Source organism: Pseudomonas sp. GV105 (genome assembly GCF_003058185.1).
GTDB classification, from domain to species: Bacteria; Pseudomonadota; Gammaproteobacteria; order Pseudomonadales; family Pseudomonadaceae; genus Aquipseudomonas; species Aquipseudomonas veronii.
This window is the reverse complement of sequence record NZ_QBUF01000003.1, coordinates 340977-396576: the sequence shown is the minus strand read 5'-3', so window position 1 is coordinate 396576 and position 55600 is coordinate 340977. Positions and strand designations below refer to the sequence as shown.

57 protein-coding genes and 1 pseudogene (1 of these 58 running past the window's edge) are annotated in these 55600 nt (G+C 62.0%); 30 read left to right on the top strand and 28 right to left on the bottom strand.

Translation table 11 applies throughout. The annotated features are described in order from the left end of the window. Positions 1-1083, top strand: the final stretch of a protein-coding gene (locus C8K66_RS08125; RefSeq protein ID WP_108524582.1) for a LuxR C-terminal-related transcriptional regulator. The gene continues 1425 nt to the left of window position 1, outside the view; only the last 1083 of its 2508 coding nucleotides appear in the window; its start codon lies off the left edge, out of view; it ends in the stop codon at positions 1081-1083. Here C8K66_RS08125 and C8K66_RS08120 read toward each other — a convergent pair. Continuing rightward, positions 1080-1955: a helix-turn-helix domain-containing protein gene (locus C8K66_RS08120; RefSeq protein WP_108524580.1), complete on the bottom strand. Its 876-nt coding sequence runs from the start codon at positions 1953-1955 to the stop codon at positions 1080-1082. The two genes, C8K66_RS08125 and C8K66_RS08120, sit on opposite strands and share 4 nt — an antisense overlap. Before the next feature lie 138 nt (positions 1956-2093). On the opposite strand from C8K66_RS08120, the gene C8K66_RS08115 reads away from it, so the two are divergent. Continuing rightward, the gene (locus tag C8K66_RS08115; RefSeq protein WP_057005279.1) at positions 2094-3005 is read left to right on the top strand and encodes a DMT family transporter; all 912 of its coding nucleotides are present in this window, start codon (positions 2094-2096) and stop codon (positions 3003-3005) included. A gap of 207 nt (positions 3006-3212) precedes the next feature. On the opposite strand, the gene norR is transcribed toward C8K66_RS08115, so the two are convergent. Then, positions 3213-4757, bottom strand: coding sequence for a nitric oxide reductase transcriptional regulator NorR (norR, locus tag C8K66_RS08110; protein WP_057005278.1), 1545 nt, complete (start codon positions 4755-4757; stop codon positions 3213-3215). Between the two features lie 146 nt (positions 4758-4903). Between norR and hmpA the strand changes: the two genes are divergently transcribed. The 3 genes from hmpA to C8K66_RS08095 all read left to right on the top strand — a co-directional run bounded on the left by hmpA (position 4904) and on the right by C8K66_RS08095 (position 7009). Further along, a complete protein-coding gene (hmpA, locus tag C8K66_RS08105) occupies positions 4904-6118 on the top strand; it encodes an NO-inducible flavohemoprotein (protein WP_108524578.1) in 1215 nt (404 codons plus the stop codon). Positions 6119-6126: 8 nt separating this feature from the next. Next, complete coding sequence (locus C8K66_RS30870) at positions 6127-6429, top strand: hypothetical protein (protein ID WP_158276046.1); 303 nt, start codon at positions 6127-6129, stop codon at positions 6427-6429. Positions 6430-6502: 73 nt separating this feature from the next. Continuing rightward, complete coding sequence (locus C8K66_RS08095) at positions 6503-7009, top strand: disulfide bond formation protein B (protein WP_017846721.1); 507 nt, start codon at positions 6503-6505, stop codon at positions 7007-7009. 473 nt (positions 7010-7482) lie between these two features. Here C8K66_RS08095 and C8K66_RS31590 read toward each other — a convergent pair. Continuing rightward, a pseudogene (locus tag C8K66_RS31590) lies at positions 7483-7772 on the bottom strand (hypothetical protein). A 27-nt stretch (positions 7773-7799) separates the two neighbouring features. Between C8K66_RS31590 and cyoA the strand changes: the two are divergent. The 6 genes from cyoA to C8K66_RS08060 all read left to right on the top strand — a co-directional run bounded on the left by cyoA (position 7800) and on the right by C8K66_RS08060 (position 13870). Further along, complete coding sequence (cyoA, locus tag C8K66_RS08085; protein WP_026139992.1) at positions 7800-8741, top strand: ubiquinol oxidase subunit II; 942 nt, start codon at positions 7800-7802, stop codon at positions 8739-8741. Between the two features lie 3 nt (positions 8742-8744). Beyond that, positions 8745-10763 (top strand): cytochrome o ubiquinol oxidase subunit I, encoded by a 2019-nt coding sequence (cyoB, locus tag C8K66_RS08080; RefSeq protein WP_046382107.1) that lies wholly within the window; start codon positions 8745-8747, stop codon positions 10761-10763. Positions 10764-10766: 3 nt separating this feature from the next. Next, positions 10767-11393, top strand: coding sequence for a cytochrome o ubiquinol oxidase subunit III (locus tag C8K66_RS08075; protein ID WP_017846724.1), 627 nt, complete (start codon positions 10767-10769; stop codon positions 11391-11393). Beyond that, the gene (cyoD, locus tag C8K66_RS08070) at positions 11393-11728 is read left to right on the top strand and encodes a cytochrome o ubiquinol oxidase subunit IV (RefSeq protein WP_017846725.1); all 336 of its coding nucleotides are present in this window, start codon (positions 11393-11395) and stop codon (positions 11726-11728) included. Before C8K66_RS08075 ends, cyoD begins: the two co-directional genes overlap by 1 nt. Before the next feature lie 11 nt (positions 11729-11739). Beyond that, complete coding sequence (gene cyoE, locus C8K66_RS08065) at positions 11740-12627, top strand: heme o synthase (protein ID WP_017846726.1); 888 nt, start codon at positions 11740-11742, stop codon at positions 12625-12627. A 148-nt stretch (positions 12628-12775) separates the two neighbouring features. Continuing rightward, the gene (locus C8K66_RS08060; RefSeq protein WP_108524574.1) at positions 12776-13870 is read left to right on the top strand and encodes a pyridoxal phosphate-dependent aminotransferase; all 1095 of its coding nucleotides are present in this window, start codon (positions 12776-12778) and stop codon (positions 13868-13870) included. Between the two features lie 59 nt (positions 13871-13929). Here the strand turns inward: C8K66_RS08060 and C8K66_RS08055 are convergent, their stop codons facing one another. The 3 genes from C8K66_RS08055 to C8K66_RS08045 all read right to left on the bottom strand — a co-directional run bounded on the left by C8K66_RS08055 (position 13930) and on the right by C8K66_RS08045 (position 15216). After that, positions 13930-14646 carry a hypothetical protein gene (locus C8K66_RS08055; RefSeq protein ID WP_057005274.1) on the bottom strand — a complete coding sequence of 239 codons (717 nt, stop codon included), beginning with the start codon at positions 14644-14646 and terminating at the stop codon, positions 13930-13932. Positions 14647-14938: 292 nt separating this feature from the next. Then, positions 14939-15016, bottom strand: a complete 78-nt coding sequence (locus C8K66_RS31210) for a type II toxin-antitoxin system YoeB family toxin (protein ID WP_141123716.1) — start codon at positions 15014-15016, stop codon at positions 14939-14941. Beyond that, a complete protein-coding gene (locus tag C8K66_RS08045; protein ID WP_227778728.1) occupies positions 14983-15216 on the bottom strand; it encodes a type II toxin-antitoxin system Phd/YefM family antitoxin in 234 nt (77 codons plus the stop codon). Before C8K66_RS08045 ends, C8K66_RS31210 begins: the two co-directional genes overlap by 34 nt. Before the next feature lie 229 nt (positions 15217-15445). On the opposite strand from C8K66_RS08045, the gene C8K66_RS08040 reads away from it, so the two are divergent. Beyond that, positions 15446-17470: a c-type cytochrome gene (locus C8K66_RS08040; protein WP_108524572.1), complete on the top strand. Its 2025-nt coding sequence runs from the start codon at positions 15446-15448 to the stop codon at positions 17468-17470. On the opposite strand, the gene C8K66_RS08035 is transcribed toward C8K66_RS08040, so the two are convergent. The 5 genes from C8K66_RS08035 to C8K66_RS08015 all read right to left on the bottom strand — a co-directional run bounded on the left by C8K66_RS08035 (position 17467) and on the right by C8K66_RS08015 (position 22795). Next, positions 17467-18717 carry an aspartate aminotransferase family protein gene (locus C8K66_RS08035; protein WP_108524570.1) on the bottom strand — a complete coding sequence of 417 codons (1251 nt, stop codon included), beginning with the start codon at positions 18715-18717 and terminating at the stop codon, positions 17467-17469. The genes C8K66_RS08040 and C8K66_RS08035 overlap by 4 nt on opposite strands. Positions 18718-18860: 143 nt before the next feature. Then, the gene (locus C8K66_RS08030) at positions 18861-19862 is read right to left on the bottom strand and encodes a diguanylate cyclase domain-containing protein (protein ID WP_108524568.1); all 1002 of its coding nucleotides are present in this window, start codon (positions 19860-19862) and stop codon (positions 18861-18863) included. A 134-nt stretch (positions 19863-19996) separates the two neighbouring features. Beyond that, positions 19997-21892, bottom strand: coding sequence for an alkaline phosphatase D family protein (locus tag C8K66_RS08025; protein ID WP_108524566.1), 1896 nt, complete (start codon positions 21890-21892; stop codon positions 19997-19999). Positions 21893-22015: 123 nt separating this feature from the next. Beyond that, positions 22016-22210, bottom strand: coding sequence for a hypothetical protein (locus tag C8K66_RS08020; RefSeq protein ID WP_046382114.1), 195 nt, complete (start codon positions 22208-22210; stop codon positions 22016-22018). Between the two features lie 204 nt (positions 22211-22414). Continuing rightward, a complete protein-coding gene (locus C8K66_RS08015) occupies positions 22415-22795 on the bottom strand; it encodes a response regulator (RefSeq protein WP_017846735.1) in 381 nt (126 codons plus the stop codon). A gap of 181 nt (positions 22796-22976) precedes the next feature. Between C8K66_RS08015 and C8K66_RS08010 the strand changes: the two genes are divergently transcribed. After that, entirely contained in the window at positions 22977-23318 is a 342-nt protein-coding gene (locus C8K66_RS08010) for a demethoxyubiquinone hydroxylase family protein (RefSeq protein WP_256590913.1), read from the top strand. Positions 23319-23360: 42 nt separating this feature from the next. Beyond that, positions 23361-23738 (top strand): cytochrome c family protein, encoded by a 378-nt coding sequence (locus tag C8K66_RS08005; RefSeq protein WP_057005269.1) that lies wholly within the window; start codon positions 23361-23363, stop codon positions 23736-23738. 206 nt (positions 23739-23944) lie between these two features. Here the strand turns inward: C8K66_RS08005 and C8K66_RS08000 are convergent, their stop codons facing one another. Beyond that, entirely contained in the window at positions 23945-24316 is a 372-nt protein-coding gene (locus C8K66_RS08000; RefSeq protein ID WP_017846739.1) for a PH domain-containing protein, read from the bottom strand. A gap of 166 nt (positions 24317-24482) precedes the next feature. On the opposite strand from C8K66_RS08000, the gene C8K66_RS07995 reads away from it, so the two are divergent. Beyond that, positions 24483-25118: a LysE family translocator gene (locus tag C8K66_RS07995; protein WP_046382117.1), complete on the top strand. Its 636-nt coding sequence runs from the start codon at positions 24483-24485 to the stop codon at positions 25116-25118. 44 nt (positions 25119-25162) lie between these two features. On the opposite strand, the gene C8K66_RS07990 is transcribed toward C8K66_RS07995, so the two are convergent. From C8K66_RS07990 to C8K66_RS07980, 3 genes are all read right to left on the bottom strand, one after another. After that, entirely contained in the window at positions 25163-25492 is a 330-nt protein-coding gene (locus C8K66_RS07990) for a hypothetical protein (protein WP_017846741.1), read from the bottom strand. A 73-nt stretch (positions 25493-25565) separates the two neighbouring features. Beyond that, positions 25566-26336, bottom strand: a complete 771-nt coding sequence (locus C8K66_RS07985; protein WP_108524562.1) for an OmpA family protein — start codon at positions 26334-26336, stop codon at positions 25566-25568. Further along, complete coding sequence (locus C8K66_RS07980; RefSeq protein ID WP_046382118.1) at positions 26333-27157, bottom strand: motility protein A; 825 nt, start codon at positions 27155-27157, stop codon at positions 26333-26335. Before C8K66_RS07980 ends, C8K66_RS07985 begins: the two co-directional genes overlap by 4 nt. Positions 27158-27398: 241 nt before the next feature. Between C8K66_RS07980 and C8K66_RS07975 the strand changes: the two genes are divergently transcribed. Both C8K66_RS07975 and C8K66_RS07970 read left to right on the top strand, forming a co-directional pair. Beyond that, positions 27399-28451 carry a flagellin gene (locus tag C8K66_RS07975; protein WP_046382119.1) on the top strand — a complete coding sequence of 351 codons (1053 nt, stop codon included), beginning with the start codon at positions 27399-27401 and terminating at the stop codon, positions 28449-28451. Between the two features lie 172 nt (positions 28452-28623). Continuing rightward, complete coding sequence (locus C8K66_RS07970; protein WP_079444665.1) at positions 28624-31992, top strand: tetratricopeptide repeat protein; 3369 nt, start codon at positions 28624-28626, stop codon at positions 31990-31992. 75 nt (positions 31993-32067) lie between these two features. Here C8K66_RS07970 and C8K66_RS07965 read toward each other — a convergent pair whose 3' ends face one another. The 13 genes from C8K66_RS07965 to fliE all read right to left on the bottom strand — a co-directional run bounded on the left by C8K66_RS07965 (position 32068) and on the right by fliE (position 44299). After that, positions 32068-32760, bottom strand: a complete 693-nt coding sequence (locus C8K66_RS07965) for an RNA polymerase sigma factor FliA (RefSeq protein ID WP_046382120.1) — start codon at positions 32758-32760, stop codon at positions 32068-32070. Between the two features lie 100 nt (positions 32761-32860). After that, positions 32861-33328, bottom strand: a complete 468-nt coding sequence (locus tag C8K66_RS07960; protein ID WP_108524560.1) for a hypothetical protein — start codon at positions 33326-33328, stop codon at positions 32861-32863. A 2-nt stretch (positions 33329-33330) separates the two neighbouring features. Further along, a complete protein-coding gene (locus tag C8K66_RS07955) occupies positions 33331-35151 on the bottom strand; it encodes a flagellar biosynthesis protein FlhF (RefSeq protein WP_108524558.1) in 1821 nt (606 codons plus the stop codon). After that, the gene (flhA, locus tag C8K66_RS07950; protein ID WP_046382123.1) at positions 35148-37244 is read right to left on the bottom strand and encodes a flagellar biosynthesis protein FlhA; all 2097 of its coding nucleotides are present in this window, start codon (positions 37242-37244) and stop codon (positions 35148-35150) included. The genes C8K66_RS07955 and flhA overlap by 4 nt, the downstream gene beginning before the upstream one ends. Then, entirely contained in the window at positions 37241-38410 is a 1170-nt protein-coding gene (flhB, locus tag C8K66_RS07945) for a flagellar biosynthesis protein FlhB (protein ID WP_108524556.1), read from the bottom strand. The genes flhA and flhB overlap by 4 nt, the downstream gene beginning before the upstream one ends. A gap of 102 nt (positions 38411-38512) precedes the next feature. Then, positions 38513-39367, bottom strand: coding sequence for a flagellar motor protein MotB (gene motB / locus C8K66_RS07940; RefSeq protein WP_046382125.1), 855 nt, complete (start codon positions 39365-39367; stop codon positions 38513-38515). A gap of 2 nt (positions 39368-39369) precedes the next feature. After that, a complete protein-coding gene (gene motA / locus C8K66_RS07935; RefSeq protein ID WP_108524554.1) occupies positions 39370-40242 on the bottom strand; it encodes a flagellar motor stator protein MotA in 873 nt (290 codons plus the stop codon). A gap of 216 nt (positions 40243-40458) precedes the next feature. Beyond that, positions 40459-41010 carry a flagellar transcriptional regulator FlhC gene (gene flhC / locus C8K66_RS07930; protein WP_046382127.1) on the bottom strand — a complete coding sequence of 184 codons (552 nt, stop codon included), beginning with the start codon at positions 41008-41010 and terminating at the stop codon, positions 40459-40461. 3 nt (positions 41011-41013) lie between these two features. Next, on the bottom strand, positions 41014-41349 hold the full coding sequence (flhD, locus tag C8K66_RS07925; protein ID WP_046382128.1) for a flagellar transcriptional regulator FlhD: 336 nt from the start codon (positions 41347-41349) through the stop codon (positions 41014-41016). A gap of 330 nt (positions 41350-41679) precedes the next feature. After that, positions 41680-42051 (bottom strand): flagellar protein FliT, encoded by a 372-nt coding sequence (gene fliT, locus C8K66_RS07920; RefSeq protein ID WP_046382129.1) that lies wholly within the window; start codon positions 42049-42051, stop codon positions 41680-41682. 2 nt (positions 42052-42053) lie between these two features. After that, positions 42054-42455, bottom strand: coding sequence for a flagellar export chaperone FliS (fliS, locus tag C8K66_RS07915; protein ID WP_046382130.1), 402 nt, complete (start codon positions 42453-42455; stop codon positions 42054-42056). A gap of 23 nt (positions 42456-42478) precedes the next feature. After that, the gene (gene fliD / locus C8K66_RS07910) at positions 42479-43885 is read right to left on the bottom strand and encodes a flagellar filament capping protein FliD (RefSeq protein WP_108524552.1); all 1407 of its coding nucleotides are present in this window, start codon (positions 43883-43885) and stop codon (positions 42479-42481) included. A gap of 99 nt (positions 43886-43984) precedes the next feature. After that, a complete protein-coding gene (fliE, locus tag C8K66_RS07905) occupies positions 43985-44299 on the bottom strand; it encodes a flagellar hook-basal body complex protein FliE (RefSeq protein WP_046382132.1) in 315 nt (104 codons plus the stop codon). 238 nt (positions 44300-44537) lie between these two features. On the opposite strand from fliE, the gene fliF reads away from it, so the two are divergent. The 13 genes from fliF (at position 44538) to fliR (ending at position 55261) form a co-directional block, all read left to right on the top strand. After that, a complete protein-coding gene (fliF, locus tag C8K66_RS07900) occupies positions 44538-46253 on the top strand; it encodes a flagellar basal-body MS-ring/collar protein FliF (RefSeq protein ID WP_108524550.1) in 1716 nt (571 codons plus the stop codon). Further along, a complete protein-coding gene (gene fliG, locus C8K66_RS07895; RefSeq protein ID WP_046382133.1) occupies positions 46246-47244 on the top strand; it encodes a flagellar motor switch protein FliG in 999 nt (332 codons plus the stop codon). The genes fliF and fliG overlap by 8 nt, the downstream gene beginning before the upstream one ends. Continuing rightward, a complete protein-coding gene (locus tag C8K66_RS07890) occupies positions 47237-47911 on the top strand; it encodes a flagellar assembly protein FliH (protein WP_079444660.1) in 675 nt (224 codons plus the stop codon). Before fliG ends, C8K66_RS07890 begins: the two co-directional genes overlap by 8 nt. Continuing rightward, positions 47908-49275, top strand: coding sequence for a flagellar protein export ATPase FliI (gene fliI, locus C8K66_RS07885; protein WP_079444659.1), 1368 nt, complete (start codon positions 47908-47910; stop codon positions 49273-49275). The genes C8K66_RS07890 and fliI overlap by 4 nt, the downstream gene beginning before the upstream one ends. 19 nt (positions 49276-49294) lie before the next feature. After that, positions 49295-49765, top strand: coding sequence for a flagellar export protein FliJ (gene fliJ / locus C8K66_RS07880; RefSeq protein WP_046382136.1), 471 nt, complete (start codon positions 49295-49297; stop codon positions 49763-49765). An 8-nt stretch (positions 49766-49773) separates the two neighbouring features. Further along, positions 49774-50976, top strand: a complete 1203-nt coding sequence (locus tag C8K66_RS07875; RefSeq protein WP_108524548.1) for a flagellar hook-length control protein FliK — start codon at positions 49774-49776, stop codon at positions 50974-50976. 123 nt (positions 50977-51099) lie between these two features. Further along, positions 51100-51570, top strand: coding sequence for a flagellar basal body-associated protein FliL (fliL, locus tag C8K66_RS07870; protein WP_108524546.1), 471 nt, complete (start codon positions 51100-51102; stop codon positions 51568-51570). A gap of 3 nt (positions 51571-51573) precedes the next feature. Then, the gene (fliM, locus tag C8K66_RS07865; RefSeq protein WP_046382139.1) at positions 51574-52629 is read left to right on the top strand and encodes a flagellar motor switch protein FliM; all 1056 of its coding nucleotides are present in this window, start codon (positions 51574-51576) and stop codon (positions 52627-52629) included. Then, a complete protein-coding gene (gene fliN / locus C8K66_RS07860) occupies positions 52622-53092 on the top strand; it encodes a flagellar motor switch protein FliN (RefSeq protein WP_046382140.1) in 471 nt (156 codons plus the stop codon). Before fliM ends, fliN begins: the two co-directional genes overlap by 8 nt. Continuing rightward, entirely contained in the window at positions 53089-53493 is a 405-nt protein-coding gene (gene fliO / locus C8K66_RS07855; protein WP_046382141.1) for a flagellar biosynthetic protein FliO, read from the top strand. Before fliN ends, fliO begins: the two co-directional genes overlap by 4 nt. Then, positions 53490-54182, top strand: a complete 693-nt coding sequence (gene fliP, locus C8K66_RS07850) for a flagellar type III secretion system pore protein FliP (RefSeq protein WP_046382142.1) — start codon at positions 53490-53492, stop codon at positions 54180-54182. The genes fliO and fliP overlap by 4 nt, the downstream gene beginning before the upstream one ends. A gap of 14 nt (positions 54183-54196) precedes the next feature. After that, on the top strand, positions 54197-54466 hold the full coding sequence (gene fliQ, locus C8K66_RS07845) for a flagellar biosynthesis protein FliQ (protein ID WP_046382143.1): 270 nt from the start codon (positions 54197-54199) through the stop codon (positions 54464-54466). Between the two features lie 6 nt (positions 54467-54472). After that, positions 54473-55261, top strand: coding sequence for a flagellar biosynthetic protein FliR (gene fliR, locus C8K66_RS07840; protein ID WP_079444656.1), 789 nt, complete (start codon positions 54473-54475; stop codon positions 55259-55261). Positions 55262-55600 lie beyond the last annotated feature (339 nt).

The window sequence follows — 55600 nt, the reverse complement described above, 5'->3', positions numbered from 1 at the left end:
ACCCTGAACCGCGAAGCGCTGTGCCTGGCGCGGGCCCATGGTTCGCTGTTGCTCGAAGCCCTGCTGGAGCTGGATCACGCGCAATTGCTCGAACAGCGCGGCGCGCCGTACCGCGCGCAAAACCTGTTGGAGCAGGTGCAGGCGATGTTGCTCAAGCAGCGGCTGAAGGCTGGGCCGCTGGTCGGACGTATCGCCTTGCGGCGTGGGCATCTGGCCCTGCGCCAGGGGCAGGACGCGTTGGCTGCCGAGTGCTTCGAGACGGGCTTGAGCATGTGCCTGCACAGCCAGGACAAGCGCGTGTTGTATGGCTATCTAGGCCTTGCGTTGTTGGCGGCCAATCACGGTGATTACGCCCAGGCCTTTATCCAGTTGCGCGAGGCCGAGCGCCTGATGCAGCAGCGCCAGGTGCCGGACACGGTGTACCGCGCGGTGTTGCTGCTGGTCAGCGGGCACTTCTGGTTGCAACAGGGTCGCGCCGAATTGACGGTGGCAGCGCTGCGCCGGGTGCTCCGCCATTTCCGAGGGCCCGACGCCAAGCAGGCGCCGCCGGCCACGCTGGAATTAATCCCGCGTCTTGAATACCTGCTGGTGTTGGCCGAGGTCAAACTGGGCGTCGCCGATCAACCGCTGGCGCGGCTCAACGCGTTGCTGGACGCTTCCCGCCAACGCGGCATGCTGTGCCTGGAGGCCGAATTGCACCTGGTGCTTGGGGAGGTGGCCTGGCAACTGGGCGAACCGGCGATGGCGCGTCGTTCACTGCAACACGGCCTGGAACTGGCAGGGCGTTGCCAGGTGCAGCAAGCGATCCGCGAGCTGCGTTTACGCTCGCCCGGGCTGTTGAGTGAGCTGGGCCTGGAACCGCAGGCCTCGCCGACCGGCACGGCGGATAACCCGCTGAGCCAACGCGAGCTGGAGGTGCTGCAACTGATCGCCCTGGGCAACTCCAACCTGGAAATCGCCGGCCGCTTGTTTATCTCGCTGCACACCGTCAAGACCCACGCGCGGCGCATCCACAGCAAGCTCGGCGTGGAGCGACGCACCCAGGCGGTGGCCAAGGCCAAGACGTTGGGCTTGATGGTTTAAGCGCAGAACGCCTGACGGTATTCGCCGGGCGTCGCGCCCATGGCCTGGCGAAAGCGATGGGTGAAGTGGCTGGCGCTGGAGAAGCCGCACATCAACGCGATGTCACCCACGGGCAGGCTGCCGCTGCGCAGCAGGTTCTGCGCGCGGGCCAGGCGCCGGGCCAGCAGGTATTGATGGGGCGGCAGGCCGAAGCTTTGGCGGAACATCCGCGCAAAATGGTATTCCGACAGCGCACACATCCCGGCCAATTGCCCGAGGCTGATGGGGTCGTCCAGGTGCTGGTCGATGTAGTCCACCAACAACCGCCGCTGATGCGCCGCCAGCCCGCCTTTCAAACGCAGCCCGTCGCGCGCGCCGACTTGGCTGAGCAAGGTGTGGCTGAGCATTTCATGGGCCAGGCTGCTGGTCAGCAGGCGTTCGGCGGGCTCGTGCCAGTTGAGGGCGATCAACTGGTGAAAGCGTTGCGCCTGGCTGGGGTCTTCGAGGAAGGTGCTTTCCTGCAGTTGCAGCGCGCGCGGTTCGCGGTCGAGCAGGGTGATGCAGCCCAGGGCGAATTGCGCCTGGCTGAAATACACGTGGGCCAGGCGGATGTCGCCGTTGATCACCCAGGCCGACTGATGCTCGGCCGGCAGGATGCACAACTTGTCGGGCCCGCCCTTGGTGCCCGGCTGGTCGCGACGAAACGTGCCGGTGCCGCCGCCGATGTAGCAGGACAAGGTGTGATGGCCGGGCGCCTGGTAGTCCTGGGAATCGTGGTGGTTGCTCCACAACGCCGCAGACAAGCCGTCACCGAGCTCGGCGCAGGCTTCGAGGCGAGCGTGGGGCGAGCGGTTGAGGGCTTGAAAGACTTGCAGGGATTCCAGCGTTGACATGGTGTGTACTCTCCGACGCCTTGCATCCTACTCCGAGCCGCTGGCGCTGTGAGCCTGCCGTGCGACAAAAGCGCAAGAATCTGCAAGCGCCGGCCAGGGCTTGAAGGCGACACTGTGGCTCAACCAGCGGAGCCTGTTATGAACCTTTTCCTGTATTTACTCACCGTGCTGATCTGGGGCACCACCTGGATCGCCCTCAAGTGGCAACTGGGTGTGGTGGCGATTCCCGTGTCGATTGTCTATCGCTTCGCCCTGGCGGCGTTGGTGTTGTTTGTGCTGTTGCTGCTCAGCCGCAAGTTGCAGGTGATGAACCGGCGCGGGCATCTGATCTGCCTGGCCCAGGGGTTGTGCCTGTTCTGTGTGAACTTCATGTGTTTTCTCACGGCCAGCCAGTGGATTCCCAGCGGGCTGGTGGCGGTGGTGTTTTCTACGGCGACGCTGTGGAATGCCCTGAATGCGCGGGTGTTTTTTGGCCAGCGGGTCGCGCGCAATGTGTTGATGGGCGGCGGCCTTGGCTTGCTGGGCTTGGGCCTGTTGTTCTGGCCGGAGCTGGCGGGGCACACCGCGAGCCCGCAGACCTTGCTCGGGCTGGGTTTGGCGCTGTTGGGGACGATGTGTTTTTCGGCTGGCAATATGCTTTCGAGCCTGCAGCAGAAGGCGGGGTTGCGGCCGTTGACTACCAATGCCTGGGGCATGGCATATGGTGCGGTGATGTTGGCGACCTATTGCGTGGTGCGCGGTATTCCGTTCGAGATGGACTGGAGTGCGCGGTATGTCGGGGCGTTGGGGTATTTGGTGATTCCGGGGTCGGTGATTGGGTTTACGGCGTATCTGACGCTGGTCGGGCGTATGGGGCCTGAGCGGGCGGCGTATTGCACGGTGTTGTTTCCGGTGGTGGCGCTGAATGTGTCGGCGTTTGCCGAGGGGTATCAGTGGACTGCGCCGGCGTTGGTGGGGTTGGTGTTGGTGATGGTGGGGAATGTGTTGGTGTTTCGTAGGGTTAGGGTGGTTCAGGCGGGGGAGGCGGTGTTCAGGGCGAAGCAAGTCTGAGGTGGGAAGGGGGGTTAAGGTGGGAGGGGATTGCTTTAGGTGGGAGGGTGTTGCTTTAGGTGGGAGGGGGCTTGCCCCCGATAGCAGTGGGTCAGCTACAAATAAGTGACTGGCCCACCGCTATCGGGGGCAAGCCCCCTCCCACATTTTCAGCATTTCAGCATTTCAGTATTTCAGTATTTATTGGGTTTGGTTGGGGGATCTGGGTTATTTGAGGCCTAGGCGTTTGGCCATGCGGCCTAGGTTGGCGCGGTCCAGGCCTAGTTCGCGGGCGGTGCTGGCCCAGTTGTGTTGGTGGCGTTCCAGGCAGGCGTTGATGACTTGGCGCTGGTAGTGTTCGGTGGCCTGGCGCAGGTCGCCGCCGGCGATGGCGGTGACTTCGGGTGGGGGGGCGATCGGCGCTGCGCTGACGTCGGGCAGGTCCAGGTCTTGGGCGCTCAGGCTGAGAATCTTCGGACGTTCGCGACAGTTTCCCAGGGCTTTCAGTGCGCTGCGTCCGATCAAATGTTCCAGCTCGCGCACATTGCCCGGCCAGTTGTAGGCCAGCAACGCGGCTTGGGCGTCGCTGGTCAGGCGCAGGCTGCCCAGGCCCATGCGCGAACGGTTCTGTTCGAGAAAGAACCCGGCCAGCAGCAACACATCGCGCCCGCGTTCGCGCAGTGCCGGCACTTGCAGCGGGTAGACGCTGAGGCGGTGGTAGAAGTCGGCACGGTAGCGGCCGTTGCGCACTTCTTCGGCCAGGTCGCGGTTGGTGGCGGCGATCAGGCGCACGTCCACTTGATGTTCCTTGTCCGAGCCCAGGCGCTGCAGTTGGCCGCTTTGCAGGACGCGCAGCAGCTTGGCCTGCACCGTCAACGACAGCTCGCCGACTTCGTCCAGAAACAACGTGCCGCCGTTGGCCAGTTCGAATTTGCCCCGACGCTCGTTCAGCGCGCCGGTGAAGGCACCGCGCACGTGGCCGAACAGCTCGCTTTCCACCAGGGTTTCCGGCAGGGCGGCGCAGTTGAGGCTGATCAGCGGCTTGTCCGCACGGGACGATGCGGCGTGGATCGCCTGGGCTACCAGTTCCTTGCCGACCCCGGTTTCGCCGGTGATCAACACGGTGAGGTCGCTGCCGCCCACCAGGTTGATCTCTTCGACCAGGCGCTTGTGGGGCTTGCTCTGGCCGATCATCTCTTTGTGCTGCTGGCCGCTGGCCTGGCGGTAGATCTCGGCACGCTGGCGTTCGTCTTCGGCGCGCAATGCCAGGTGTTCAATGCGTTCGGCGACGTTGACCGTGGCGGCGGCGAGGCTGGCGAAGGCTTGCAGGGCGTCCAACTCGACCCGTTCGAAGCGCTCGGTGTCGAGGGCGTCCAGGGTCAGCAGGCCCCATGGTTTGTCATCGACATACAGCGGGCAGCCCATGCAGTCGTGAATTTCGAGGTGCCCGTGCAGGCCGTCCACCAGGCCGTCGTAGGGGTCGGGCAATTCACTGTCGCTGTCGAAACGCGTCGGGCCGGGGCTGCCAAGCAGCACGGCGAAACGCGGGTGTTCGCTGACCTTGAAGCGTCGGCCCAGGGTATCGGCGCTCAAGCCGTCCACTGCCAGCGGCACCAGCGACTCACCGTCCAGGCGCAACAGCGCGGCGGCGTCGCACGGCAGCAGGGCGCGCATGGCTTGCAACAGGCGGCGGTAACGCTCGCCTTCGGGCAGTTCGCGGGACAGGTCGGCGACCAGGGGGAGCAGGGTGGTGAGCAGCGATTGCGCAGTCATAATGACTCCTTGTAGTCCTTATGACTATAAGACGTAGGAGGTCATACTGACTACTGGTAATTTAACTTATTGAAATTAAACGATTTATTAGTTGGCATGAATACTGAGTACTCCAAGGCAATCAGTAAAGAAGCCCAGGAGGCTCCATGCTTAGTGCCCAAGACCGTGCCATCATCAAATCCACCGTGCCCCTGCTGGAAAGCGGCGGCGAAGCGCTGATCACCCATTTCTACCGCATGATGCTCTCCGAGTACCCGGAGGTGCGCCCGCTGTTCAACCAGGCGCACCAGGCCAGCGGCGACCAGCCCCGTGCCCTGGCCAATGGTGTGTTGATGTATGCACGACATATCGACCAGTTGGATCAACTGGGTGATCTGGTGGCGAAGATCATCAACAAACACGTGGCCTTGCAGATCCTGCCGGAACATTACCCGATCGTGGGAGCCTGCCTGCTGCGTGCGATTTCCGAAGTGTTGGGCAGCGAGATTGCCACTCCCGAGGTGATGAGCGCCTGGGGCGCGGCCTACGGTCAGTTGGCGGACATCCTGATCGGCGCCGAAGCTGCGATCTATGATGAGAAAGCCCAGGCACCGGGCGGCTGGCGAGGTGCGCGGCCGTTCAAGCTGGTCAAGCGCATGGAGGAAAGTGCCGAAATCACGTCCTTCTATTTCGCCCCGCTGGACAACGGCCCGATCCTCGCCGCCGAGCCCGGTCAGTACATTGGTATGACGCTGCTGCTCGATGGCGAAGAAGTGCGCCGCAACTATTCCTTGTCGGCCCTCAGCGATGCCGGCCAATACCGCATCAGCGTCAAGCGTGAAGCCGGTGGGCGGGTGTCCAACTACCTGCATGATCAATTGCAGGTCGGCGCGACGATCGACCTGTTCCCGCCAGCGGGCGAGTTCACCCTGGCCGCCAGCGATAAACCGCTGGTGCTGATCAGCGGCGGGGTGGGCATCACGCCAACACTGCCGATGCTCGAAGCGGCCCTGGCCACCCAGCGTCCGGTGCATTTTATCCACTGCGCGCGTAACGGCGGGGTGCATGCGTTTCGGGAATGGGTCGACGCCCTGGCGGCCAAGCATCCGCAGCTCAAGCGCTTCTACTGCTATGACGAGGACGATGGCGTGAGCCCGGCAGGCGACACCGTGGGCCTGCTGAGCCAGGAACAACTGGCGGCGTGGTTGCCTGAGCAGCGCGACCTGGATGCGTACTTCCTCGGCCCTAAAGGCTTCATGGCCGCAGTCAAGCGCCACCTCAAGGCCTTGGGCGTACCCGAAAAACAAAGCCGCTACGACTTCTTCGGCCCCCCGCCGCCCTCGAATAACCCCCCACACACCCCCACACCCATACACCTGTAGGAGCGAGCTTGCTCGCGAAGAACGTCAACGATAACGCCCGCATCCAGGATGACCGCAGCGTCTTTGAGTTTTTCGCGAGCAAGCTCGCTCCTACAAGTGGCATATTAAACGCCGCCTCAAGGCCTTGGGCGTACCCGAAAAACAAAGCCGCTACGAATTCTTCGGCCCCCCCACACACCCATACACCTGTAGGAGCGAGCTTGCTCGCGAAGAACGTCAACGATAACGCCTGCATCCTGGATGACCGCAGCGTCTTTAAGTTCTTCGCGAGCAAGCTCGCTCCTACAAGTGGCGTATTAATCCGCCGTTAACCCCCTTCTGTTTAAACCACTCTCTGTGTGTAAACTTGCCGCCACAGGCACAACCAAACAAAGGGATACGGAGATGAGTGACGAATTGCGTTTAGGCAGGGAGCGGCGCTTTCTGGTGTTGCTGGGCATCATCTGCCTGGCGCTGATCGGCGGTGCGCTGTACATGCAGGTGGTGTTGGGCGAAGCGCCGTGCCCGCTGTGTATCCTGCAGCGCTATGCCTTGCTGTTGATTGCCGTTTTTGCGTTTATTGGTGCGGCTATGCGCAACAAAGGGGCGATCACGCTGTTTGAAGGGTTGGTGGTGCTCAGTGCCTTGGGCGGTGTGGCGGCTGCCGGTCACCATGTGTACACCCAGTTCTTCCCTGAGGTCAGTTGCGGCGTGGATGTGCTGCAACCGATCGTTGACGGCCTGCCCCTGGCCAAGGTGTTTCCGCTGGTCTTCCAGGTCGACGGCTTCTGCAGCACGCCGTACCCGCCGGTGCTCGGCCTGTCGCTGGCGCAATGGGCGCTGGTGGCGTTCGTGCTGACGGTGATCCTGGTGCCCCTGGGTATCTATCGCAATCGCCAACGCAAAGCCTGAGCCATTCATTGAAACGCCCCGGCCTTTCTTAAAGGAAAACCGGGGCGTTTTTGTTTGTAGGGATTTTTGAAGGGACAGTGACGCGGGACAATTTTGACGGCGCGCAGTGTGCGACATGTTGTCACACAGGCGCTGTCGCAGGGCGTTTCCGAGCCCTCGCAACGCCGCGTGAATTTGCCCATGGCCGTTAATGTGTGCTGTCAGTTCATCGTTTGAGCAACACCGCGAATAGCGCGCCGTTCGCGGCTTTCGGTGGTCAGCGAGTGCCCTGTTTTATGGGGGCTTGGAGCGCTTTTTCAGGCCCTTACGGCGGGTAAGGGGTGTGGCAGTTTGCCCTATAACACGGCATTTTTTGTGGTTTTTGTTGAGAATCCAACGCGATAAGATCGCGAACCTTTGCAAAATAGGTGAAGGATTATTGCTGGAATCGATAAAAATTATTTCTTTATAAGACATGGTTTATACATCGCTAGCTAACTACAATCGCCCGCACTGAATGTCCGGTGCTGTTCAATATTTGAGCATTGGAGCGGTCGAGGGGCAGATGGATGGCTCTGTGCGACCCCAGGTTCCGGCAGCCTTTCAACTATCCGCACCAAATGGAATTGGTCTGTAACAAGGCCTTTAACCACGAAATCGAATAAGAACTCACCGCAGGTCCGCGAACCGTCCAATTAGGGCGCACGGGCAGGCTCTTATTCAATCGAAGAGAAATGCCAACCCTTGGCAGGGTGAAGTGTTGGCGATCAAAACCCAACTGCATTGCGCAAGCTGCTTTAGAGGTCGTGAGATGAGTAAAAACAGGTACCCCCGATTACTAGGCTTTTTGCCGCTGCTTGGCATGATGTTAATGCTGGGAGGCTGCAAGTGGTCCTTGCTCGACCCAAAAGGACAGGTCGGTCTGGATGAACGCAACCTGATCATCACTGCCACCCTGCTGATGTTGCTGGTCGTGGTCCCTGTGATCATCATGACCTTCGCCTTCGCCTGGAAATACCGCGCGTCGAACACCAAGGCGACTTACGCGCCGAAGTGGTCGCACTCCACCAAGATTGAAATCGCGGTGTGGCTGGTTCCGATCCTCATCATCATTGCCCTGGGTTATGTGACCTACAAGTCCACCCACGCGCTGGACCCGTACCGTCCGCTGGACTCCGAGGTCAAGCCGATCAATATCGAAGTGGTCGCGCTGGACTGGAAGTGGCTGTTCATCTACCCGGACCTGGGTATCGCCACCGTCAACAAGATCGTGTTCCCGGAACATACCCCGGTTAACTTCAAGATCACCTCCGACACTGTGATGAACTCGTTCTTCATCCCAGGCCTGGGTGGCCAGATCTACGCGATGGCCGGCATGCAGACCAAGCTGCACCTGATCGCCAACCAGAAAGCTGAAATGGACGGCATCTCCGCCAACTATAGCGGCGCAGGTTTCACCGGCATGAAATTCAAAGCGATCTCGACGAGCCAGGAAGAATTCGACGCCTGGGTAGCCGAAGTCAAGGCCGCACCTAAACAGCTTGATCAAGCTGAATACGAAGCCCTTGCCAAACCAAGCCAGAACAACCCAGTCGCGCTGTACTCCACTTACACGCCTGACCTGTTTCAGAAAGTCGTCGACAAGTACGAAGGCATGAAACCAGGCAAGCCGGTCAAGCACGAGAAGAAAGAAGTGGCTGCGGTTGAAGGTTCTGACACGGGCTCGCATTCAACTGCTGGGGCAGAGGAGTAAACGATGTTTGGTAAATTAAGTTGGGATGCGGTCCCGTTCCACGAGCCGATTGTGATGATTACCATCGCCATGATCGCGCTGGGTGGTCTGGCACTGGTTGGGGGTATCACTTACTTCAAGAAGTGGACCTACTTGTGGACTGAGTGGCTGACTTCGGTCGACCACAAGAAAATCGGTGTGATGTACATCGTCGTTGCCATGGTCATGCTGCTGCGTGGTTTTGCCGACGCCATCATGATGCGTACCCAGTTGGCCATGGCCACTGAGGGCGCGCCAGGCTACCTGCCGCCTGAACACTATGACCAGATCTTCACCGCTCACGGTGTGATCATGATCATCTTTATGGCGATGCCTTTCTTCACCGGCCTGATGAACCTTGCAGTGCCGCTGCAGATCGGTGCCCGCGACGTTGCCTACCCGTTCCTGAACTCCCTGAGCTTCTGGCTGCTGGTGTCTGGCGTGGTGCTGATCAACGTGTCCCTGGGCGTCGGCGAATTCGCCAAGACCGGTTGGGTTGCGTATCCGCCATTGTCGGGCCTGAAATACAGTCCGGGCGTGGGTGTGGACTACTACATCTGGGCGCTACAGTTATCAGGGCTCGGGACGACGCTGACGGGGGTCAACTTCCTGGCCACCGTGCTGAAAATGCGCGCCCCTGGCATGAAGATGATGGACATGCCGATCTTCACCTGGACCTGCACCTGGGCCAACGTGCTGATCGTGGCTTCGTTCCCGATCCTCACCGCTACGCTGGCACTGCTGTCGCTTGACCGTTACCTGGATTTCCACATTTTCACCAACGAACTTGGTGGCAATCCAATGATGTACGTGAACCTGTTCTGGGCATGGGGTCACCCTGAGGTGTACATCCTGATCCTGCCAGCGTTCGGTATCTTCTCCGAAGTGATCTCGACCTTTACCGGCAAGCGCCTGTTCGGTCACCACTCGATGGTCTACGCCTCCGGTGCGATCTCGGTACTGGGCTTCATGGTGTGGCTGCACCACTTCTTCACCATGGGTTCGGGGGCCAGCGTCAACGCCTTCTTCGGCCTGGCGACGATGCTGATTTCGATCCCGACGGGGGTGAAGCTATTCAACTGGCTGTTCACCATCTACCACGGCCGTCTGCGTATGACCAGCCAGGTCGTGTGGACACTGGGCTTCATGGTGACCTTCGCCATCGGCGGTATGACCGGCGTACTGCTGGCCATCCCGGGTGCTGACTTCGTGCTGCACAACAGCTTGTTCGTGATCGCTCACTTCCACAACGTGATCATTGGCGGTGCGGTATTCGGTTACATCGCTGGTTTCAGCTTCTTCTTCCCGAAAGCGTTCGGCTTCAAGCTGCACGACGGTTGGGGCAAGGCTGCATTCTGGTTCTGGATCTCGGGCTTCTTCGTCGCGTTCATGCCGCTCTATGCACTGGGCTTCATGGGCATGACCCGTCGTCTGAACGCCACCACCAACCCTGAGTGGGTGCCGTACCTGTACGTCGCCATGATCGGTGCAGTGCTGATCGCGGTGGGTATCGCCTGCCAACTGATCCAGCTGTATGTCAGCGTGCGTGATCGCAAGCAGAACATGTGCGAATCGGGCGACCCATGGAACGGCCACACCCTGGAATGGTCGACTTCGTCGCCACCTCCGTTCTACAACTTCGCCGTGATTCCTACCGCGAACACCATCGATGCGTTCACCGAAGCCAAGGAAGACGGTACTGCGTACCAGCGGCCTAAGCACTACGAACCGATCCACATGCCAAACAACACCGCCACTGGCGTGGTGATGGGTGCGCTGTTGACCGTGTTCGGTTTCGCGATGATCTGGCACATCTGGTGGCTGGCAATCGTGAGCCTGGTGGGCACCATCGGCTACTTCATTGTCCACGCTGCACGTGATGATCAAGGCTACATGGTGCCGGTCGAAACGATCGAGCGCATCGAAGCCGAGCAGCACGCTCGCCTGGTGGCCGAGAAGAAGATCCCGGCCAACCGTGTAGAAACCTCGTTGGAACAGGCTTAAACCATGTCGAACTTAGTGACCAATGCTGGACACGCCCATGTCGATGACCATGGGCACGATGACCATCACCACGACTCGGGCCCGGTAACCGTCTACGGTTTCTGGCTCTACCTGATGACCGACTGCATCTTGTTTGCGTCGATCTTCGCGGTGTACGCGGTACTGGTAAACAACGTAGCGGGTGGCCCGGCGGGCCACGACATCTTCGAACTGCCTTACGTGCTCGGCGAAACCGCCTTGCTGTTGTTCAGTTCGATCACCTACGGCTTCGCCATGTTGTCCTTCTACAAGGGCAACAAGCAGGGCGTACTGACCTGGTTGGGCCTGACCTTCCTGTTCGGCCTGGGCTTCATCGGCATGGAGATCAACGAGTTCCACCTGCTGATCTCCGAAGGCTACGGCCCTAGCCGCAGCGGCTTCCTGTCGGCGTTCTTCACGCTGGTGGGGACCCACGGTCTGCACGTGACATCTGGCCTGATCTGGATGGCGATGATGATGTATCAGGTCAATAAACACGGCCTGACCAACACCAACAAGACTCGCCTGAACTGCCTGAGCCTGTTCTGGCACTTCCTGGATGTGGTCTGGATCTGCGTATTCACCGTCGTCTACTTGATGGGGACCCTGTAATGGCTAATGCACACTCCCATGACAGCCATGATGCGAGTCACGGCAGCGTAAAGACTTACGCTATCGGCTTCATCCTGTCGGTCATCCTGACCCTGATCCCGTTCGGCCTGGTGATGTACCCAACCTTGCCGAAGTCGATCACCTTGATGATCGTCCTGGCGTTCGCGGTGATTCAGGTCCTGGTTCACCTGGTGTACTTCCTGCACCTGGACCGCTCCGAGGCCCAGCGCGAGAACGTGATTGCGTTCGTGTTCGCAGGCCTGGTGATCGTTCTGCTGGTTGGTCTGTCGCTGTGGATCATGTTCAGCATCCACACCTACATGATGGCGAAGTGAGGTAAGACCCGATGTCGCTTAAGCACTTTATCCAAATCACCAAACCGGGGATCATTTTCGGTAACGTGCTTTCTGTGGCAGGCGGCTTCTTCCTGGCCTCCAAGGGACATGTCGATCTGGCCATCTTCCTGGCCGCCATGATCGGCACGTCCCTGGTGGTAGCTTCCGGTTGTGTGTTCAACAACTGCATCGACCGCGACATCGATATCAAGATGGAACGCACCAAGAATCGCGTGCTGGTCCAGGGCCTTATCTCCCTGAAACTGGCACTGCTGTTCGCGACCGTCCTGGGTGTTGCCGGCGTGGTGTTGTTGTACAAGGTGGCCAACCCGTTGGCGGCGCTGTTTGCCGTGATCGGCTTTGTCATCTACGTCGGCCTCTACAGCCTGTACCTCAAGCGCAAGTCGGTTCACGGCACGCTGGTGGGCAGTCTGTCGGGGGCGATGCCGCCGGTGATTGGTTATGTGGCTGTGACCAATAGCTTCGACATGGCCGCGCTGGTGCTGCTGGTGATGTTCAGCCTGTGGCAGATGCCGCATTCCTATGCCATCGCGATCTTCCGTTTCAACGACTACCTGGCTGCGTCGATTCCGGTTCTGCCGGTCAAGCGCGGCATCCAGGTGGCCAAGAAACACATCCTGCTGTACATCCTGGCCTTCCTCGTGGCGACCTTGATGTTGACCTTCAGTGGCTACGCCGGCATGAGCTACCTTGCCGTCGCCGCCGCCATGGGCATGTACTGGTTGTACATGGCCTGGACCGGTTACAAGGCGGTGGACGACACCGTCTGGGCACGCAAGCTGTTCGTGTTCTCGATCTTCACCATCACCGCGCTCAGCGTGATGATGTCCCTGGATTTCCAGGTGCCGAGAGAGCTGTTGCTGACCTACGCGCCCTGAGTGGTTCCAAGCAGTGAACAAGCCCCGCCTTCGTGAGAAGTGCGGGGCTTTTTCTTGGGCGCGGGATTAAATCGGCCGGCGCCTTTCTCGTCATACCTCACTGTACGAGCTGTGCGAATCCATTACCCGCGTACAAGGAGTTGTCACCATGGTCAGCGTTAGTCGTCGGTCCCTTCTCGCCTTGGGCGCGGCCTTGCCCTTGCTGGGGCGCCTGGACTGGGCAGTCGCCAGCCCACCACCGGCAAAGGCTGAGAAGGTACGGCTCAACTATAACGAAAGCCCCTACGGCCCCTCGGGCGCCGCCCGCGAGGCGATGCAGGACGCGATTGCCACGGCCGGGCGTTATCCCTACGGCCACATGTACGCTCTGGCCGCGTTGTTTGCCCGGCAGCAGGGGATTGCCGAAGCACAGGTGGCAGTGTTTTCCGGCTCCATGGCGGCGCTGCGCTACGCGGTGTTGGCGTTTACCGGCGAAAGCCGCGGCCTGGTGATGGCCACGCCGTCCTACGAGGTGCCGCGCCAGGCGGCCGAGGCGAGCGGGGCGCCGGTGCAGGAAGTGAGCCTCACGGCCGAGCACGCCCACGACATCCCCGCGATGCTCGCCGCCGATCCCCAGGCGGGCATGCTCTACCTGTGCAACCCGAATAACCCCACCGGTACCCTGACGTCCACCGAGGCCATCCGCCACGCGCTGGCGAACAAACCCCAAGGCAGCGTGCTGGTGGTGGACGAGGCGTACATCGACTTCGCCGACGCCCCCAGCTGTGTCAGTTGGGTCAAGGAACACGACGACCTGCTGGTGCTGCGCACCTTCTCGAAAATCTACGGCATGGCCGGCGCGCGCGTGGGCCTGGCGATCGGCGCCCCGGCGTTGCTGGCGCGCCTCGCGGTGTTCGGGGGCGACAACGTCCCTGCCGGCAGCGGCTTGCTCGGCGCGCAGGCCAGCCTCGAAGACGTCAACCTGTTGCCGCAACGCAAGGCCCTGAACGCGCAACTGCGCGAGGAGACCGTCGCCTGGCTCAAGGCCCGTGGGTTCACCTGCACGCTGTCGCAGAGCAACTGCTTCATGATCGACGTGAAGCAACCGGCGGAGCAGGTGATCGAGAAACTGGCCGCGCAAGGTGTGATGATCGGCCGCGTATGGAAGAGTTGGCCGCAGTGGGTGCGGGTGACGGTGGGGAACAAGCACGAGATGGAGCGGTTTCGCGAGGTGTTTGCGGCGCAGGTCCAGCGCAGCGTTTAACCCAACACAAAACCAATGTGGGAGGGAGCAATCCCCCTCCCACATTGGGTTCTGCGGTACTACTGCTGCGCGATGCTGTACCCATCGAACGCGGTCTGCTGCTGCAACGCCGTGATCACGCTCTTGCGGCTCAACGGCTGTTCGGCGCCGGCGTTATCCACAAAGCTCTCGACTTCCAGCTCGGCGTCATCGCCTTCACCCACGAAGCTGAAACCCAGGAACTCGAACGCTTCACGGTCGACATTGAGCTTCGAGCGCGGCGTGCGCAGCGGCAGGGTGACGCTGATGCCATCCTTGCTGATCACAAACACTTCGGCTTCTTTCTTCGGCCGCGCGGCCTTGCCCTTGCCGGCGCTCGGGTTGCTGATGGCCTGGTGGGACTGGTTCAACACCTTGAGGGCCAGGCCGTAGACCAGCTCCTGAAACGCCGGGTCGTCCTTGAAGCTGGACAGGATGCGGCTGATCGAGAACTTGCTGCTCAGGTCTTCCAGGGCGATGTTGTCGGCGGCTTCGGCGTCCTTGAGCTGCTTGAGCTGGCCCATCAGGTCGTAGGCCTTGTCGTCGTCGAAGGCATCGTGGGCCTGGCGGATGGCCACGCGCAACTCGCGGATCTGGTCGCTTTCCTTGGAGGTGTGGAACGCGTCCAGCACCATCTCGCTGATGATCTTGGCCGCTGGCACATGCTGTGAAAGATTGATGGCGTTTTCGTATTCAGCTTTGGATTGCAAGGCGACTACGGATTCTTCGGCGGATTCAGCGGTGTAGGAATCGGGCATTGAAATTTCACTACTTCAGTAAACAGGGACAAAAAAGCGTCGGGCATTTTCGGCGGGGAGGGGGGGCAGGTCAAGGCAGCACAATGCCCTTATTGCGACGCAAGGCGGCCAGCGCCCGCAAAACAGACCTACGGTCAACCCGCATGCCCAACAGGCTGCCGATGACCGCGCCGCCCGCCCAGGCACCGCTCGACAGTATCGATGGTGCCAGCGCCAGTGTGCTTCCCTGCAGAAAAGCGTCGGATGTTTTCAGGCGCGGACCAGGGCAGTCGGCTTCAACAGGTATTCCCCGTTAATAGTGATAACGACACATCAAGACCTGAGTCTCATCATCCTCTATGCCATAGACCAAGCGATGTTCGGCGGTGATTCGCCGAGACCAGAAGCCACTGAGGTTGTATTTGAGTGGTTCGGGGCCGTCTCTTCAAGGGCATTGAATTCCGATAGCGAGATCATCACCACGGGCTCACCTTTTTGCCGGGTGAGCAGCAACGGGATGTGATCGTCATTGACCCGATCCATTGTCTCGGAGAGATGGGCACGGGCATTGGTGTAGTTGATTGTTTCCATGGGTATGTCCTCGCTTGATGGTACGAAACGTCCAGAAATACGTACATGTGTTCAAGGGTTTCCTTATCAACGGTCAATGGGTGGCACCCTTACGGTTTGAGCCTGACCCACATCAAAACCCCGCAGCGCTAAACCCGTTACAACACAAAGGTCTGATGAACCCATAAAAACGACAACGGACCTGCGCCGAGGGGGCTTCCCCACGCGAGGTCATTAAAGGACTAATGCAATGGCGCTTTCTCTGTCACGCCTGGCCTTGCTGGGAGCGACGTTTGGTCTGACGCTACCCCTGCACGCCAATTCCGCCGATACCGCACTGATCGAACACGGCAAATATGTCGCGCAATTGGGCGACTGCATTGCCTGCCACACCGCCAAGCCAGGCAACGCGATGGCCGGCGGGCTGGAGCTGAGCACGCCGATGGGCACGATCTATTCGAGCAACATCACGCCGGACCGCGAGACCGGCATTGGTGCCTACAGCTTCGAACAGTTCGACCGGGTCATGCGTGAAGGTGTCACACCTGCGGGTATGAACCTGTACCCGGCGATGCCGTATCCGTCCTACGCCAAGATGAGCGAGGAGGACATGCGCGCCTTGTACGCCTACCTGATGCAAGGCGTGGAACCCGTGCGGCAGGCCAACCTCGAGGCGGACATGGGCTTCCCGTTCAACCAGCGCTGGGGCCTGGCCTTGTGGAACTTCGCCTTTCTCGACAAGCAAGCGTTCCAGCCCGACCCCGGCCGTGACGCGCAGCTCAACCGTGGCGCGTATCTGGTCCAGGGCCTGGGCCACTGCGGCTCCTGTCATACCCCGCGGGGCATCGCCTTCCAGGAAAAGGCCATGAGCGATGACGGGCGCGGCGGCCAGCATTACCTGGCCGGCGAAACCGTCGAGCATTGGCGCGCCCTGAGCCTGCGCAACCTGTGGACCGTGGAAGACACCGTGCAACTGCTCAAGACCGGACAGAACCGTTTTGCCACCGTCGCCGGCAACATGGCCGATGTGATTCACCACAGTACCCAGCATTTCAGCGACGACGACCTGACCGCGATTGCCCGCTATCTGAAATCCCTGCCACCCGGCCCGGACGATCTGCCGATGCCGTCGGTGGCCCGCGCACCGGCCGCGCCACCCGCCGACCTGTTCACCAGCCGTGGCGGCCTGGGTTATATGCAGTTCTGCAGCGACTGCCACCGCAGTGATGGCGCGGGGGTGAAAGGCTTGTTCCCGCCGTTGGCCGGCAACCCGAGCATCGTCTCGAACGACCCGACATCCCTGCTGCATATCACCCTCACCGGTTGGGAGACCGCACAAACGGCCACTCACCCACGGGTCTACACCATGCCCGGGTTTGCCCGGCTGGCGGACCAGGAGGTCGCTGAAATCCTCAGTTTCGTTCGCACGCGCTGGGGCAACCAGGGCACGTCGATCAGCGCCGCGCAGGTCAAGACATTACGCGATCAGCTCAACCCGGCCACGACCGACTCCTCCACTTTCGAAACCCCGCGCCTGGCCGACCTGCTCGCGGCGCCGAACGCCGACCAGGTGGTGCGCGGCATGCGCCTGCACCTGCAAACCAAGGCATTGCTGCCCGACAACGTCGGCAACGCGCTCAATTGCACCAGTTGCCACCTCAACGCCGGCACCGTGGCGGACGGTTCGCCCTTCGTCGGCGTGTCGGCCTTCTTCCCCAGCTATGCACCGCGCGCGGGCAAGGTGGTGAGCCTGGAAGAACGCATCAACGGCTGCTTCCGGCGCTCGATGAACGGCAAACCGTTGCCGCCGCAATCGGCGGATATGCAGGCGATGGTCGCGTACTTCGACTGGATGAAGAACAACACCCGCCCCGAAGACAAGGTGGCCGGGCGCGGTGTAGGCAAGGTCGACCCGGCGATCAAACCGGACCTGGCCAATGGCAAGGCGGTCTACGCCAAGCAATGCGCGGTGTGCCATGGCGACAACGGTGAGGGCCTGGCGCGTGCCGACGGCGAGCGGGTGTACCCGCCGCTGTGGGGCGATCAGTCGTTCAATATCGGCGCCGGCATGGCACGCACCTACACGGCGGCGGCGTTCGTCAAACGCAACATGCCGATCGGCTTCCACGAGCAGTTCCCGTTGGGCCAGGGCGGTTTGTCCGACCAGGAAGCGGTGGACGTCGCAGCGTATTTCTCGGGGCAACCTCGCCCGGACTTCCCGGACAAGGTCAAAGACTGGCCCAACGGCGGCAAGCCGGTGGATGCGCGTTACTAGTCCAGTTGCTTGAGGCACGCCTGGAGGATGTCCAGGCCTTCCTCCAACACCGCCGGCTCAATGGTCAGCGGTGCCAGTAAGCGGACGATGTGCCGCGACTTGCCGCTGGGCATCAGCAGCAAGCCGGCGTCCCGCGCCAGGCTCAGCAACTGGCTCAGTTGCTGGGGCGCGGGCGTGCCGTCGGCGTGGGCCAACTCGATGCCACGCATGGCGCCGACGCCGGTCAGTCGGCCCAGGTAAGGCGACAGGCGTTGCGCGCGCCAGGTTTCGTAGCGGCGCAGGATGGCCTCTTCCTGTCGCGTGCCCCAGGCCTGCAACTGTGCATCCGTCATCACCTCCAGGGTGGCCAACGCCGCCGCGCAGGCGATGGGATTGCCCGAATATGTGCCGCCCAGCCCGCCTTTGGGCAGGTTGTCGAGTAACGCCTTGCGCCCCACCACAGCACCCAACGGCACACCGCCGGCGATGCTTTTGCCGAGCAGGATCAAGTCCGGCGTTATGCCCAGGCGCGAGAAGGCAAAACGTTGCCCGGTGCGGCCGAAACCGGACTGGATTTCATCGACGATCAGCAGGATGTTTTTCTCATCGCAGAAGCGGCGGAGGGCCTGGGCGAACGCGATATCCAGCGCGAGGAAGCCGCCTTCACCCTGCACCGGCTCAATGATGAAGCAGGCTACATCGTTGACGTCGATTTCCACGCTGAACAAGCGGTCCATAGCCTTCAGCGCTTCGGCGCAGGTCACGCCGTTATCGGCGCTGGGGTAGGGCAGGTGATACACCGGGCCCGGCAGGACACCGACTTTTTGCTTGTAGGGCGCGACCTTGCCATTCAGGTTGAGGGTGGCGAGGGTGCGGCCGTGGAAGGCGCCGTCGAAGGCGATCACCGCGGAGCGGCCGGTGGCGCCGCGCACGATCTTCAGGGCGTTTTCCGCGGCTTCCGCACCGCTGTTGGTGAGCATCCCGCTGACCGGGTAGTCCACCGGGATAAATGCGCTCAGACGATCCATCAGCTCGATGTAAGGCCTGTGCGGAGCGGCGTTGAAGGCGTAGTGGGTCAGTTGGGTCGCCTGCTGGCGAATCGCCTCGACCACCGCCGGGTGGCAGTGCCCGAGGTTGAGCACGCCGATGCCGCCGACAAAATCGATGTAGCGCTTGCCCGCGGTGTCCCAGACTTCGGCGTTCTTGCCGTGGCTGAGGCTGATGGGGTGGACGATGGAAATCGACTGGCTGATGGTTTCGCGGCTCATGAATCTCGGACTCGGCAGTGGCGGGCGTCTTTTTATCTAAGCCGTGAGCCGGGCCGGGCCGCAAACGAAATAAAGTCGCCGGGTCATTCCAAATCGGAAGGAGCGCTTGCCAAGCAGCCGTTCGGGGCCACAAACCCGCGCATTCATTCCGAGACGATGTCCTTCCCCGCCGCCTTGGAGCGATACAACGCCTGATCGGCCCGCGCCATCAGGGCGTCGGGGCCTTCACCCGCATGACGCTCCACCACCCCCAGGCTCAGGGTGATTTTGAAGTCGCCCACGGTGGGGACTTCGCTCATGCTTTGGCGAATGCGCTCGGCCAGGTTTTTTGCGCTCTCCAGGGTGCTTTTGGGCAGCACCACCACGAACTCATCGCCACCCCAGCGCGCGAGCAAGTCACCGGGGCGCACGCAGGCCTCCAGGCTCTCCACGACGCTCATCAGGGTCTGGTCGCCGACGCCGTGGCCGTGTCGATCGTTGATCGGCTTGAAGTCATCGATATCCATGGCGACCAGGGCCAACGGCAGGCGAAAGCGTTGGGCGCGCTCACATTCTTCCAGCAGCACTTTCTCCAGGCGATAACGGTTGGCCACGCGGGTCAGGGCGTCACGCTCGGCCAGGGAGCGGTTCTCGTCCAGTTGCAACTGCAGTTGCTGGTTGACCCGCGACAACTCGCGTGTGCGTTCGGCAACCAAGGCTTCAAGGGATTGGTTGCGCCGTTCGAGCTGTTCGATCGCGCACTTGCGCGTATTGATGTCGCGATGGGCGCCGACCATGCGCGCTACCGAGCCGTCGAGATTACGCGCAACCACATAGCCGCGGTCTTCGATCCACAGGTAGCTGCCGTCATTTTTGCGGCAACGGTATTCGATTTGGTAATAGGGCGAGCGACGGTTGATGTAGTCATCGAACACCGTCATCACGCGGGAGTAGTCGTCGGGGTGGATGATGTTCTCCCAGGTGAACACGCTGTTCTCCAGGGAGTGGCGGGGGTAACCGAGCATTTCGTACCAGCCCGGGTTGCGATAAACGAACCCCGTATTCGCGTTCCAGTCCCAGACCCCGTCGCTGACCAGTTCCATGACGGCATGCAACATGTCCGCATTGAGGTCAGTTGACGGTTTGTTGCCGGATGTATCGTCCATGTGCGCGCTCCCTGCGTGGGCCTCAAGGCCGGTCAAATTGACGCCGATACTCCGTGGCTGGCGCTACTGTACAACGGGGCTTGCACGCTTTGAATAGAGCGACTGTGCGGTTGTCGATGTGTGGCGATGGGCCATTATTTCGGCGCCCGCATCCTCGTCGGTGCCTTCCCGTTGGCGTTGTGCTGGTAAATGGCCTCGGGCTGGCCTTGCTCGTTGAAAAATACCTGGCCGATCCCCGCCGAGTTCCACAAGCGTTCACCGGCTTCGGCGTGTTCCGGGATATGCGGCACCACCTGCATGGTGCGGCGGCGGGTGAACCAGTTGAGTGGGGAGCGCGGCGAGTAGAGCCAGCGGTTGAGGCGGTCGAACCATTCCAGCAGGCGCGGTGGGAATTCGTTCTTGATGCCGCTGCTGGTGATCTGCCAGAGCTTGGGGCCGGCGTTGCGATGGCGGATCAGCACTTCGTAGACGAACGAGTAATGCACGTCGCCCGAGAGGATGACGTAGTTACCCGGTGTGCGGGAGTGGCGGAAGATATTCAGGATCACCTGGGCGGCGCCGCGATGCGCCATCCAGTTTTCGGCGTCGACCAGCAGCGGGTAGCCGCACCAACTGAACACTTTTTGCACGGTCTCGATCAGCTTGACGCCAAAGATCGGCGCGGGGGAGACGATGATTGCCGACGGGTGGTCCAGCAGCGCTTGTTGCAGTTCGCTCAAGGCTTCCCAGTCCAGCAGGCCGGACGGTTGCTTGAGGTTGAATTCGCTGCGCCAGCGGCGGGTGCGGGTGTCGAGCACCACCAGCGCGGGGGTGGTCGGCAGCACGTAATGCCACTGTTGGAAGGCCAGCAGCGTGTCGATCAGTTGATCCTGCGCACCCGCGTTCAGGTGGTTGTGCGGTGCCTGGGCGACAAGCGCCTGGGTCTGGTTGATCAGCGGGCCAAATACCTGCGGCTGGTTGCCCCAGCCTTGGCACAGCAGGTAAGCCAGCAGCGCGTTACCGATGATGCGTTTGGAGAACGGATGGCCGTAGGCGGTTTCTTCCCACTGCGCGCTGAGGTTCCAGTCGTCGGTGATGTCGTGATCGTCGAAGATCATCAGCGTGGACAGATGGGCAAACACCCGCGCGGCGCCGGGCAGGCCGTTGCGGAAGCGATCGATCTGCACCTGTTCGCGGGCATAACGCTGTTGCGCGTCGGCGCTCAGTTGCGGCGGCTGTGGCGCGATCAGCGTCCAGGGGGTGGGGGACCAGACCAACAAATACATGGCCATCGCTTCGGCGAAGGTCACCAGGTGATTGTCGGCGGTGCTGCTGGTGAAAATCGGCTTCTTCACGCCGCCGAAAAAACGCTCGCGCAAGGTCTCGTTACTGTCCAGCGCGGGGAGTAGTTCGGCCCGTTGGTAATAACTGGCGTGATGCCCGTAGAGGCTGGCGCTGTCGTCCACCACGGCGCCTTCCAGGTATTCGTCGAACAGCCCCAGGCGCGCGATCAGCCCATGAATCGCCCGCAGCATCGGCCCGGCGACATCGTCGGCGTACACCTGGTCGCCGCTCATCATCAACAATGCCGGGCGTTGGGCCGCGGTCTGGGCGTCGGCCAGCAGGTGATCGACGCACAGCAAGCCTTCGTCCGCCGGGTGATGAGGCTTGCGGCAGGAGCCGTGGACCAGTTGATGAATACGGCTATGCAGCACGAAACTCGGCGATTGCGCGTCGCAATAGAGCAGGTGCGCTGCCCAGTGGGCGATGCCGCGCCCGTCGATCAGCAGGTCATAGCCGATCAGCGCGTCCTGGGGCAGGGCCTCGTCCAACGGGATGTCGATCAAGTGGATAAAGGCCTGGCGCCCCACCGGCACGATTTGGCACTGGCCTTGGTCCAGCACGATGTCGCGGCTCTGTCCGGCGACGTGCAGCCTGAGGGTCAAAGGCAGTTGCCGCGTCCCCACCAGCCACATTACCAGGCGCAGGGGTTCAAGGCGCCGCAGCAGCGGGCCGGCGAGGACGTCGGGCAGGGTGCCGGCGTGAGGCATAGGGTTGAAAGCTCCGCGCAGGATGATCACGAAGGTTAACCCGGCGGATGTCAGTATTGTGTTAAGGCCGGGCGGATCGAAAGGAGGAAGAGGCTGCAGGTCGGCAGCCTCTGGTTGGGCGCCTCAGATGATGTTTCCCCGACCCAGGCTGTCCAGCCCGCTCACGGCGCGGTCTTTTTTAGGCGACTGCTCGCCATTGACGTCAATGGCCGCTCCCTGAGGAGGCGTTTTTGAGGGGGAGTGGTGGTCTACCTGTGTGTTCAAGTAGGTCGGCAGAAACGAATTTTCGAAGTTCAGATGGCTGTAGAAAATATTCATCACGGTTTCCTCTGTAAGTTCGGTTTGCGGCGAACACTGTCGACGCGAACCGAACTTACAGCGGGTAAGAAGGCAGTCGCTATAAACCTATTGAGTCAAAACGAGACTACTCAGGAGTGGGAATCTTCATTCACCGTGGGCACCGTAAATCGGAGCCCACTGCCAGCCCGTCGTGACGTTGAGCAAAGCGATATCGCGAAGCTATCAATGCATCGACGCGCCCTGCCGGGTCAGTGCGGTTTGTACGCATTCGAGCAGATGTTCGGTGCTCCACGGCTTGGGCAGGAAGCGTACCGATCCCCCCAGCTGCGCCGCCAGCCCGGTGTTGCCGGACGTCAGCAGCACCGGCACCGACGGCCAGCGATGGGCCACCACTCGACTCAGGTCATAGCCGTTGAGTAAACCAGGCATCTGGATATCACTCACAATCAGGTCCACCGGGTCATCGGCCCGCTCCAGGTAGATCATGCCTTCATCCGCCGAAGGAAACGAGGTGACATGTGCGCCGAAATCCTCCAACACGTCCACCATTAACGCGCGAATGATTTCGTCGTCTTCCAGCACTAAAATCGATGGCTGAGCCATGATCCTTACTCCACCATCAGGGTTCAGTAGGGTGGAGTGGGGCGGAGCGGATTAGGTTCGATCCGATATGCGCTGAGCGATGGATGGTCGTTTTGCGCGTCTAGGTTGCGCATTTGCCGGGTGCTGCTGCACGATACGGGCGCTTTTCCACCCACTCCCGGTCCGCTTGCTTGAGGCCGAATTGCGACGACGGGGTTACCGCCGCTGCCACAGTTACTGGCTATGCGGTCTCGGCGGCCTGGTACTGGGGCTGATCACCGGCCTGTGCGGCCGCAAAGCGATTGTTGCCACCACGGTTGCGGTCGAGAGTGTGGTCCTCAGGCACCTGGCCCATCAACTCCACACATTGCGTGACATCGACCCGCTGGCCGTGGCCGCGATTGCCACGATCGTCGAGGAGGAACAGCACCACCATGATCACTCTGCCGCGCAGATCGAGCGGGACGACCCGTGGTTCAGGGCGCTGGCGCCGGTGGTGACGGCGTGGACCGAAGCGGTGATCTGGATGGGCATGCGTTCCTGACAAACCGGCATAATTACCCGTATCACCCGATGTGGAGCCCTTATGAAGTACCGCGCGTTACTGACCTTCGTCCTGATCCTCAACACCGGCGCAGCCTGCGCCGCCGGCGATGCCGACGCGGGTGGCAAGCTCTTCGCCAAAACCTGCGGCGGCTGCCATAGCATCGGCGAGGGCGCGCGCGGCGGCTTTGGCCCCGAACTCAATGGCATCATCGGCAGGCCAGCCGGCACCACTCCCGACTATCAGTATTCAGATGCGATGAAAAACTCCGGGGTGGTCTGGACCCGGGAAAAACTCGCGGCCTATATCGAGGCGCCGAAGAAGGTGGTGAGCGGCACGCGCATGATCTTCTGGGGCATCAGCGATCAGGAAAAGATCGACAACATCCTGGCCTACCTGGCGACGTTTCAACCTGAGTGATCGCCTGACCCCATGTGGGAGTTGTCGAGCCCCGGCGAGGCTGCGATGGGATCACCGCGTGACACCTGCCAGACCGCAGCGCCTGCATCGCAGCCTCGCTGGGGCTCGACAACTCCCACATAAAACCTGCGTCGTTCTGAAGCCCTTACACCCCTGGCCGGCAATAAAAAAGACCTTGGAACGCCAAGGTTTTTTTTGCCCGCTGATCACGCCAGCAGGTGCTTGGAAATGATCCGCGAGATTTCAACAATCGAAGTCTTCCCCGTGAACTCGAATTTCACTTTCCCCAGCGACGAGAAGTAAATCTCCAACTCCGAATCCAGATCGAACGTCCCGGAGGTTTCCACCGAATACGCCACGATGTTTTTGTACGGCAGCGAGGTGAAGTCCTTCTTGCTGCCGGTAATCCCCTGCACGTTCACCGCGATGATGCGCTTGGTGGTGAAGACCACGCCGTCGCGCATGGCTTTGTAGGCATCGATCACTTCTTCGCCGTCCAGCAGCAGGGCGGCGACGCGTTCGGCGTATTCGTTGTTTTGCTTGAGTTTGAAGAAGCCTTTGTTGTTGAAGTCGATCATGTGCCTGTCCTGGGTGAGTGAGCCGGTAATCGCCAGCCGGTGTATGACGTTTTGCTCGTGGATCTGTATCTAACGCCCTGCTTTTCAACGCCCTACCATGGCGCCTGACACTGCAACGTCGGCGAAGGATTTCACGCCGGCAGAATAAAAATCCAGGAGCTAAACAATGCCCGATATGTCCAGCTTGCTTGCCTACGCGCTGATCTCACTCGGCATGGTGCTGACGCCCGGGCCGAACATGATTTACCTCATTTCCCGCTCGATTTGCCAGGGACGCATGGCCGGGATGATCTCCCTGGGCGGGGTGGCGTTGGGGTTTATCGTTTACATGCTGTGCGCGGCATTGGGTATCACCGCATTGGTGATGGCGGTTCCCTTGGCGTATGACGCGCTGCGGCTCGGCGGTGCGTTGTACCTGGTCTACCTGGCCTGGCAGGCGGTCAAGCCGGGTGGTCGTTCGCCTTTTCAGGTACGGGACCTGCCCCTGGATAGCCCGCGCAAGCTGTTCATGATGGGCTTTGTGACCAACCTGCTGAATCCTAAAGTCGCGGTGATGTACCTGTCGTTGCTGCCTCAGTTCATCGACCCGAACGGCCACGGCAGTGTGCTGACGCAATCCCTGGTGCTGGGCTTTACGCAGATTTTCATCAGCGTGAGCGTCAACGCAATGATTGCCATGATGGCGGGCTCCATCGCGGTGTTTTTCGTCACCCGGCCCGGTTGGCAGGTGGTGCAGCGCTGGCTGATGGGCTCGGTGCTGATGGGCTTGGCCGTGCGGATGGCGGTTGAAGGGCGGCGCTAACCGGGCATGCGCTTTTGGCCGCGGCCGGCACGCTGATCACCGATTCACAGGATGTCTTTCAAATAGTCCTTGAGGGTGGTTAGCGGCGTGGGCAGTGCGTCGAGTTGATGGACGTTTTGCACGTCAGTCGCCAACCGCCGCAACTCCCGCCCCAGCACCGTGTGGGCGCCGCCCAATGCCTCCAGCGCCTGCACCACGCATTCCTCGATCTTGCGTTGAATCGCAGCCAAATCCCGCTGCCGTACCAGTAACCCAAACACTTCCCGCTCGTACCCGTCCATCACCAGATCGTCACGCAAGACCGGGCTGCCGCCGTCGGTCTCGTACACCAGTTTCAGTGCGAAGAGCGCAACCGCTTCCAGCGTCAATTCCATGGTCTCGCTTCCTCGGGGTTTGGTGGGGAGGGCGATGATCACTGTTCTGCGCCGGAAAAAAAAGACCCACGCGTCAGCGCTCCAGGATCAGCTCCACGCGGCGGTTGCGGGCGCGGCCTTCGGCGACGGCGTTGTCGGCCAGGGGCCGGGTGTCGGCGTAGCCGATGGCGGCGAGACGGTTGGGCTGGATGCCGTTGCTTTGCAAGTAGCGGACTACGCTGCCGGCGCGGGCGCCGGAGAGTTCCCAGTTGGAGGGGAAGCGCGAGTTGCGGATGTCTTGAGTATCGGTATGGCCGGCGACGATGATTTTGTGCGGCACGCTGTCGAGTACAGGGATCAGATGGCGCAGCACGGCGAGGCCGCCCAGGCTGAGGTCGGACTGGCCGGAAGGGAACAGGATTTCGCTGCTGATCCGAAAGCTCACGCTGCTGTCGTTGGTGACCACTTCGATGTCATTGCCCAGCTTGTCCAGTGGCAGTTCGTTGAGCAGGTCTTGCGTCGTGGGCTTGGGCGGCTCGGGCTCAACGACAGCGACGGGTTCTGGCTCGGGTTCGGGCTCAGGTTCCACAACGGGGGCCGGCACCTGAGGCACCAGCAACAACGCACCCGGCGGGTCCAGCGTGGTCAGGCGTTTTACGCTGAAAACGGCGGGGCCATTGGACTTGGCACTGTGCCGTGCAAGCTCATGGCTCTTGCCGGCCAACGCCAGCATGGCCATGGTCACCACCAGCAGCAGGGTCATCATGTCCAGGTAGGTCATCATCCACGTTTCGCCACCGGGGTCTTCGACGGCCGGCGTGCCGCTGGCGATCGCGGCCGCCTGGTTGCGGGTGATGGTCGTCATGCCCGGGTTTTCCACTTCAATGCAATCAGGGCGCGTGCCGGGCGCAACGGTTCGTCGCGCAAGTCGTTCTGGTAATGGGCCACGAACGACTTCAAGGTTTCACGCATCAGCCCTGGGCTGCGTTTGTTGGCCATCATCGCCACGCCCTGCAACACCATGTTCATCACCACCACGCGCTGTTCGGTGCGGCGTTCCAGTTTCACCGCCACCGGTTTGCACAGCAGGTTGGCCAGCAACACGCCGTAGAGCGTGGTCATCAGGCCCACGGCCATTTGTCGGCCGATGGTCACCATGTCGCCGTCGCCCAGCACGAACATCAGGTTCACCAGCCCCACCAGGGTACCGAGCATACCGAAGGCCGGCGCATAGCTGGCCATGACCCGGAACAGCTGGGCCTCGGCATGTTCCTTGGCACGCAGCCGCGCGATACGCCATTGCAGCAGGTCGAGGATGTCGTCCAGCGGTGTCTTGTCGATCACCAGTTGCACGCCGGAGCGCAGGAAAGGGTTTTTCACCCGGTCGAGGACGTCCTCCACCGCGCGCAGGTCGCCGTCGATCCACAGGCGCGACAGGCTCACCAGTTCGTCGATGTCTTCCTGGGTGTATTCGCGCTCGTGACGCACCACGGTCTTGATCAGGCTGAAGACGTGCAGCACTTCGCGCAGCGGGTAGCTGATGAAGGTCGCGGCAAACGTGCCGACCACCACAATGCCGAGGGCCGGCAGGTCAATGAACAAGCCGGGTTGTTGCGCGCTGAACATGAGCAGCACCGTCAGCAGTAGCAGGCTGGCGAGCATGCCGATCAGGGTTGAGGGGTTCATGCAGCACTCCTGTTGTGGGCCAAGGCAGGCTTTATAACGCGGTGGGTGCTGATTCAAATCGGCTAATACAGGCACTTTGCGTGGCGAAATCGGACGGCTGCGCAAATTTTTTTGGGGGCTGCCTAAAGACGCCTGATCGGATCGCCGATGTTCGCTTTGTCTGTACGGCAACGGCGGTGATGGCATCAACGCCGGGCCTCTCATCTGTTCAAGCGGCTCACCCACGAAAAGGAACTGCACCATGTCAGTTATCAATACCAACATCACGTCCATGATCGCTCAACAAAACCTGAACTCCTCGGAGAACAGCCTGAGCACCTCGATCGAACGCCTGTCGTCGGGCCTGAAAATCAACAGCGCATCCGATGACGCCGCAGGCCAGGCAATTGCCAACCGCATGACCTCGCAGATCACCGGCCTGTCGCAGGCGAGCAGTAACGCCAGCGACGGCATCTCTCTGGCGCAGACCACCGAAGGCGCGCTGGACCAGGTGAACGACAACCTGCAGCGCATCCGTGAGCTGTCGGTGCAAGCGTCCAACGGCACCAACTCCCAGTCCGACCTGCAATCGATCCAGGACGAGATCACCCAGCGTCTGGACGAGATCGACCGTATCTCCTCGCAAACCGCGTTCAACGGCGTGGACGTGCTGTCCAAAGACCAGACCATCACCATCCAGGTCGGCGCCAACGATGGTGAAACCATCGACATCAAGCTCAGCGAAATCAATGCCAAGACCCTGGGCCTGAGCAGCTTCAACGTGAACGGCTACGACACCACCCTGACGGCCAGCACCCTGTCGGATTCCTCGGGCACTGCGATCACGTCGACCAACACCAGCTATGTCGACAAGTCCGGTACCACGGTCACCGGTGGCACGCTGTCCACCGACGCCGACGGCGACTACTTCCTGACCGTGGGCGGCAAGACCTACGCGGCCGAAGTGACCCTGACCACCAGCGGCACCACCACTACGGCCAGCGTCAGCATCGACACCGAAAACGAGGTGACCAAGAAGTCCACCAGCACCCTGACCACCCTCGACAACGCCTTGAACACGGTGGACTCGATGCGTTCGGACCTGGGTGCGGTGCAAAACCGTTTCGACTCGGCAATCACCAATATTTCGACCACTACCACCAACCTGACTTCCGCCCGTTCGGGTATCCAGGACGTGGACTACGCCACGGAAGTGTCGGCCATGACCAGCGCCCAGATCCTGCAACAGGCAGGTACCTCGGTATTGGCCCAAGCCAACTCCATGCCGCAGCAAATGCTGTCGCTGCTGCAATAATCGCGACGGTGCGGTACGAAGGGGCCAGCGCACGCTGAGCCCCTTTTTTTGTGCGCGTTCGCTGCGCCATCTTTGGTAATCGTGGCATTGAGGTGGGTTTATCCGGGCTTTGGTGGGGAGGGTGGCGCGATAGCATTTCGCCTAGTATCTCTCTGCACAAGGCTGCTCCTGAATGCCAAGATCCCCGCGCCACGGCGCGCCCAGCCATATTGCTGCCCATACGCTTGCCCAGGCGCGACGACGCACCGAGCAACGCCCCCGTGACCCACAGGCATGGAAAGACCTGGGCAATCAGCAACTGCACAGCGACCCCGAGCAAGCGCTGGCCAGTTTCGAGCGTGCATTGCAGTTGCTGCCCGATGAGCCTCAGGCATTGGAGTGGGTGGCCAAGGCCGCGCAAAAGCTCGGCCAGGCGGATCGTGCCCTTGAACTCGTCCACAAGGCGCTGGGCATCGACCCGGATTTCGCCGTCGGACATCACCGCCTGGCCACGCTGTATTTTGAAAAAGGCCAGTTCGCCAACGCCCTGTCGCATATCGATCAGGCACTGGCGTTGGCGCCCCATGACTGTCATATGCTCTCGCGCAAAGGCTTGATCCTCAATCGCCTGGAACGCCATGGCGAAGCCATCAAGGTGTTCGACAAGCTGATCGAACGCGAACCCGGGGATTACAGCCACTGGAACAACGCGGCCAACCTATACAAGGACATCGGCCAACTGGCCACCGCCGACACCTATTATCAAAAGGCTGTGGCGCTGGCCAAGCGCAAGGACGTGCTGCCGTATTCCAACCGGCTGACCTCGCTGCACTACGACCCCGAGCGCAGCCGCGAGTTTATCTTCGAGGTGTGCAAGGAATGGCAATCGCGCTTTGGCCCCAAAGCCGTGCCGCCGCGCCCCGAAGTGCTCGATCGCGCGCCCGACCGTTGCTTGCGCATCGGCCTGGTATCCGACGGCCTGCGCCAGCACCCGGTGGGCAACATGATCGTGGGCGTGCTGGAAAAACTGCCGCGTCATCAGTTCCAGTTGTTCGCCTACAGCACCAGTCAGGTGTGCGATCACCTGACCCGGCGCATCCAGGCGTCGGTGCAGCAATGGCTGGCGATCAAGCATATGGACGACGTCACGTTGGCCCAGCGCGTCCGCGACGATCGCATCGATATCCTGATTGACCTCTGTGGCCATAATGCCGGCAACCGCATGGGCACCATGGCGTTGCAGCCGGCGCCCTTGCTGGTGAAATGGGTCGGCGGCCTGATCAACACCACCGGGTTGGATGCCATCGATTACCTGCTCACCGACCGCATCGAGTCACCGGAGGGGGAAGACGCGTTCTACACCGAAAAGCTCATCCGCCTGCCCGACGACTACATTTGCTACGACCCGCCGCCCTACACGCCGGACATCAAGCCCTTGCCCGCGCTGGCAAACGGCTTTGTCACCTTTGGCTGCTTCAACAACCCGAGCAAGGTCAACGATGTGCTGCTCGGGCGCTGGGCCGAATTGCTGCGGGCCGCACCTGATTCGCGCCTGTTGCTCAAGGGCGGAGCCTTTGGCAATGACGAGTTGCGCGCCCATGTACACGGCATCATGGCTGCCCACGGTATCGCCCGGGAGCGGGTGCTGATCGAAGGGCCGGTGGGGCACAAGACCCTGCTGGAAACCTACAACCGCATCGACATCGCGCTGGACCCTTGGCCTTATTCCGGCGGCCTGACCACCTGCGAAGCCTTGTTGATGGGCGTGCCGGTGGTCACCTTCCCCGGGCCGACCTTTGCCGGGCGCCACTCGGCCACCCACTTGGTCAACGCCGGTCTGCCGGAGTTGGTGGCGCACAGTTGGGCGCACTACCAGCAACGCGTCATTGAATTGGCCAACGACCTGGACAGCCTGGCGCGCATCCGCAGCCACCTGCGCGAGGTACTGATGGGCTCGCCGGTGTGCGACAGCCAGCGTTTCGCCAACCACTTCGGCACCGCCATGCGTGCTATCTGGCAGCGCTACTGCGCGGGCCAGCCGGCTGCCGCCCTGACATTGAACCCGCAAGGGCTGGCCAGGTTCGAGGGGGAGGCCACCGCTGTCGTGCTTCAGCACCCGGCGGCACCGGCCAGGGACGAGGGTTTTGGTTTCAAGTTCCAGGGCAAAGTAGTGACCCTGGACCACGGCGGCACGCTGATCGCATCGGCGCAGTTTGTTGCGCTGCAAAAAATGGCGGCGTTTTCCACGGTGGCCTTTGATCCCGCCAGCCGTATCGACAATGCCCGACAACTGGCGCAACTGGGTGAGTTGCATTACTACCCCCATGCGGCGCTGGGCAATGGCCAGCCCGCCACGCTCTACGCCTGCCTCGATCCGGCCATGAGCGCCACATTGGCACCGCTGGCGGCATCCGCGGTACTGGCCAAACTGGCGGTGCCCACCCTCAAGCTGGATGCGATCAACGGCTTGCCGTCGGTGGACTGGCTGTTGCTCGACAACCTCAACGACAGCCTGGCCGTGATCGAACATGGCCAACGTACCCTCGCCGATACGCTGTTGGTGCAAGCGCGGGTCAACTTCGCGCCGACGCATGATCAGCAGGCCGATGTGGGCTTGATCAGCCGCTGCCTGGCGCGGCGCGGGTTCAGTTTTTACCGGCTCAATAACCTGCAGCACATCAGCCATCCGGCCGAAGGGCAAAGCCTGGATCAATTGCGCGCTTCTCACCTGGTGTGTGCCGATGCGCTGTTTTTGCCGGACGCAACACGTATGGCAGCACTGTCCGATAACCAGCGCCTGAAGCTGGCCTTTTTACTGCACACGGTCTACGCCGCCTTTGACGTGGCGACGCAACTGCTCAACACAATCGATAGCGACCTGGCCGCGCAGTACCTCAAGCACTGCCGGAACCCGAGCGCCATGCCGCAACCGCTCGAACTGCCGCGGGCGCCGATGCAGGCCCCCCAGGTGACCTTTCCGGCAGAAGTGGCCGCCTATGTGAAAAAACTCTACACCCAGGCCTCGGTGATTCTGGAATATGGCAGCGGCGGTTCCACCCTACTGGCCGCCAACATGCCGGACAAAACCGTGATCTCGGTGGAAAACGACGCCCGTTGGGCGCAGGACATGCAAGCCTGGATCGCCAATGCGGTGCTGCCCTCACGGCCGATGATTTACCCGGTGGATGTGGGCGAGACCGGTAAATGGGCACGGCCGAAGAACGCCCGGCACTGGAAGAAATTCCACACCTACCCGCTGAGGGTCTGGGATGAGCCGTTCTTCGAGCAGCCCGATGTAATCCTGATCGATGGGCGATTTCGCATTGCCTGCTTTGTCACCGCGTACCTGCGGGCGACCAAGCCAGTCATCGTGTTGTTCGACGATTATCTGGACCGCCGACACTACCATGTGGTCGAACGGTTGTTGGCCCCGACCGCGTTTGTCGGGCGCATGGCGCGGTTCGATCTGCAGCCGCTGACGCACCTGCCGCGTGAGGAACTGACCTGGCTGATCGCCAGTTTCAATGAAGTGGCTTACGCCGAGGGGGAAGACCTGCCCTGATGCAAGGCAGGCTCGGGAACGCCGTCGATTAGAGGCGGGCGCTGGCGTGCCTGCCCCCACCTTGGATCGTCGGCGCTATTCCTTCATTCTGACCTGCAGTCGCGCGATCGCCTGGGCATGCAATTGACACACGCGTGATTCGCTCACCTCCAGCACCACGCCAATCTCGCGCAGGTTGAGCTTTTCGTGGTGACAGAGCGCAAGCAGCAGGCGTTCGCGCGCCGGCAGGGCGTCGATGGCGCGGGTGAGGTTGGCGCGGTTGCGGTCGTTGATCAGTTCGGCAAACGGCGTGCGCAGCCGCGAACTGGAGCCCTCGCTGTGCTCTTCGTCCACATCGTCAAAGGGCAGCATCTGGCTGCCGTTGGTGTCATCGAGCACCTTCTGGTACTGCTCCAGCGTCAGGCCCATGGCCGAAGCGACTTCCCGCTCCCGCGCCGGCCGCCCGAGATTCTGCTCCACGCGGTGCATGGCATCCTCCACCGCCCGCGCGTTACGGCGCACGCTGCGGGGCACCCAATCGCGGGTGCGCAGCTCGTCGATCATCGCCCCGCGAATGCGTTGCGAAGCAAAGGTGGCGAAGGTTGCGCCCACACTCACGTCGTAGCGCGTCATGGCATCGAGCAGGCCGATGCTGCCGGCTTGAATCAAGTCGTCCAGTTCAATATTGGAAGGCAGCCGGGTCTTCAATCCCAGTGCCTGGCGCCGGACCATGGGGAGGTACTGCTGGAGGACTTCCTGCTGGTTAATCTTGCCCTGTGCCGTATACATCGTGCGCGCCTGCGAAAGACAGAAAATCCACGGGATTATTACCGCTCGCCCTGGCCGCTTAAGCGCGGAACAGCTGTACGCCAGGTGACGTGTTCGCCCTTTAAGCCGGGCCGACACCGATGCTATGTGGGGGGCGGCTTGATTGGCGGTGCGCGCAGGTCTCGTCGATCAACAACAATCGTGTCCCCAGATACCGCTGCGCCGCTTCGCGCAAATTGTTGAGCAGGCCGTGTTGGGAAAACCCGCTGTGCAGCGCCAATACCTGCCGGGGGCCATTCTGTTCGCGGAGCTGGCTCAAGGTGTCGAACGTGCGGCGGAAGGCGCCGAGGTCGCTGTCGACCCACACGCCCCAGCGTTCGGGCAGGTCGCGGTGATAGTTATCCACAGCCTGAACGCGCCAGCGCGCGGGGTCGCCCACCCAGCGATGACCTTGGCGGTGCCAGCGCTCCAGGGTGTTGTGTGCCTGGACAGCCGCCTGCGCCGCGCCGAACAGCATCAAGGTGCGATCCACCACGGGGAGCGGGCGCTGACTGGCCCAATGGCGCAGGCCGGCGGCTTGATCGTGCATGGTCAGAGGCTTTCCGTGATGGTGCAAAAGTGCAGCACGCCTTCGAGGATTTCAGCGGCATGGCCCCTGGGTTTTTTCGGCAACAGCCCCAATAGTTGGGCACGGGCCTGGAAGGCCCAGTCATCACTGGCATTGCTCAGGAGCACGGCACTGGCGGCGATGCCGGCGGCCAGGTACCGCTGCAGTTCGGCGTGCAGGTGCGGGTGCATGTCGAGCAACAGCGTCTTGCCGCGCGCAGCCAGGCTGGCCAGTTCATCATGTTTCAACTGCTGCACGAGGTCGCTGACCTGTTCATGCAACCCATGGGGTTCCCGGGCCAGCCAATAGCGTTGCCCCAGGCGTTGGCCGCTGTGGCTGTCCTGCAGGGTGCCGAACCAGGCGCGAACCGCCCCGTCTTTGAGCTCCACCGGCAGATGACTCAAGGTCAACCGCGCAGTGCGGTTGCGGTAGCGCAACTCGCGGAGGCCGAAGGCTTCAGCGTGCCCGGCCAGGTTGCCCAGGCGTTGGCGTTCACCTCGATACACCACGTGCTGGTTGCCCTGGGTCGCGGCGGCTTTCGCCGCTGTAACGGGCGCGCACGGTGCTTGCGCGCTGACAAAGGCGTCCCAGCGCGCGGGTTGCTGCGCCGCCGGTAACGCCATCAACGGCCAGGCGTCGAGCAATGGGCCGAAGCCGTCGACGTGTGCGACCAGGCTGTCGCGCAATGCCAGCATCGCCTTGCGCTGCCCCACCAACCCGCGCACCAGCGCATTCAGGCGTTGGCTCGTCGGCTTGCCGGGGGCCGAGACGAACCGCGAAGGCCGGGACGTATCCAGCGCTTGCTGCAAAAAGTTCGAAGCGCCGGGCAGTTGCAAGTCTTCCGGCACTTGCTGGCCCGCCGACAGGTAGTTCAATCGCAAGCCGTGTCGAATCAACGTATCGAGCACCGGGCCCAGCCTGGCAGCCTCGTCGCATTTACTGATGATGCAATCGTCCAGGCAGCAACCGGCGGCATGCGCGGCGTCCCGGTAGGTGTGGACCACTTCATCGAGCGTGTCGCCATGGCTGGCAGCGTTGAGCACCAGCATCAGGCGCAGCGCCCGGCCGCTGGCGCCCAACTGGTTGATTTGGGTGAGCAGGCGTTGGTCGCGCTGGCTCATGCCCACGGTGTCGATGATCACCAGGCGTTTGTCGGCCAGCCTGTCCAGCAGCGGCCCGAGCGCGGCATCCGGCCCCAGGGCGTGCAGCTCAACCCCGAGCAATTGCGCGTAAATGTTCAGTTGTTCGTGGGCGCCGATGCGAAAACTGTCGGTGCTGACCAGCGCCACCGGGCCGGGACCGTGGCGCATGACATAACGCGCCGCCAGCTTGGCGGTGCTGGTGGTCTTGCCCACGCCGGTGGGGCCGACCAGGGCAATGATCGTGGGGGCGCTGAACAGCTCGGCTTCATCGGCCAGTTGGATCAGTTGGCTGTCCAGCCGTTGCGTCAGCCAGGCCTTGAGCCGCGCCGGTGTGGCATCGGGCAGCGGGGGCGGGCTGTGGTCGAGCAGTTCCTGGCTGAGGCTGGCGCTGAAACCGGCGTCGAGCAGCCATTTGAGCAAGGGCGAGGGTTTCCCCCGGCCATCGATCAACTGGCGCATAGCCTGGATTTCACTCAGCAGGCGTTCACTCAACGCGGCGAAATCCGCCGTGGCGGGCGTGGGCGGCGCTTCGGCCAGCGCCAGGATTTCCACCCCGACATCGGTCATGCGGCTCGACAGGATCAGCGCGTCTTCACCCAGGGCCAGGCGCACCTGGTTCATGGCTTCGCGGCTGTTGGCGCCGATAAATCGTTGAGCGCTCACTTGGGTTTGCCTCCGATCACGTTAGTCATGCGCAGGGTGCGGTCGTCGGGTATTTCGCTCAGGGCAATCACCGTGAGCTGGCGCAGACGCCGCCGCAGGAAACGCGACAACACCGGGCGCAGCTTGTTGGGCACCACCAGCACCGGCGGCTCGGTGCTGTTTTCCTGGCGCTTGAGGGTCAAGGTGGTTTGCTGCATCAGGTTGTCCGCCAGGCTCGGCTCCAGCGCGCCGCCGTTGCCCACCGCCTGCATCAAGACCTGCTCCAGGTTGAAGTCCAGGCCGATCACTTTCAGTTCGGTTTTGTTGCCAAACAGCTGATTGACGATGGAGCGTCCCAAGGCCACGCGCACGACAGCCGTCAGCTCTTGCACATCCGGCGGTTGTTGCACGCCACCGTGTTCGGCCAGGGCGTCGAGGATGGTCCGCATGTCGCGGATCGAGACGTTTTCTTCGAGCAGGTTCTGCAGCACGCGCTGCAACACCGTCAGCGACACCAGCTTGGGCACCACTTCGTCGACCAGGCCCTTGCTGTCGGGGCCGAGCTTGTCCAGCAGCTTCTGCACTTCGCCACGGCCCAGCATGTCCTTGGCGTGCTGATGCAGCAGGTGGTTGAGGTGCGTGGCGGTCACGGTGCTGGCGTCGACCACGGTGTAGCCATAGATCTGCCCGTGCTCGCGCAGGTTCGGCTCGATCCAGATCGCCGGCAACCCGAACGCCGGGTCCACCGCCGCCGTGCCTTCCAGCTCATGGGTGACCTTGCCGGGGTTGATCGCCAGCCACTTGCCGGGGAACACTTCGCCGCGGCCGATTTCCACGCCCTTGAGGCTGATGATGTAGGTGTTGGCGGCCAGTTCCAACTTGTCGCGCACATGCACCACCGGCGGCAGAAAGCCCACGTCCTGGGCGAATTTTTTGCGCAGGCTTTTGATCCGGGTGATCAGCTCGCCTTGCTGGCGCGCATCCACCAGTTGGATCAGGCGATGGCCGACGCGCAGACTCAGGGTGTCGACCAACTGCACATCGTCCCAGGAGGCTTCGCTGCTTTGCGAGGCGGATTTGGGCAGCAGGGTCTGCACCGGTGAGCCCTCCGGGGCCAGTTCCTCCTGTTTGGAGAACCACCAGCCCAGCCCGGCCAGCAGCCCGGTAAGGATCAGGAACACCAGGTTGGGCATGCCCGGCACCAGCCCGAGCAGGCCCATCACGCCTGCGGTCATCATCAGCACTTTCGGGCGGCTGAACAGCTGGCCCATCATCTGTTGGCCGACGTCCTGTTCGGTGTTCACGCGCGACACCGTGACACCGGCGGCAATCGAAATCACCAGGCCGGGAATCTGCGCCACCAGACCGTCGCCGATGGTCAGCATGGTGTAAGTGTGGGCTGCGTCGGAGAAGGCCATGCCGTGTTGCAGGATGCCGATGGCCAGGCCGCCGATGATGCACACGCCCATGATCACCAGCCCGGCCACGGCGTCACCGCGCACGAACTTGCTGGCGCCGTCCATGGAGCCGAAGAAGTCCGCTTCCTGGGCGACTTCCTTGCGCCGCTGGCGGGCTTGCGGTTCGCCGATCAGACCGGCGTTGAGGTCGGCGTCGATCGCCATCTGCTTGCCGGGCATCGAGTCGAGGGTGAAGCGTGCGCCGACTTCGGCGATACGCCCGGCACCCTTGGTGATCACCATGAAGTTGATGGTCACCAGGATCAGGAACAGCGCCAGGCCCACGGCAAAGTTGCCGCCCACCAGGAACTCACCGAAGGCTTCGATCACCTTGCCGGCCGCGTCGGGGCCGGTGTGGCCTTCCATCAGGATCACCCGCGTGGACGCCACGTTCAGCGACAGGCGCAGCAAGGTGGTGAACAGCAGCACCGAGGGAAACGCCGAGAAGTCCAGCGGCTTTTCCGTGAGCATGCTGACCATCAACACCATGATCGCCAGGGCGATATTGAAGGTGAACAGCAGGTCGAGGATGAACGTGGGCAGCGGCAGGATCATCATCGACAGGATGAGCACGATCAGCACCGGGCCGGTCATGATCTTGAGGTCGGTGGTGGCCAGCCAGGAGTCGGGGCCGAATAAATCGGTCATGCCTTTCATGCGTTCGGGTCATCCTCAGGTGTCGGGGTACGCGGGCCACGCTGGTCCATGCCTGGCGGTACAGTCAGGTTCACCGGGGTCGGCGGCAGATCGCCGCCGTGTTCACTGACACGCTTGAGGCGGATGGCCCAGGCCACCACCTCAGCGACCACGGTGTACAGCTCGATGGGAATTTCTCGGTCCAGGTCGACGTGGAAATACAGGGCCCGTGCCAGCGGCGGTGCTTCCAGCATCGGCAGGTGATGTTGCGCGGCGATCTCGCGAATGCGCAGCGCCACGTCATCCGCGCCCTTGGCCACCACACGGGGCGCGCCGTTCTTTTCTTTCTGGTACGACAAGGCCACCGCAAAGTGGCTGGGGTTGGTGACGATTACGTCGGCCTTGGGCACTTTGCTCATCATGCGGCGCCGCGCGCGGGTCTGTTGCATCTGGCGAATCTTCGCCTTGATATGCGGGTCGCCGTCGGCGTTCTTGTGTTCCTGGCGCTGCTCTTCCTTGGACATGCGCAGGTTCTTGGCGTAAGTCCACAGTTGGTAAGGCACGTCCATGCCCACCACGATGATCAGTGCCGCGACGCACATCGTGCAGGCGCTGGCGGTCAGGCTCAGCGTGGCGGCCAGGGCTTTGGGCGCGGGCATGTGCGGCAAGTTGAGCAACTGCTCGATATGGCTGCGCAGAAAGAAGTAGATCACCGTACCGATCAGGCTGGCCTTGGCGATGGCCTTTGCCAACTCCACCAGCACCTGCACTGAGAACAAGCGCGCCAGCCCGCTCATGGGGTTGACCCGGGAAAACTGCGGGCGCACGGCCTTCAGGGTGATCACCAACCCACCCAGCAGGGCCGGCGCGGCGAGGGCGGCGAAGGTCGTCAGGGCAAAGAACGGCGCCAAGGTCAGCAGCGCGGTCTGGCTCAATGTCCACAGCGTACTGAGCATGCGTGCGGTGTCGAACAGCTGTGCGCGGTCGAACAACAGCGCCTGTTCCATCACCTGGCCAAGGTTGTCATAGAGGGTGCCGCCCATCAGCCACAGCCCGCCAATGCCGGCCAGCAGCATGACGAAGGTGTTCATTTCACGGGAACGTGCAACCTGGCCTTCTTCGCGGGCCTTTTCGATCCGTCGCGGCGTTGCCGCTTCGGTCTTGTCTTCTCTGCTGGTCTCGGCCATGGCTCTCCGGGCGCCTGCGGCAACCTGCGCGACCTGTCAAAGCCGCTATTGTGCGCAGGCGCCCGGGCCGCCGATCGCACGAACACCCGGCACAATCGCGCGTTAATGAGCGGATGGTTCCTCTGGCGCGTATTCATCCTGGGACAGGATGCGTTCGGCCACGCGGTTGTCGAGCACGATGATTTCGATGCGGCGATTGGCGGCATCGTAGGGGCCGGCGCCGTGGAAGCGGATGCGGTCGGCCATGCCGGAAACGCGCAGCAGCTTGTTGGAGTCCAGGCCGCCGGCCACCAGCTCCTGGCGCGAGGCCTTGGCGCGGTCGGCGGACAGGTCCCAATTGTTGTAGCCGGCATCGCCGCCGGGGTAGGGGTGGCTGTCGGTATGCCCGCTGATTTGAATGCGGTTGGGCAATTCGTTGAGCACCGGGGCGAACGTCTTGAGCAGCTTGCTCAGGTACGGCGCGACGTTGGCACTGCCCAGCTCGAACATCGGGCGCTTGTCGGTATCGATCAACTGCACGCGCAGGCCTTCGGGGCTCAGTTCTATCGCGATCTGCTGCTTGAGTTCGCGCAATTGCGGGTCGCGATCCACGGCGTTGTTCAGCCGCTGCTTGAGGGATTCCAGGTGACGCCGCTCATCACCGGAAAGCGGCGAAGGGCGCGTCGTCTGGCGCGCGCGCTCGCCTTCGGAGAAGCGTTGGTCAGGCCCGCCGCCGGGGATCGCGCTGGTGCTGGACGTGCTGCGATCGCCTTTGCTCATGGCCACCAACAACGGCGTGCTGAAGTACTCGGCAATCGCGTCCTTGTCGTTTTTGCTGGCATTGGACAGCACCCACAGCACCAGGAACAGTGCCATCAGCGCGGTCATGAAGTCGGCGAAGGCGATCTTCCAGGCGCCGCCATGGTGGGCGTGCCGGGCGGCTTTTTTACGCCGGATGATGATCGGTTGATCGCTCATGCTCAGTCGATTCCCGGCTGGCCGCTGCCGCTGCGCACATAAGTTTCCAGCTCAAGGGCACCAGGGCGTTCGCTGGTGTGCAGCGCCTTGCGGCCGAACTCCACGGCCAACTGCGGCGGCATGCCCTGCACGCTGGCCAGCAGCGTGACGCGGATGCATTGCAGCATCTTGGCGGATTCGGCGGCTTGCCGGTCGATGCGGCTGGCCAGGGGGGCGACCAACCCATAGGCCAGGTAAATGCCCAGGAACGTACCGACCAAGGCATGAGCGATCATCTGGCCCATCAAGTCCGGGCCGACGTTTACCGCGCTCAAGGCTTTGACCACACCCATCACCGCCGCGACGATGCCGAAGGCCGGTAGGGCGTCGCTGACTTTGTAGAGGGCATCGGCAGGCAAGTGGGCTTCGTGTTCGAAGCCTTCGATCTCGTGCAGCATCAGCTCGTCAAGTTCATGGGCCTGCATGGCGCTGCTGACCAACAGACGCAGGTAATCGGTGATGAACAGGATGATCAGCGGGTCAGCGATCAGTCGTGGGTATTGGGAGAAAATCGGGCTTTGCGCGGGTTCTTCGATATCCCGTTCCAGGGCGAGCATGCCTTCGCGGCGGGCCTTGCTCAGCAAGGCATAGAGCATGGCCATCAATTCCAGGTACAAGGTTTTGTCGTATTTGGCGCTGCGCTTGAAACGTGACACGGCGGTGAGCGTGGCCCTGATGGCCTTGCCGTTATTGGCGGCAATGAACGCACCGACACCGGCCCCGGCAATCATCAGTAACTCGGTGGGTTGATACAGCGGGCCAAGGGCGCCGCCGGACAGGACAAAGCCACCGAACACCGATAACAGTACAACGATAAGCCCGGATACGATGAGCACGTGGTCGTTCCTTAGATTCAAGCAATGGATGACTTGCTGAATATCGGCAACGGCGAGGGACGAATTGAGGGGGTTTTTGCAGACGGTGAAATTGAAAACGCCACAGATCCAATGTGGAAGGGGGCTTGCCCCGATGGGGGTGGATCAGCCAAACAATGACTGACTGACACTCCCTCATCGGGGGCAAGCCCCCTCCCACATTTGATCCGGTTCGACTTAAGCCTTGCGTATCAGCAGTTGTGCGTCGATATCCCGGCGCTTCAGCGTCTTGCCCGCCCGTGACGGCGGCTGGCAAATCCCGCACACATACTGCTGCGCCGGCGCATGGGAGTGGGCAACGAATTCGCCGGAGCAGCACGAGCAGCGGATCAGTTCAAGCATGTCGCTTTCAAAAAAACGCACCAGGGTCCAGGCGCGGGTAAGTCCCAGCACCAGTTCTCCTTCCTGGTCACCCACCTGTTCCAGGTACAGGCGATAGGCTTTGACGAAGGCGTCGATACGGTGCCCACTGATTTCCATCAAGCTGCGATAGATACCGTAGAACAGCGACGAGTGAATGTTCGGCAGCCATGTCACGAACCAGTCGGTGGAGAAGGGCAGCATGCCTTTGGGGGGTGAGGCGCCGCGAACTTCCTTGTAGAGCCGGATCAATCGACCTCGGCTCAGCGACGTTTCCGTTTCCAGCACCTGCAGCCGTGCGCCCAGTTCAATCAGTTCGATTGCCAGTTGCACTTGCTGCATTTCGGTGACCAGGCTTTTGTCTGACATGGATCAGCCTTCCCCGATGCGCAAATCGCCCGTGCGGTCGGCGGCGGCCATCAGCAGTGCGGAATGAATTTCCACCATGCCCAGTTCGCGCGCGTTACCCAGCACCCGGGATAGCCGATCGGTCTCTTCGAACACCGGACGACAAATCAACTGGTTGACTCGCGCCAGTTGGGTCATTTGCTTGCTGCTGAGTTTGGTCAACAGGTCAGCCATTTGCTCGCTGAGTTTCAGGCGAAAAATCGCGATCTCACGGTCTTTGCGCAATAGGTTTTGGGCCAGTAATAAATACGAAAGATTCAGGTCCTGGATGTCTTCAAGCTCAGTGTTGGTATTTGGCAACTTTCTACCCCTCCCGTTGGGTACTACAGTTCGGCACACCTAGTGGTGCGACCTCTGGCAGACAGTGCTGCAAATCGACAAGTACTAAAGTCAGGCTTTTATAGTTGTACAGCGAGTGCCTGGTTGTAGCGTTACTCGGTTATCCATGCTCCCGGCCATCTGCTCAAAGGCCGTGAATACCGAATTTTTTAATTTTTTCTAAAGTATCAAGTAATTTGTACGATAACAGACTGAGGAATGTTATTTCTTGTCTGTTTTCAGTACTTTACTGTACATAGTCGATAGTTTCATAATTATGTGTCTCGCGTAGATACAGCGTGTAAGTATTTGTTATTTTTTTCGATACAAATAATGGCTTATTGGTATCACTTGGTTGGATGAGGCTCGGTAGGCCGTGTTTAAATTGCTCTTTTTGCGGTTGATCTGCATCAACTCGCCCAAATCATTTTGTCGCGCATGCAAAAACCAATTTACTTGTTCTTCCAGCGCCAGGATCTGGCTGAGTAGTTCAAGCTTGTATTGCTGACCGCTTGCATCAAGATCAACTTGGTCCTGCGCGCGGCGTAAGTAAGCGGCGTCGATCAGCCCCTGGGACTTCAACGCGAAGATGCCGTCCCAATCGGCTTTTTTGGCGTATTCGAGCAGGCGTTGGGATTGTTCGAGCAGTTGTTCATAAGCGGCGATCAGTTGTGCTTGCATCATGTCTACCGCTCTTCCTCGATATGCGAACCGATGGCCAGCCAGGCGGCGGCGACGTTTTCCAGTAACGTCGCGGCCGTGGTCAGTGCGGTCTCATCATTGTTCAGGTTTGCGCGAAGCAGCACACGAACCACGTAGTCGTAGAGTTGGTCCAGTTGCACGGCGATGTCACCTCCTTGTTCAAGGTCCAGCGAAGCGCGTAAACCCTGGCTGACGATATTGATTGCCTTGGTGATGGCCTTGCCTTTTTCGGCGGTATGGCCGGCCTGCATATGCAGGCGTGCGATACGGATCGAAGCCTGGTAACTGTCGAAGAGCATCACGATTCTTTGGTGAGGGGAGGCCGCCAAAATGCCGCTTTCTACGCCAACCTTGGCGTAGGCATTCGCGTCTCGAAGGGAACTCATCTGATTTGCTCCAGGTGTGGTCGTCAATCGCTGCTGTTAAGTGCATCGAACTGGGTCGTCAGGTAATCGGACGTGGAGTTGAGCGACGAGATCAAGGTGTCGAGCTGGGTGAACTCGTCGGTCCAGCGCGCCATCTCGGAGTCGATCAGCGCCTGCTTTTCGACATAGCGCTCTTCAAGTTGCACCAGTTTGGATTCCAGGCTGTCGGTCCTGGCGACGATCAGGCCGCTGTCTTCGTCCAGGTAGTTGTCGAGGTCGTCCGTCATTTGGCCAATGAAGCCGGAGGTGCCGTCGGTACCGATAAAGAACTCCGACACGGCGTCGATGTTGTCGGTGATGGCGCTGATCAGGGTGTCTTCGTCAACCAGCAGAGTGCCATCGACCTCCAGGGAAATACCCAATTGCGACAGATAGCTGAAGGTGCCGCTGCCAATGGCGGTGTACAGGTCGCTGCTCAATTCTGTGCTGATGCGGCGGGTGGTCGAGTCGCCCAGCAACTCGCCTGCGGTGTCGGAATCGGCATTGTAGGCAGTGAGGGTATCCACGCTGGAAACGTAGCTGTTGTAGGCGGTGACGAACGCGGAGATGGCGTCGTAGATCGTGTCGGTGTCCTGGGAAATCGTCAGGGTTTGCGAGCTGCCGGTGGCGGACAGGTTCAGCGTGACGCCCTGCACTGCGTCTTCCACGGTGTTGCTTTGGCTGGTGATCGAGATGCCGTTGAGGGTCAGCTCGGCGTCCAGCGCTTTCACGGTCTGGGTCATGTTGCCGCTGCTGCCGTCGTAGCCGAACAGGCTGGAGGCCTCGTCGGTGCTGTCGGTGCTGGTGTAGGTCACGGTCATTGCCGATTCGGTGCCGGTGCTGTCGGAAGTCAGCACCAGGCGGTACGGCGTGTCGCTGCCATCGTTGACGATCGAGGCGGTCACGCCGGCCCCCGAGGCATTGATGGCGGTACGAATGCCTTCAAGGGTGTTGTTGCTGCTGTCCAGGGTAATCGACACCGCGTCCGCCGTGCCCACTTGCAGGGTCAGGGTGCCGGTGCCCAGGGCGGTGGTCTTGCTCGCGACACCGTTGGTGCTCAGGCTTTGGGCCTGGGCCAGTTGGGTGACTTCCAGTTTATAGGTGCCGGCTTCGGCTTTGCTGGTGGTGGCGGCGGTGACACCGGTGCCGGACAGGCTGGTGGTCAACGATTCATACAAGCTCGAGTCGGCCAGTGCTTCTGCCGCCGTTTGCAGTTTGGTCAGGGCGCTGGTCAGGGTGCCGTAGGCGGATATTTCCGCATTGACCGAGGTTTCCTGGTTGGTGATGGGCGTCAGCAGACTGGTTTCCTTGGATTCCTCCAGGCTGGTCAGGATGCTGTCCAGGTCGAGCCCGGAGCCGACCCCGAGGGAGGTGATGGATGCAGTCGAGGTGGTGGAAGTCGTGGTTGCCATGTGAATGCCTGTCCTGGTTTGTGTTCACACTCGATGGGGTGCGGTTGAACCCAACATCGGCAAACGGCTGACCCGTCTTTAGGCGTGCCTCGGAGTTTTTTACACCTGCATGGCCATCACGTCTTTGTAGGCGCTGAGCAGACGGTTGCGTACCTGCACGCCCATCTGGAAGGCCACGCTGGCCTTTTGCGAATCGGCCATCACATCGCTCAGCGACACCGCCTCACTGCCGGCCTGGAAGGCGTTGGACTGGCGGGTGGCGGTCTGTTGCAACTGGTTGATGCGCTGCAAGGACGACTGCAACTCGCCGGCAAACCCCGTGGCCGGGGCGAAACGTTGCGTGCCGCTGCCTTCGGCCTGTTCGGCCAGCAGCGACAGTTGTTGCAGGGCGTTGGTCAGTGCGGACGAATTCATGCTGCAGGTTCCATTGGAAGCGATCAGGCCAGCAGATTACCAAGGCTGCCTGCCTGCACATTCGCCCAATTGAGCACAAAAGCGGTGGCTTTTCCGGCGTTTAGCTTTTGGCATTTTCGCCAGAATGAAGCCCTGCCAGCTGTTCCTCTCTGCGAGGGGAGGCTGATCGACTAATAATACTGTTACCGGACTCTGCAATGTCTTTCGTACAGGCCCTACCCTCGCCATCGAGGTGTTCGTGAGTACCGCAGTCCTGGCCAAAGGCGCGCAAAAGAACCTGGCGACCCGTGTTCCAACCCAGCCGTTGGAGGCGTTGACCACGCTGTTTCGCAACCAGCCCCTGGTGCCTCTGCTGCTGGCGGCAGCCGCCGCGGTTGCCGTCGTGGTGGCGTTGCTGCTGTGGGCGCGCGAGCCGGAATATCGCGTGTTGTTTTCCGGGCTCGGCGAAGCGGACGGCGGACAAATCATCAGTGAGCTGGACAAGCGTGCGATTCCCTATCGCCTGAGCGAAGGCGGCAACACCATCCTGGTGCCCGGCGACAAGATGAACGCCCTGCGCCTGCAGCTGGCCGAGCAAGGTTTGCCCAAGGGCGGCAGCATCGGCTTCGAGTTGCTCGACAAGCAGGCCTTTGGCGTCAGCCAGTTCGCCGAACACCTCAACTACCAGCGCGGCCTTGAAGGCGAGCTGGCGCGCACCATCGAATCCCTGGGGCCGGTGGCCAAGGCGCGGGTGCATCTGGTGATGGCCAAGCAATCGGTATTCGTTCGCGACCGCGAGGCCGCGCGCGCCTCGGTGGTTCTGACCCTGCAACCCGGCCGTGAATTGGGGCAAAGCCAGGCCAGCGCGATTGTGCATCTGGTCACCTCCAGCGTGCCGGAACTGAGTGTCGATGCGGTAACCGTGGTCGACCAGAACGGGCGCCTGCTGTCCCAGGTCCACGGCGATACAACCGGCCCCGACGGCACGCAACTGGACTATGTGCATGAGATCGAGCGCTCCTACCAGCGGCGTATCGAAGACATCCTCACGCCGCTGCTCGGCAGCCAGAACGTGCATGCCCAGGTCGTTGCCCAAGTGGATTTCTCCACCCGCGAAAGCACCGCCGAACGCTATGCGCCCAACCAGGACAGCCATGAAGCGGCGGTGCGCAGCAAGCAAACCTCCGAACATGTGGTGGAAGGCGATGATGCCGGTCGCGGCGTGCCTGGCGCGCTGACCAACTCGCCGCCCAATACCCCGGCGCCGACCAAAGCCACCGCACCGACGCCGGCGGGCGGCACGGCAACCGCCGCCGATGCCAAGGCCAGCAAGCCGGCGAATGCCACTCAAAGCGAGCGGATGATCAACTACGAGGTCGACCGTAACGTCGAGCACGTCAAATCGAGCCTGGGCACGATCCAGCGCCTGACCACCGCCGTGGTCGTCAACTACCGCACGGTGCTCAAGGACGGCGCGCCGACCGCGGAGCCGCTGAGCAAGGAAGAGCTGGAGAACATCAATAACCTGGTGCGCCAGGCCATGGGCTTTACCGAAAGTCGTGGCGATGCGTTGCAAGTGATCAACAGCCCGTTCGTGACCGAAGACACCTCGGTCGCCGAGCCGCCATGGTGGAAAACCCCCGAGGCCTACAACCTGCTGATCAGTGGTTTGCGTTACCTGCTGGTGGCCTTTGCCGCGCTGCTGCTGTGGTGGCTGGTGCTGCGACCGATGCAACGGCGCAACGCCAGCCGAAACGCCCAGATGCTCGCGGCCAGTGCCGAGCCGGGCACCGCGCTGATGCCGACCAGCACCGGTACCAGCGTGGTGGTCGCCGGCCAGGACAACACGCCGCACACCCTGCCGCGCAAGTCGGCGGTGTACGAGCAGAACATGCAGAGCCTGCAACAGATTGCCGCCGAAGACCCGCGGCTGGTCGCCATGATCGTGCGCGGATGGATGAAGAAAAATGACTAGCAAAATGAACGGCTCGCGCCGCAGTGCGATTTTGCTGCTGTCCCTGGATGCCGACAGCGCGGCGGAAGTGTTCAAGTTCCTGCCCAGTGGCGATGTGGAAGCCATCAGCATGGAAATGGCGCGCCTGAGCCAGGTCTCCCATGAAGAAATGCGTCAGGTACTCGAAGAGTTCATGGACGAGACCGACCAATACGCGGCCATCAATATCCAGACCAGCGACCATATCCGCGCCGTGCTGACCAAGGCCCTGGGCAGCGAGCGTGCCGCCAGCCTGATCGACGACATCCTCGAAAGCACCAACACCGGCTCCGGCATCGACAAGCTAAACCTGATGGAGGCCTCGATGGTGGCCGAAATGATCCGCGACGAACACCCGCAGATCATCGCGACCATCCTGGTCCACCTGGAGCGTCACCAGGCCTCCGACATCCTGCAATTGCTGCCCGACCGCCTGCGCAACGACATCATCCTGCGTATCGCCACCTTCAGCGGCGTGCAGCCGGTGGCGCTGCAGGAACTGACCGAAGTGCTCGGCGTGATGCTCGACGGTCAAAGCCTCAAGCGCAGCAAAATGGGCGGCGTGAGGACGGCGGCGGAGATCCTCAACCTGATGAGTTCCACCCACGAGGAACTGGCCATTGGCACGGTGCGCGAGCACAGCGAAGACCTGGCGCAGAAGATCCTCGACGAGATGTTCCTGTTCGAAAACCTGATCGACGTCGACGACCGCGGCATCCAGACCCTGCTGCAACAGGTGGAGCACAACTCCCTGGCGATCGCGCTCAAGGGCTCGCCGCCGGCGTTGCTCGAACGCTTCCTGCACAACATGTCCCAGCGTGCCGGGCAGTTGTTCCGCGAAGACATGGAAGCGCGCGGCCCTATCCGTATGTCGCAGATCGAAACCGAACAGAAGGCCATCCTTGCGGTGGTGCGGCGCTTGTCCGACAGCGGTGAAATCGTGACCGCGCGCGGTAATGACACTTATGTCTGATTGGCAGCCCTGGCAGATGGACCCGTTGGGCAGCCCTGCCTCGCTCGGCGATGATCCGCAGAGCAGCCACCGCGAGCGCGTGCGCAAGCAAGCCTTCCAGCGCAAGCTGGAGATGCAGGTGCTGCGGGAAAAGACCCTCGCCGAAGCCCAGCAGGTCGGCCATGCCCAAGGCGTGGAGCAGGGCTATGCACAAGGTTTGAGCGAAGGGCGCCAGGCCGCCGCCGTGGAGTTGCACCAGCAGGTGCGGCAGACGTTGCAACCGCTGCTGGAACTGTGTCGTAACTTCGACGAGGCCCTCAAGGCGATGGATACGCACATTGCCCGCCAGTTGGTGGGCATTGCGCTGGAGGCCGCCCGACAATTGGCCGGTGATGCACTGGCCGCCCAGCCGGAGCAGGTGCTGGTATTGGTCAAAAGCCTGCTCGACAGTGACCTTGAACTCACCGGCAAACCCAAGCTGTGGCTCCACCCGGAGGATCTGCAACGCGTCCAACACAGCCTCGGCGAGCAGATCGAAGCGGCAGGCTGGGCCTTGCATGCGGACTCGGCGATGTTGCCCGGCGGGTGCCGTGTGGTCAGTGCCGGCGGAGAGCTGGATGCCACGCGGCCTTCGCGGTTGGGCCTGCTCAATCGCAGCGTCGAGCGCACCCTGGATGAACAGCCATGAACGCGCACCTCGAGCGCTGGAGCCAGGTCCTGGCGTCGGTGCAGGGCAAGCCCTTGCAGGTCGCGCCGCACCTGCGCAGCGGGCGCATCACCCGCGCCACCGGCATGGTGCTGGAAGCGGTGGGCCTGCGTCTGCCGCTGGGAGGCGCCTGCCGTATTGAGCTGACGTCCCATGAAGGCGTATACGCCGAGGCCGAAGTGGTCGGCTTTGCCGGGGACACGTTGTACCTGATGCCCCTGGCGGAAATCCACGGCCTGCAACCAGGGGCGCGGGTGTTTGCCGCGCAGGACGGCCAGACCGGCGTCGGCGGCAATCGCAGTTTTCCCCTCGGCATGGCCTTGCTCGGCCGCGTGCTCGACAGCGGCGGCCAGCCCCTGGATGGTCGCGGCCCGCTGCTGGGCGCCCACCACGCTAGTCTGCACACCCAACCGCTCAACCCGCTCAAGCGTGCGCCGATCGACCGTCAGATCGACGTGGGCATCCGCGCCATCAATGCCTTGTTGTGTGTCGGGCGTGGCCAGCGCCTGGGCCTGTTTGCCGGTTCCGGCGTGGGCAAGTCGGTGCTGCTGGGCATGATGGCTCGCTACACCCAGGCCGATGTGATCGTGGTCGGGCTGATCGGCGAGCGGGGCCGCGAGGTACAGGACTTTATCGACAACATTCTCGGCGAAGACGGCCTGCGTCGCTCCGTGGTGGTCGCCGCGCCGGCCGATACCTCGCCGCTGCAACGCTTGCAGGGCGCGTTGTACGCCACGCGGGTGGCCGAGGACTTTCGCGACCAGGGCAAAGACGTGCTGCTGATCATGGATTCGCTGACCCGCTACGCCATGGCCCAGCGCGAAATCGCCCTGGCCGTGGGCGAGCCGCCGGCCACCAAGGGCTACCCGCCGTCGGTGTTCGCCAAGCTGCCCAAGCTGGTGGAACGCACCGGCAACGGGCCGCCCGGCGGCGGCTCGATCACTGCGTTTTACACGGTGCTCAGCGAAGGCGACGACCAGCAGGACCCGATTGCCGACTCGGCGCGGGCGATCCTCGACGGGCACATTGTGCTGTCCCGGCACCTGGCCGAAAGCGGGCACTACCCGGCCATCGATATCGAAGCGTCGATCAGCCGGGCGATGACGGCCATTGCCAGCGACGCCCAGCAGCGCAAGGCGAATCAGCTCAAGCAGGCGCTGTCGCGCTACCAGCGCAATCGCGACCTGATCAGCGTGGGCGCCTACACCCAGGGCCACGACGCGCAACTCGACCGCGCGGTGGGTTTGTACCCGCATATCGAACGGTTCCTGCAGCAGCGCATCGACGACCGTGCCAGCGTTGACGAGACCCTGCACGGCCTGACCCTGTTGTTCCCCGGCAACTGACCTTTTCGAGTAACCATCGATGGCTGACCAATCGCTGCACCTGCTGATCGAACTGACCGCCAAGGCACGCGACATCGCGGCCCGCGCCCTGGCGCAAAGCCGCACTGCCGAGCAACTGGTGATCAACCAGTTGCGCACCCTGGACCAGTACCAGCAGGAGTACCGCCAGAACCTGCAATTGGAACTGGCCAAGGACGGCATGAGCCCTTCGGCGCTGACCAACTACCGGGGCTTTTTGCAGTCGCTGGAAGAGGCCGTGGAGCGTGCGCAAAAAAGCCTGGAGCGCCACCGCAAACAGGTGGCGCACCACCAGATCACCTGGATGGCGCAGTGGCGCAAGGTCAACGCGATTGAAGCGTTGTTGAGCCGCCGCGCCCAACAGGCGCAGGTGCGCGCCGGGCGTGTCGAGCAACGCCAGATGGACGAACTGGCCAGCCAATTGCGGCGCCGGGCGGCAGCGTTTCCAACTTCCATCGATAGCAGCCTCTAAGGGACACCATGGACATTCTCGCGTCGTTAGCGCCATCGACCGCAGCGCCTGCGCCGGCCAGTCTTCCCGCTGAGGCGACGGTTGCGCCGAGTGAGTCGTTTGCCGCGGTATTAAGCCAGGTCGATGCGCCAGTGGCTGACCCGCTGCCGGTGGTTCAGTTGGCACCGGCCCCGACATTGGCACCGGCATTGGCGGCTGCGGACACCGCCCCGGTCATGCCGGAACCGGCTGCGGCTGCACTGCCCACGCCGGTGGTCGCAGCGCCAGTGCCGCTGGCTGAGCCAGAGCCCGTAGCGGTGGACGAGGTGCCGAATGCCTGGCCCGATCAACCCGTGACAGCGGTTGAAGAACCTGAGCCGACGACCAAGGGCGACAGCTCGCTGGACGACATTCGCCAGCGCATGGCCCTGATCGAAAGCGCCGGCCAGCTGGATACCGCCGCAATGATCGTGGCACCGCCGACGCCTGTCAGCGTGCCGCTGCCTGTGGTGGTCAGCGCTGAGTCAGCCGAGCCCGCCCCGCTGATCAGCAGTCGTGCGCCGGCCCAGGCGACCAGCCTGCCTGCGGCGGATGACGAGGCAGATACGCCGCAACCGATCGACCTGCCCGACGCCATGCCGACGCTGGTCGCCAGCGTCGCCGACAGCGTGCCCAGCGTGCGCGCGCAAACGCACGACAACCAGGCGCAGAGCCAGCCCGATCCGCAGAGTGTCTTCAGCCTTTCAGCGGCATCCTTCAGCCCGACGAATCTGGCCGTCGCCGACACGGTTGCGAGCAATGGCCTAGTGCTCACGGCCGCCATCGGCAGCGCCGATTGGCAGACTGACCTGGGCCAGCAGATGGTCGACATGGTCACGCGTGGCGAGCAGCAAGTGGACTTGCGCCTGCACCCGGCCGAACTCGGCCCGTTGTCCATCAGCCTCAACCTGAATGACGGCACCACCCAGGCGCAGTTCCAGGCCGCCCATGCGTCGGTGCGGGCGGCGGTGGAGCAGGCGTTGCCGCAGTTGCGCGAGGCGCTGGCCACCCAAGGCATCGCGTTGGGGCAAGCCTCGGTCAGCGACCAGTCTTCACGCCAGGCCGCGGGCGGCCAGACACCGCGTGATCCGCAGGCCCAGCCGTCCAGCGCAGCGGTCAGCCGCGACGAAGCACTCCCGACGCACGTCCAGCAGGTGGTGCTGCGCAGTTCGGGCGTGGACCTGTACGTCTGATTCTCAAATCAAAACAGCGAGATACCGCCGTTACCCTGGTCTTATCGCGCCATGGGCGGAGCAGGGCGATGGTCATACTTGAGCCCTGCCTAACCGTTTTCCTTCATTCCATGGTTCCAGCCAATGACCACCACCCGCAAAACCCCCTGGCTCTTGATTCTGCTGCTGGCGCTGGTCGTCGTCGCCGCCAGTTCCGGCGGCACCTACATCTATTTCAGTCAACATGGCATGGCGGCTGAGGCAGTGACGGTCGAGCCCGTGGCGCAAAAGCCCCAGGCGCCGCGGTTGGTCACCATCGCCCCGATGACGGTCAACCTGGTGAACGAGCGCGATGAGCAAAGCCTGCTGTACGTGGGGTTTGCCCTGGAAGTGGCGGATGACGCGACCCAGGCCCTGCTGCAGCAATACATGCCGCAAATACGCAGCCAGTTGTTGACCCTGTTGAGCGGGCAGAACACCACGCAGGTGATCACGCCCCAGGGCAAGGCGGCGCTTGCCGGCAAGGTCCTGGAAACCCTCAAGCAGCCCCTGGCGCCGCAGCAACCCGCACCTGCGGTGCTGCGCGTGCTGTACACCGACTTTATCGTGCAATAACCCATGGCCATTGACGATTTGCTCTCCCAGGACGAGATCGACATGTTGCTTCGCGGGGGCGACGACGGCGACGCTGCGGCGGATGACGCCGACACCCTGGACGCCGCGCGGGTGCGCCCTTACGACCCGGCGACCCAGCACCGGGTGATCCATGAGCGTTTGCACGCCCTGGACATCATCAACGAACGCTTCGCCCGTTACTTTCGCATGAGCCTGTTCAACCTGATCCGGCGCAGCATCGATATCACCGTCAAAAGCGTGCGTTACCAGAGCTACAGCGAATTCTCGATGCACATGCCGATGCCCACCAACATCAATCTGTTGGCCATGAAACCGCTGCGCGGCACGGCCCTGGTGGTGTTCCCGCCCAGCGTGGTGTTCATGGTGGTGGACAACCTGTTCGGCGGCGACGGGCGTTTCGTGACCAAGTCCGAAGGTCGCGAGTTCACCCACACCGAACAGCGCATCATCCGGCGTTTGCTGGGGTTGTCGGTGGATGCCTACAAGGACGCCTGGAAGTCGGTCTACCCCCTGGAAATCGAATACCTGCGTTCCGAGATGCAGGCCAAGTTCGCCAACATCACCAGTTCACCGAATGAAATCGTGGTGAATGCCACCTTCCACCTGGAGGTCGGCAACCTGTCCAGCGATTTCAACATCGTGATCCCGTACCTGATGATCGAGCCGATGCGCCAACTGCTCAACGGCCCGCTGACGGATACCAATCCCGAGGAAGAGCGTCACTGGAACAAGCGCATGGCCGGCGAGATCACCCATTCCGAGATTGAGCTGATCGCCGACTTTGTCGAGCTGGATGCGCGGATGGGCCAGGTCATGGCGCTCAAGGTCGGCGATGTGCTGCCTATCGACCTGCCCGAGATCGTCAGTGCGCGGGTCGACGGCGTGCCGGTCATGACCTGCGAATACGGCAGCCAGAACGGCGTGCGCGCGTTACTTGTGAAGGACCTGGTCGATCACTCGCTGAGTCTTTCCTCCTCTTCTACCAGCCGATTCGTGAAGGGCCACGTGTCCACTGCCAAGGAATCCGATCATGACTGATTCAAACACCCTCGAGCCCCAAGAGCCCGATGAATGGGCTGACGCCCTGGCCGAACAGGCCGCCGAAGCCGGTGACGACGACCCGTGGGCGGCGGCCTTGGCCGAACAGGAGCAAGCCGACGCGGCGGTTGCCGGCCCGGCGCCAAGCGTAGGCTCGAGCCTGTTCAAGCCGTTGCCGGTGCCAGCACCTGCGGCGGCTGCGCGTGAGCTGGAAATGATCATGGATATTCCGGTCAAGCTCAGCGTGGAACTGGGCCGCACCCGAATCACCATCAAGCAATTGCTGGAACTGGCCCAGGGCTCGGTGCTGGCGCTGGACGGCCTGGCGGGGGAACCGATGGACATCCTGATCAACAGCTACCTGATCGCCCAGGGCGAAGTGGTGGTGGTGGATGACAAATACGGCATTCGGATCACGGAAATCATTACTCCGTCCGAACGCGTGCAAAAGCTCAACCGATGAGCCTGGTCAGCGCAACACCCGCGCCCCTTGGCGTGCCCTCGGACAACGTGATGAACCTGGCATTGCTGGGCAAGACCGGCCTGGCGCTGGTGGTGGTGCTCGCCTGCGTGCTGGTGTGCGGCTGGCTCGCGCGGCGCATGGGTTCACGGCCGTTGGCACCGGGGAAGATGCTGCGGGTGGTCAGCAGCACCGGGCTGGGCCAGCGTGAAAAGGTGGTGATTGTGGAGGTGCGCGGCCAATGGCTGGTGCTGGGGGTGACGGCCCAGCAAGTCACCGCCCTGGCGCAAATGGACGCGCCGGCAGCCGAGCCTGAGCCGGCGGCGGTCGCACCGGGCGACAGTTTTGCCGAACGCCTGACGCATGCGCTGAAGCACAACCTGCGCAAGGGGCGCGCCTCATGACGGCCCTGGAACCGGCGATGCAGGGCCTGAGCGCCTTCACCGGCCAGGCCGGCGGCCAGCAATGGTCGCTGAGCCTGCAGACCCTGCTGCTGCTCAGCGCCATGGCGTTCCTGCCGGCGGTGCTGCTGATGATGACCGGGTTCACCCGCATCATCATTGTGCTCGGCCTGCTGCGCACGGCCATCGGCACCACCTCGGCACCGCCGAACCAGGTGCTGCTGGGGCTGGCGCTGTTCCTGACGTTTTTCGTCATGTCGCCAACCCTCGACCAGGCATACGAAACCGCCTGGCAGCCGTTCTCCCGGGACGAGATCACGGTGGAGCAATTTCTCGACAAGGGCAGCCAGCCGTTTCGCGCCTTCATGCTGACCCAGACCCGCCAGGGCGACCTCGCATTATTCGCACGGGTGGCGCGCATCGGCGACCTGCAAGGGCCGGAGGATGTGCCCATGCGTGTGTTGCTGCCGGCCTTTGTCACCAGTGAATTGAAGACCGCGTTCCAGGCCGGTTTCACCATTTTTATCCCGTTCCTGATCATCGACCTGGTGGTGGCGAGCGTGTTGATGGCGCTGGGCATGATGATGGTGCCGCCGTCGACCATCTCGCTGCCGTTCAAGTTGATGCTGTTTGTGCTGGTAGACGGCTGGCAGTTGCTGCTCGGTTCCCTGGCGCAGAGTTTTTATACCTGATGAGGACGTAGACGATGACGCCGGAAATGGTCATGGATCTGGCTTACAAAGGCATGCGGATGAGCATGATCGTGGCCGCGCCCGTGTTGTTCGTGACGCTGTTTGTCGGCTTGCTGGTGAGCCTGTTCCAGGCGGCCACGCAGATCAACGAATCGACCCTCTCGTTTATCCCCAAGATCATCGGTGTGTGCGTGGTGCTGGTGATCGCCGGGCCCTTGATCATGGAAATGCTGGTGGACTACACCCGCGCGCTGTTCACCAGCCTGCCCACATTGATTGGCTGACGCGCCTTGATCGAGGTCAGTTCGGCGCAACTGCAACTGTGGCTCACCAGCTTTTTCTGGCCGTTCTGCCGCGTGCTGGCGTACCTGATGAGCGACCCGATCCTCGGCCACAAAAACGTGTCGAGCCAGGTGAAGGTCGGCCTGGCGATGCTGCTGGCTTTCTTGCTGGCGCCCAATTTGCCGGCGCTGCCGGAGGTGTCGCTGTTTTCCTGGGCCGGCCTTGGGGTGACGGTGGAGCAGGTGCTGATCGGCATGTCGCTGGGCATGGTGATGCGCGTGACGCTGGCGGTGGTGGAGATGACCGGCGATATCTGCGGCATGCAGATGGGGCTGGCGTTTGCCACATTCTTTTCCGCCGATACCAGCACCAACAGCCTGGTGCTGTCGCGCTACCTGGGCATGATCACGATCCTGATGTTCCTCGCGCTGGACGGCCACCTCATGGTGCTCGAACTGCTGGCGACCACGTTCAAGACGCTGCCCATCGGCCACCTGCGTTTTGACCCCAACGCCTGGAACCTGATTGCGCGCTATGGCAGCACGATCTTTCTCACTGGCCTGTTGCTGGCTTTGCCGATGGTCGCCACGCTGCTGATCATCAGCCTGGCCATGGGCATTCTCAACCGGGTGTCGCCACAGTTGACGGTGTTCTCGGTAGGCTTCCCGCTGACCTTGTCCGTGGGCCTGATCCTGCTGATGGTGGTGATGGGCGACCTGGGACCGTTTCTGGCCAGCCTGCTCACCAACACCCTGCACTTCATGCAGTACCTGGTCGACAACATGACCCTTGCTTGACTCATGCACCCTGGTCCAACTGTGGGAGGGAGCTTGCTTCCGATGGTGGTGTTTCAGCCCATGCATCTGGTGACTGATCCAGCGCTATCGGGAGCAAGCTCCCTCCCACAGTTTTTGATGTGTTTGAACAGTGACATGGGGGCGTCGCAGTTGATGGGCTTCTGTGGGCTGGGTTTAGGACTATTTTTGGCCAGTCAGCTGCCACGGTCCAACTGTGGGAGGGGGCTTGCCCCCGATGGTGGTGTTTCAGCCCATGCATCTGGTGACTGATCCAGCGCTATCGGGAGCAAGCTCCCTCCCACAGTTTTTGATGTGTTTGAACAGTGACATGGGGGCTTC

Bases quoted from the DNA above. Each gene is read 5' to 3' on its own strand.
- C8K66_RS08030 (WP_108524568.1), bottom strand. From the start codon at position 19,862: ATGGACGATACATCCGGCAACAAACCGTCAACTGACCTCAATGCGGAC.
- C8K66_RS08075 (WP_017846724.1), top strand. From the start codon at position 10,767: ATGTCGAACTTAGTGACCAATGCTGGACACGCCCATGTCGATGACCAT.
- C8K66_RS08025 (WP_108524566.1), bottom strand. From the start codon at position 21,892: ATGCCTCACGCCGGCACCCTGCCCGACGTCCTCGCCGGCCCGCTGCTG.
- fliN (WP_046382140.1), top strand. From the start codon at position 52,622: ATGACTGATTCAAACACCCTCGAGCCCCAAGAGCCCGATGAATGGGCT.
- C8K66_RS08045 (WP_227778728.1), bottom strand. From the start codon at position 15,216: ATGGAAACAATCAACTACACCAATGCCCGTGCCCATCTCTCCGAGACA.
- fliM (WP_046382139.1), top strand. From the start codon at position 51,574: ATGGCCATTGACGATTTGCTCTCCCAGGACGAGATCGACATGTTGCTT.
- C8K66_RS08005 (WP_057005269.1), top strand. From the start codon at position 23,361: ATGAAGTACCGCGCGTTACTGACCTTCGTCCTGATCCTCAACACCGGC.
- cyoB (WP_046382107.1), top strand. From the start codon at position 8,745: ATGTTTGGTAAATTAAGTTGGGATGCGGTCCCGTTCCACGAGCCGATT.
- C8K66_RS07975 (WP_046382119.1), top strand. From the start codon at position 27,399: ATGTCAGTTATCAATACCAACATCACGTCCATGATCGCTCAACAAAAC.
- C8K66_RS08115 (WP_057005279.1), top strand. From the start codon at position 2,094: ATGAACCTTTTCCTGTATTTACTCACCGTGCTGATCTGGGGCACCACC.
- C8K66_RS08120 (WP_108524580.1), bottom strand. From the start codon at position 1,955: ATGTCAACGCTGGAATCCCTGCAAGTCTTTCAAGCCCTCAACCGCTCG.
- C8K66_RS08055 (WP_057005274.1), bottom strand. From the start codon at position 14,646: ATGCCCGATTCCTACACCGCTGAATCCGCCGAAGAATCCGTAGTCGCC.
- C8K66_RS07890 (WP_079444660.1), top strand. From the start codon at position 47,237: ATGTCTGATTGGCAGCCCTGGCAGATGGACCCGTTGGGCAGCCCTGCC.
- cyoD (WP_017846725.1), top strand. From the start codon at position 11,393: ATGGCTAATGCACACTCCCATGACAGCCATGATGCGAGTCACGGCAGC.
- fliL (WP_108524546.1), top strand. From the start codon at position 51,100: ATGACCACCACCCGCAAAACCCCCTGGCTCTTGATTCTGCTGCTGGCG.
- hmpA (WP_108524578.1), top strand. From the start codon at position 4,904: ATGCTTAGTGCCCAAGACCGTGCCATCATCAAATCCACCGTGCCCCTG.
- C8K66_RS07970 (WP_079444665.1), top strand. From the start codon at position 28,624: ATGCCAAGATCCCCGCGCCACGGCGCGCCCAGCCATATTGCTGCCCAT.
- C8K66_RS08095 (WP_017846721.1), top strand. From the start codon at position 6,503: ATGAGTGACGAATTGCGTTTAGGCAGGGAGCGGCGCTTTCTGGTGTTG.
- C8K66_RS07985 (WP_108524562.1), bottom strand. From the start codon at position 26,336: ATGACGACCATCACCCGCAACCAGGCGGCCGCGATCGCCAGCGGCACG.
- norR (WP_057005278.1), bottom strand. From the start codon at position 4,757: ATGACTGCGCAATCGCTGCTCACCACCCTGCTCCCCCTGGTCGCCGAC.
- cyoA (WP_026139992.1), top strand. From the start codon at position 7,800: ATGAGTAAAAACAGGTACCCCCGATTACTAGGCTTTTTGCCGCTGCTT.
- C8K66_RS08015 (WP_017846735.1), bottom strand. From the start codon at position 22,795: ATGGCTCAGCCATCGATTTTAGTGCTGGAAGACGACGAAATCATTCGC.
- fliG (WP_046382133.1), top strand. From the start codon at position 46,246: ATGACTAGCAAAATGAACGGCTCGCGCCGCAGTGCGATTTTGCTGCTG.
- motB (WP_046382125.1), bottom strand. From the start codon at position 39,367: ATGAGCGATCAACCGATCATCATCCGGCGTAAAAAAGCCGCCCGGCAC.
- flhC (WP_046382127.1), bottom strand. From the start codon at position 41,010: ATGTCAGACAAAAGCCTGGTCACCGAAATGCAGCAAGTGCAACTGGCA.
- C8K66_RS07995 (WP_046382117.1), top strand. From the start codon at position 24,483: ATGCCCGATATGTCCAGCTTGCTTGCCTACGCGCTGATCTCACTCGGC.
- cyoE (WP_017846726.1), top strand. From the start codon at position 11,740: ATGTCGCTTAAGCACTTTATCCAAATCACCAAACCGGGGATCATTTTC.
- flhA (WP_046382123.1), bottom strand. From the start codon at position 37,244: ATGAAAGGCATGACCGATTTATTCGGCCCCGACTCCTGGCTGGCCACC.
- C8K66_RS08060 (WP_108524574.1), top strand. From the start codon at position 12,776: ATGGTCAGCGTTAGTCGTCGGTCCCTTCTCGCCTTGGGCGCGGCCTTG.
- fliQ (WP_046382143.1), top strand. From the start codon at position 54,197: ATGACGCCGGAAATGGTCATGGATCTGGCTTACAAAGGCATGCGGATG.
- fliP (WP_046382142.1), top strand. From the start codon at position 53,490: ATGACGGCCCTGGAACCGGCGATGCAGGGCCTGAGCGCCTTCACCGGC.
- C8K66_RS07960 (WP_108524560.1), bottom strand. From the start codon at position 33,328: ATGCACGATCAAGCCGCCGGCCTGCGCCATTGGGCCAGTCAGCGCCCG.
- C8K66_RS08040 (WP_108524572.1), top strand. From the start codon at position 15,446: ATGGCGCTTTCTCTGTCACGCCTGGCCTTGCTGGGAGCGACGTTTGGT.
- fliE (WP_046382132.1), bottom strand. From the start codon at position 44,299: ATGAATTCGTCCGCACTGACCAACGCCCTGCAACAACTGTCGCTGCTG.
- C8K66_RS08020 (WP_046382114.1), bottom strand. From the start codon at position 22,210: ATGAATATTTTCTACAGCCATCTGAACTTCGAAAATTCGTTTCTGCCG.
- C8K66_RS07990 (WP_017846741.1), bottom strand. From the start codon at position 25,492: ATGGAATTGACGCTGGAAGCGGTTGCGCTCTTCGCACTGAAACTGGTG.
- C8K66_RS07980 (WP_046382118.1), bottom strand. From the start codon at position 27,157: ATGAACCCCTCAACCCTGATCGGCATGCTCGCCAGCCTGCTACTGCTG.
- C8K66_RS07965 (WP_046382120.1), bottom strand. From the start codon at position 32,760: ATGTATACGGCACAGGGCAAGATTAACCAGCAGGAAGTCCTCCAGCAG.
- C8K66_RS08000 (WP_017846739.1), bottom strand. From the start codon at position 24,316: ATGATCGACTTCAACAACAAAGGCTTCTTCAAACTCAAGCAAAACAAC.
- fliS (WP_046382130.1), bottom strand. From the start codon at position 42,455: ATGAGTTCCCTTCGAGACGCGAATGCCTACGCCAAGGTTGGCGTAGAA.
- flhB (WP_108524556.1), bottom strand. From the start codon at position 38,410: ATGGCCGAGACCAGCAGAGAAGACAAGACCGAAGCGGCAACGCCGCGA.
- C8K66_RS08035 (WP_108524570.1), bottom strand. From the start codon at position 18,717: ATGAGCCGCGAAACCATCAGCCAGTCGATTTCCATCGTCCACCCCATC.
- fliD (WP_108524552.1), bottom strand. From the start codon at position 43,885: ATGGCAACCACGACTTCCACCACCTCGACTGCATCCATCACCTCCCTC.
- fliJ (WP_046382136.1), top strand. From the start codon at position 49,295: ATGGCTGACCAATCGCTGCACCTGCTGATCGAACTGACCGCCAAGGCA.
- fliO (WP_046382141.1), top strand. From the start codon at position 53,089: ATGAGCCTGGTCAGCGCAACACCCGCGCCCCTTGGCGTGCCCTCGGAC.
- fliI (WP_079444659.1), top strand. From the start codon at position 47,908: ATGAACGCGCACCTCGAGCGCTGGAGCCAGGTCCTGGCGTCGGTGCAG.
- C8K66_RS07875 (WP_108524548.1), top strand. From the start codon at position 49,774: ATGGACATTCTCGCGTCGTTAGCGCCATCGACCGCAGCGCCTGCGCCG.
- fliT (WP_046382129.1), bottom strand. From the start codon at position 42,051: ATGATGCAAGCACAACTGATCGCCGCTTATGAACAACTGCTCGAACAA.